Source organism: Mesorhizobium sp. B2-4-14, assembly GCF_006442155.1.
In the GTDB taxonomy this organism is placed as follows: domain Bacteria; phylum Pseudomonadota; class Alphaproteobacteria; order Rhizobiales; family Rhizobiaceae; genus Mesorhizobium.
The window spans coordinates 1-52350 of record NZ_VFVA01000039.1; the positions used below are offsets into that span (position 1 = coordinate 1).

At 63.1% G+C, this 52350-nt stretch carries 51 protein-coding genes; 29 read left to right on the top strand and 22 right to left on the bottom strand.

Features of this window, described 5'->3' with window-relative positions; all coding sequences use genetic code 11:
- The 7 genes from FJ938_RS25010 to phoB form a co-directional block, all read left to right on the top strand.
- On the top strand, window positions 1–4114 hold a 4114-nt coding region (locus FJ938_RS25010; RefSeq protein WP_140698480.1), incomplete at its 5' end, for a PAS domain-containing protein.
- Window positions 4115–4644: 530 nt separating this feature from the next.
- Window positions 4645–5703 (top strand): phosphate ABC transporter substrate-binding protein PstS, encoded by a 1059-nt coding sequence (gene pstS, locus FJ938_RS25015; protein ID WP_140608876.1) that lies wholly within the window; start codon window positions 4645–4647, stop codon window positions 5701–5703.
- A 64-nt stretch (window positions 5704–5767) separates the two neighbouring features.
- Window positions 5768–6757, top strand: coding sequence for a phosphate ABC transporter permease subunit PstC (pstC, locus tag FJ938_RS25020; RefSeq protein ID WP_140608874.1), 990 nt, complete (start codon window positions 5768–5770; stop codon window positions 6755–6757).
- A 3-nt stretch (window positions 6758–6760) separates the two neighbouring features.
- Window positions 6761–7612: a phosphate ABC transporter permease PstA gene (pstA, locus tag FJ938_RS25025; protein ID WP_140698483.1), complete on the top strand. Its 852-nt coding sequence runs from the start codon at window positions 6761–6763 to the stop codon at window positions 7610–7612.
- Window positions 7609–8412, top strand: a complete 804-nt coding sequence (gene pstB, locus FJ938_RS25030; protein WP_140698486.1) for a phosphate ABC transporter ATP-binding protein PstB — start codon at window positions 7609–7611, stop codon at window positions 8410–8412. The genes pstA and pstB overlap by 4 nt, the downstream gene beginning before the upstream one ends.
- Before the next feature lie 25 nt (window positions 8413–8437).
- On the top strand, window positions 8438–9145 hold the full coding sequence (gene phoU, locus FJ938_RS25035) for a phosphate signaling complex protein PhoU (RefSeq protein WP_140608868.1): 708 nt from the start codon (window positions 8438–8440) through the stop codon (window positions 9143–9145).
- Between the two features lie 115 nt (window positions 9146–9260).
- Window positions 9261–9950, top strand: coding sequence for a phosphate regulon transcriptional regulator PhoB (gene phoB / locus FJ938_RS25040; RefSeq protein WP_032917568.1), 690 nt, complete (start codon window positions 9261–9263; stop codon window positions 9948–9950).
- Window positions 9951–9962: 12 nt separating this feature from the next.
- On the opposite strand, the gene FJ938_RS25045 is transcribed toward phoB, so the two are convergent.
- On the bottom strand, window positions 9963–11207 hold the full coding sequence (locus FJ938_RS25045) for an ROK family protein (RefSeq protein WP_140698489.1): 1245 nt from the start codon (window positions 11205–11207) through the stop codon (window positions 9963–9965).
- 268 nt (window positions 11208–11475) lie between these two features.
- Here FJ938_RS25045 and xylF point away from each other — a divergent pair, with 268 nt between their 5' ends.
- From xylF to FJ938_RS25065, 4 genes are all read left to right on the top strand, one after another.
- Window positions 11476–12516, top strand: coding sequence for a D-xylose ABC transporter substrate-binding protein (xylF, locus tag FJ938_RS25050; RefSeq protein ID WP_140698492.1), 1041 nt, complete (start codon window positions 11476–11478; stop codon window positions 12514–12516).
- A 242-nt stretch (window positions 12517–12758) separates the two neighbouring features.
- Window positions 12759–14114 (top strand): sugar ABC transporter permease, encoded by a 1356-nt coding sequence (locus tag FJ938_RS25055; RefSeq protein ID WP_140698496.1) that lies wholly within the window; start codon window positions 12759–12761, stop codon window positions 14112–14114.
- An 11-nt stretch (window positions 14115–14125) separates the two neighbouring features.
- Window positions 14126–14926, top strand: a complete 801-nt coding sequence (locus FJ938_RS25060; protein ID WP_140698499.1) for an ATP-binding cassette domain-containing protein — start codon at window positions 14126–14128, stop codon at window positions 14924–14926.
- 150 nt (window positions 14927–15076) lie between these two features.
- Window positions 15077–16699, top strand: a complete 1623-nt coding sequence (locus FJ938_RS25065) for a CHASE domain-containing protein (protein ID WP_140698502.1) — start codon at window positions 15077–15079, stop codon at window positions 16697–16699.
- A 92-nt stretch (window positions 16700–16791) separates the two neighbouring features.
- Here FJ938_RS25065 and FJ938_RS25070 read toward each other — a convergent pair whose 3' ends face one another.
- The 6 genes from FJ938_RS25070 to FJ938_RS25090 all read right to left on the bottom strand — a co-directional run bounded on the left by FJ938_RS25070 (window position 16792) and on the right by FJ938_RS25090 (window position 20313).
- Entirely contained in the window at window positions 16792–17037 is a 246-nt protein-coding gene (locus FJ938_RS25070) for a YMGG-like glycine zipper-containing protein (protein ID WP_140608856.1), read from the bottom strand.
- 83 nt (window positions 17038–17120) lie between these two features.
- Window positions 17121–17447, bottom strand: a complete 327-nt coding sequence (locus tag FJ938_RS25075) for a hypothetical protein (RefSeq protein WP_140608854.1) — start codon at window positions 17445–17447, stop codon at window positions 17121–17123.
- A 179-nt stretch (window positions 17448–17626) separates the two neighbouring features.
- The gene (locus tag FJ938_RS29615; RefSeq protein ID WP_181169178.1) at window positions 17627–17803 is read right to left on the bottom strand and encodes a hypothetical protein; all 177 of its coding nucleotides are present in this window, start codon (window positions 17801–17803) and stop codon (window positions 17627–17629) included.
- 139 nt (window positions 17804–17942) lie between these two features.
- Window positions 17943–18977 carry a sensor histidine kinase gene (locus tag FJ938_RS25080; RefSeq protein WP_140698505.1) on the bottom strand — a complete coding sequence of 345 codons (1035 nt, stop codon included), beginning with the start codon at window positions 18975–18977 and terminating at the stop codon, window positions 17943–17945.
- A gap of 185 nt (window positions 18978–19162) precedes the next feature.
- Window positions 19163–19327 carry a DUF1328 domain-containing protein gene (locus FJ938_RS25085; RefSeq protein WP_010911886.1) on the bottom strand — a complete coding sequence of 55 codons (165 nt, stop codon included), beginning with the start codon at window positions 19325–19327 and terminating at the stop codon, window positions 19163–19165.
- A 191-nt stretch (window positions 19328–19518) separates the two neighbouring features.
- Window positions 19519–20313, bottom strand: a complete 795-nt coding sequence (locus tag FJ938_RS25090; RefSeq protein WP_140608850.1) for a response regulator — start codon at window positions 20311–20313, stop codon at window positions 19519–19521.
- Between the two features lie 220 nt (window positions 20314–20533).
- On the opposite strand from FJ938_RS25090, the gene FJ938_RS25095 reads away from it, so the two are divergent.
- Together FJ938_RS25095 and FJ938_RS25100 are read left to right on the top strand one after the other, a co-directional pair.
- Window positions 20534–20737, top strand: a complete 204-nt coding sequence (locus tag FJ938_RS25095) for a NepR family anti-sigma factor (protein ID WP_140608848.1) — start codon at window positions 20534–20536, stop codon at window positions 20735–20737.
- 4 nt (window positions 20738–20741) lie between these two features.
- A complete protein-coding gene (locus FJ938_RS25100; protein ID WP_013892668.1) occupies window positions 20742–21293 on the top strand; it encodes a sigma-70 family RNA polymerase sigma factor in 552 nt (183 codons plus the stop codon).
- Here the strand turns inward: FJ938_RS25100 and FJ938_RS25105 are convergent.
- The gene (locus FJ938_RS25105; RefSeq protein WP_348642293.1) at window positions 21271–21870 is read right to left on the bottom strand and encodes a response regulator; all 600 of its coding nucleotides are present in this window, start codon (window positions 21868–21870) and stop codon (window positions 21271–21273) included. The genes FJ938_RS25100 and FJ938_RS25105 overlap by 23 nt on opposite strands.
- Window positions 21871–22038: 168 nt before the next feature.
- Between FJ938_RS25105 and FJ938_RS25110 the strand changes: the two genes are divergently transcribed.
- Both FJ938_RS25110 and FJ938_RS25115 read left to right on the top strand, forming a co-directional pair.
- The gene (locus FJ938_RS25110; protein WP_140608845.1) at window positions 22039–22365 is read left to right on the top strand and encodes a DUF883 family protein; all 327 of its coding nucleotides are present in this window, start codon (window positions 22039–22041) and stop codon (window positions 22363–22365) included.
- Window positions 22366–22376: 11 nt separating this feature from the next.
- The gene (locus FJ938_RS25115) at window positions 22377–22835 is read left to right on the top strand and encodes a hypothetical protein (RefSeq protein WP_140698511.1); all 459 of its coding nucleotides are present in this window, start codon (window positions 22377–22379) and stop codon (window positions 22833–22835) included.
- Between the two features lie 35 nt (window positions 22836–22870).
- Here the strand turns inward: FJ938_RS25115 and FJ938_RS25120 are convergent, their stop codons facing one another.
- Entirely contained in the window at window positions 22871–24403 is a 1533-nt protein-coding gene (locus FJ938_RS25120; protein WP_140698514.1) for an HWE histidine kinase domain-containing protein, read from the bottom strand.
- 137 nt (window positions 24404–24540) lie between these two features.
- On the opposite strand from FJ938_RS25120, the gene FJ938_RS25125 reads away from it, so the two are divergent.
- Entirely contained in the window at window positions 24541–24714 is a 174-nt protein-coding gene (locus FJ938_RS25125; protein WP_140608839.1) for a hypothetical protein, read from the top strand.
- A gap of 29 nt (window positions 24715–24743) precedes the next feature.
- Here FJ938_RS25125 and FJ938_RS25130 read toward each other — a convergent pair whose 3' ends face one another.
- Window positions 24744–25664: a diacylglycerol kinase family protein gene (locus tag FJ938_RS25130; RefSeq protein ID WP_140698517.1), complete on the bottom strand. Its 921-nt coding sequence runs from the start codon at window positions 25662–25664 to the stop codon at window positions 24744–24746.
- Between the two features lie 268 nt (window positions 25665–25932).
- Between FJ938_RS25130 and FJ938_RS25135 the strand changes: the two genes are divergently transcribed.
- Window positions 25933–27216, top strand: a complete 1284-nt coding sequence (locus tag FJ938_RS25135) for a PRC-barrel domain-containing protein (protein WP_140608835.1) — start codon at window positions 25933–25935, stop codon at window positions 27214–27216.
- Between the two features lie 76 nt (window positions 27217–27292).
- Here FJ938_RS25135 and FJ938_RS25140 read toward each other — a convergent pair whose 3' ends face one another.
- Window positions 27293–28870 carry an alkaline phosphatase family protein gene (locus FJ938_RS25140; RefSeq protein WP_140698520.1) on the bottom strand — a complete coding sequence of 526 codons (1578 nt, stop codon included), beginning with the start codon at window positions 28868–28870 and terminating at the stop codon, window positions 27293–27295.
- A 228-nt stretch (window positions 28871–29098) separates the two neighbouring features.
- On the opposite strand from FJ938_RS25140, the gene FJ938_RS25145 reads away from it, so the two are divergent.
- The 4 genes from FJ938_RS25145 (at window position 29099) to FJ938_RS25160 (ending at window position 32162) form a co-directional block, all read left to right on the top strand.
- Complete coding sequence (locus FJ938_RS25145) at window positions 29099–30031, top strand: VOC family protein (protein WP_140698523.1); 933 nt, start codon at window positions 29099–29101, stop codon at window positions 30029–30031.
- A gap of 4 nt (window positions 30032–30035) precedes the next feature.
- Window positions 30036–30656 (top strand): alpha/beta hydrolase, encoded by a 621-nt coding sequence (locus FJ938_RS25150; RefSeq protein ID WP_140698526.1) that lies wholly within the window; start codon window positions 30036–30038, stop codon window positions 30654–30656.
- A gap of 2 nt (window positions 30657–30658) precedes the next feature.
- Window positions 30659–30958 carry a GNAT family N-acetyltransferase gene (locus FJ938_RS25155; protein ID WP_140698529.1) on the top strand — a complete coding sequence of 100 codons (300 nt, stop codon included), beginning with the start codon at window positions 30659–30661 and terminating at the stop codon, window positions 30956–30958.
- 145 nt (window positions 30959–31103) lie between these two features.
- Window positions 31104–32162: a dipeptidase gene (locus tag FJ938_RS25160; protein WP_140698532.1), complete on the top strand. Its 1059-nt coding sequence runs from the start codon at window positions 31104–31106 to the stop codon at window positions 32160–32162.
- A 6-nt stretch (window positions 32163–32168) separates the two neighbouring features.
- Here FJ938_RS25160 and FJ938_RS25165 read toward each other — a convergent pair whose 3' ends face one another.
- The 4 genes from FJ938_RS25165 to FJ938_RS25180 are packed head-to-tail and all read right to left on the bottom strand — an operon-like array spanning window position 32169 to window position 36863.
- On the bottom strand, window positions 32169–32426 hold the full coding sequence (locus FJ938_RS25165) for a hypothetical protein (RefSeq protein WP_140698536.1): 258 nt from the start codon (window positions 32424–32426) through the stop codon (window positions 32169–32171).
- 2 nt (window positions 32427–32428) lie between these two features.
- The gene (locus FJ938_RS25170) at window positions 32429–33688 is read right to left on the bottom strand and encodes an aminomethyltransferase family protein (RefSeq protein WP_140698539.1); all 1260 of its coding nucleotides are present in this window, start codon (window positions 33686–33688) and stop codon (window positions 32429–32431) included.
- Between the two features lie 3 nt (window positions 33689–33691).
- The gene (locus FJ938_RS25175; RefSeq protein ID WP_140698542.1) at window positions 33692–35257 is read right to left on the bottom strand and encodes an NAD(P)/FAD-dependent oxidoreductase; all 1566 of its coding nucleotides are present in this window, start codon (window positions 35255–35257) and stop codon (window positions 33692–33694) included.
- Window positions 35244–36863 (bottom strand): NAD(P)/FAD-dependent oxidoreductase, encoded by a 1620-nt coding sequence (locus FJ938_RS25180; RefSeq protein WP_140698545.1) that lies wholly within the window; start codon window positions 36861–36863, stop codon window positions 35244–35246. Before FJ938_RS25180 ends, FJ938_RS25175 begins: the two co-directional genes overlap by 14 nt.
- A 197-nt stretch (window positions 36864–37060) precedes the next feature.
- Between FJ938_RS25180 and FJ938_RS25185 the strand changes: the two genes are divergently transcribed.
- The 4 genes from FJ938_RS25185 (at window position 37061) to FJ938_RS25200 (ending at window position 40949) form a co-directional block, all read left to right on the top strand.
- The gene (locus FJ938_RS25185; protein WP_140608815.1) at window positions 37061–37471 is read left to right on the top strand and encodes a hypothetical protein; all 411 of its coding nucleotides are present in this window, start codon (window positions 37061–37063) and stop codon (window positions 37469–37471) included.
- Between the two features lie 6 nt (window positions 37472–37477).
- Window positions 37478–38191 carry a transcriptional regulator BetI gene (gene betI / locus FJ938_RS25190; RefSeq protein ID WP_140608813.1) on the top strand — a complete coding sequence of 238 codons (714 nt, stop codon included), beginning with the start codon at window positions 37478–37480 and terminating at the stop codon, window positions 38189–38191.
- A gap of 25 nt (window positions 38192–38216) precedes the next feature.
- Window positions 38217–39299: an ABC transporter substrate-binding protein gene (locus FJ938_RS25195; RefSeq protein ID WP_140608811.1), complete on the top strand. Its 1083-nt coding sequence runs from the start codon at window positions 38217–38219 to the stop codon at window positions 39297–39299.
- Between the two features lie 339 nt (window positions 39300–39638).
- Window positions 39639–40949 (top strand): flavin monoamine oxidase family protein, encoded by a 1311-nt coding sequence (locus tag FJ938_RS25200; RefSeq protein ID WP_181169179.1) that lies wholly within the window; start codon window positions 39639–39641, stop codon window positions 40947–40949.
- On the opposite strand, the gene FJ938_RS25205 is transcribed toward FJ938_RS25200, so the two are convergent.
- From FJ938_RS25205 to FJ938_RS25215, 3 genes are read right to left on the bottom strand one after another with little or no spacing between them, the layout of a single operon-like run.
- Entirely contained in the window at window positions 40913–41986 is a 1074-nt protein-coding gene (locus FJ938_RS25205) for an ABC transporter ATP-binding protein (RefSeq protein ID WP_140698567.1), read from the bottom strand. The two genes, FJ938_RS25200 and FJ938_RS25205, sit on opposite strands and share 37 nt — an antisense overlap.
- Before the next feature lie 52 nt (window positions 41987–42038).
- The gene (locus FJ938_RS25210; RefSeq protein WP_140698551.1) at window positions 42039–42860 is read right to left on the bottom strand and encodes an ABC transporter permease; all 822 of its coding nucleotides are present in this window, start codon (window positions 42858–42860) and stop codon (window positions 42039–42041) included.
- The gene (locus tag FJ938_RS25215) at window positions 42857–43774 is read right to left on the bottom strand and encodes an ABC transporter permease (protein ID WP_140698553.1); all 918 of its coding nucleotides are present in this window, start codon (window positions 43772–43774) and stop codon (window positions 42857–42859) included. The genes FJ938_RS25210 and FJ938_RS25215 overlap by 4 nt, the downstream gene beginning before the upstream one ends.
- A gap of 271 nt (window positions 43775–44045) precedes the next feature.
- On the opposite strand from FJ938_RS25215, the gene FJ938_RS25220 reads away from it, so the two are divergent.
- Window positions 44046–45464, top strand: a complete 1419-nt coding sequence (locus FJ938_RS25220) for an aminotransferase (RefSeq protein ID WP_140698556.1) — start codon at window positions 44046–44048, stop codon at window positions 45462–45464.
- A 74-nt stretch (window positions 45465–45538) separates the two neighbouring features.
- Here the strand turns inward: FJ938_RS25220 and FJ938_RS25225 are convergent, their stop codons facing one another.
- Window positions 45539–46837, bottom strand: coding sequence for an aromatic ring-hydroxylating dioxygenase subunit alpha (locus FJ938_RS25225; RefSeq protein ID WP_246673503.1), 1299 nt, complete (start codon window positions 46835–46837; stop codon window positions 45539–45541).
- 347 nt (window positions 46838–47184) lie between these two features.
- On the opposite strand from FJ938_RS25225, the gene FJ938_RS25230 reads away from it, so the two are divergent.
- Window positions 47185–47595, top strand: a complete 411-nt coding sequence (locus FJ938_RS25230) for a hypothetical protein (RefSeq protein WP_140698558.1) — start codon at window positions 47185–47187, stop codon at window positions 47593–47595.
- Window positions 47596–47711: 116 nt separating this feature from the next.
- Here FJ938_RS25230 and FJ938_RS25235 read toward each other — a convergent pair whose 3' ends face one another.
- Window positions 47712–49799, bottom strand: coding sequence for a sensor histidine kinase (locus tag FJ938_RS25235; RefSeq protein ID WP_246673505.1), 2088 nt, complete (start codon window positions 49797–49799; stop codon window positions 47712–47714).
- 76 nt (window positions 49800–49875) lie between these two features.
- Window positions 49876–50649 carry a response regulator transcription factor gene (locus tag FJ938_RS25240; protein WP_181165562.1) on the bottom strand — a complete coding sequence of 258 codons (774 nt, stop codon included), beginning with the start codon at window positions 50647–50649 and terminating at the stop codon, window positions 49876–49878.
- A gap of 45 nt (window positions 50650–50694) precedes the next feature.
- Between FJ938_RS25240 and FJ938_RS25245 the strand changes: the two genes are divergently transcribed.
- Complete coding sequence (locus tag FJ938_RS25245; RefSeq protein WP_140608797.1) at window positions 50695–51381, top strand: response regulator transcription factor; 687 nt, start codon at window positions 50695–50697, stop codon at window positions 51379–51381.
- Window positions 51382–51451: 70 nt separating this feature from the next.
- Here FJ938_RS25245 and FJ938_RS25250 read toward each other — a convergent pair whose 3' ends face one another.
- Window positions 51452–51619, bottom strand: a complete 168-nt coding sequence (locus FJ938_RS25250) for a hypothetical protein (RefSeq protein WP_140698561.1) — start codon at window positions 51617–51619, stop codon at window positions 51452–51454.
- Window positions 51620–51803: 184 nt separating this feature from the next.
- Between FJ938_RS25250 and FJ938_RS29620 the strand changes: the two genes are divergently transcribed.
- On the top strand, window positions 51804–52058 hold the full coding sequence (locus tag FJ938_RS29620) for a hypothetical protein (protein WP_181168820.1): 255 nt from the start codon (window positions 51804–51806) through the stop codon (window positions 52056–52058).
- Window positions 52059–52350 lie beyond the last annotated feature (292 nt).

The following is a 52350-nucleotide window of genomic DNA, read 5'->3' on the forward strand; positions in this document are numbered from 1 at the left end:
AGGCAAGGGCGGGGCAGGCAAGGCAACAGCGGATGGCGGCGACAGGTCATCGTGCACGCCCGATCTGGATTGCGCCGACGCGCTCCGCCAACTTGTCGAGCTGGGCTCGGACTGGGTCTGGGAAACCGACGACGAGCTGCGCTTTTCCTGGCTTTCGCCAAACTACCAGGCTGCCACCGGTATCGATCCAGCCAATGTGCTTGGCCGGTTCCGCTTCGATTTCCTCAACCAGGTCCTGAAGGGCAAGCGCAGCGCGACAGCGCATCTGGAAGATCTGCAGGCGCACCGGCCATTCCGCGATTTCATCTACGAACTGAAGGGAGGCCGCGACGACTGCCGCTGGGTGCTGACCTCGGGCTTTCCACGGTTCGACGGTGAAGGAAAATTTGCCGGCTATCGCGGCATAGGCCGCAATGTCACCGCGCTGGCCAGCGCCTTCGGAGACAGTGAGCACAAGCAGGGCGAACGATTTTCTTCGGAAAGCCTCGCCAACCTTCGCGCGATGGTCGATTCAATGCCGATCGGCGTGGTCGTCCTCGATGCCGACATGCGTGCCGAGGTGATCAATCGCGCCTTCTATGATTTCTGGAAGATCGATCCCACTCGCGCCGGCATCGGCTCGGCCTTCCGCGATCTGATGGAGGCCAGCCGCGGCATCGATCCCTACGGCGCCGATGAAATTGCCTGGCAACGCCACACCGCCGAGCGCGAAGCCGAAATCAGGGCCGGCGTCGCCGGTTCCAGACGATTGCCCCACAATGACGGGCGCACGCTGGTCGCATCGCTGGCACCGCTGGCCGGCGGCAAGCGGCTCATTTCCTATGTCGACGCCACCGACATGAAGAGCCGTGAAACCGAGCTCGCCGACGCGCTGGAAAAGGCGAGGCTGGCGGAGGCGGTGATCAACGCGGTCGAGAATCCGATTTTCGTCAAGGACGATCATCTGAGATTCGTCTTTGTCAACGAGGCGTTCGCGGCGCTGTTTGGCCAGACGCCGCAAGCCATGCTTGGCAAGCCTGGCGACGATTTCCTGAGCCCGGCCGAGGCCGCGCTCTTTGAACGCAGCGAACGGGAAGTCCTGTCGACCGGACAAATCTACGAAGTCGAGGAAAATTTCGAGGACGAAGGTGTCGCCCGCTCGCGCATCGTCCGGAAAAACCGCGTCCGCATGGCAAGCGGCCGCGATTATGTCGCCGGTTTTCTCTTCGACATCTCGGAGATGAAGCGGCGTGAGATCGAGGCGCAGGATGCGCGCAAGCATTTGGCCAGCGTGCTCGAATCGCTACCGGCCGGCGTGATCATCTACGATCGCGATGACAATTTCGTCTTCGCCAACCGCAAGATGAAGGATGCGGTTCCGGAACTGGAGACGGTATGGCAACCCGGCCGCACCTTCCGGGAAGCGTTGGCATCCGGCAATTCCGCCGGCTATTTCCGGCAGAGCGGCGATCCGGAGCTCGACAAACTCTACGACAGCGATCCGCAGCGTTGGGTCGATGGGGTCCTCGCGCGGTGCCGCCTGCCCAGCGCGTCGTTCGAGCGCGTCAATCCCGACGGCAGCTGGCATCAGGTCTACGACATGCGCGCTGATGACGGCACGTTCATCGGCGTGCGCGTCGACATCACAGGCATCAAGAGCCGCGAGGCGGCCCTGCGCGATTCGATGCGACAGATCGATCTCTTCCGGCACGTCATGGACGAGTTGCCGGTGGCAGCCTTCATCAAGGCGCAGGACCTCAGCATCGAATTCGTCAACAAGGCCTGGTGCGCGATTACAGGCCTGGCCAAGGAGGACGTCATTGGCCGGACCGACCCCCAGCTGTTCGGCGCCGAGGCGGCGGAAAGCTACGGCCATGATGACACCGATGTCGTGGCGACCGGCAGCGTGCTCGAGGTCGAGGAGCCCGTCACCCATCGCGACGGCACGGTGCGGCAGTTGATGACGCGCAAGAGCCGCCTGGTGGCCATCGACGGATCGGTGCATCTGGTCGGTTCCAGCACCGACATCACCGAGGTCAAGGCACGCGAGCAGGCTCTGGAGGAGAGCATGCGCGAGAACGAGGTGTTTCGCAGCCTGATCGACAATGTGCCGGTGTCGATCTACGCCAAGCGCTCCGATCTCAGGCAGTTCTACGTCAACAAGGGCTGGTGTGATCTCACCGGCTTCAGCAAGGAAGAAGCGATCGGCAAGACCGATGTCGAGATCTTCGGGCCGGATGGCGAAGCCTTCGTGGCCGGCGATCTGGCCGTGCTGCGCACCGGCGAAACCCAGGAGATCGAGGAGACGGTGCGGCTAGCCAACGGCAGCGTCAGGCACCAGTTCGCGCGCAAGGGCGCGATGATCGCCTCCGACGGTTCGCTCTACCTGATCGGTTCGACCACCGATATCACCGAGCTCAAGCAGCGCGAGGCGGAACTCAGCGAGGCACGCCAGCGCGCCGTCCTCGCCGACCGCGCCAAGTCGGAATTCCTCGCCAATATGAGCCACGAGATCCGCACGCCGATGAACGGTGTGCTGGGCATGGCCGAACTCCTTGCCAAATCCAATCTCGATGCGAAGCAGAAGACGTTCACCGACATCATCGTCAAATCGGGCAACGCGCTTCTGACGATCATCAACGACATCCTGGATTTCTCCAAGATCGATGCCGGCCAGCTGGTGCTGGACCCAGCGCCTTTCAACCTTGCCGAGGCGATCGAGGACGTGGCGACGCTGGTTTCGACACGCGCCAAGGAAAAGGATCTCGAGCTCATCGTGCGCATCGAGCCGGGGCTCGAAAGCCTGTTCATCGGCGATGTCGGCCGCATCAGGCAGATCGTCACCAATCTGCTCGGCAATGCGGTGAAATTCACCGACGAAGGCCATGTGCTTGTCGATGTGACCGGCGAGAGGATCCCGACCGGAACCAGGTTGACGATCTCCGTCACCGACACAGGCATCGGTATCCCCGAGGACAAGCTGAAGCAGGTGTTCGAAAAATTCAGCCAGGTCGACACGTCCTCGACAAGGCGGCACGAAGGCACCGGGCTCGGCCTTGCCATCACCTCGCGGCTTGTCGAGCTGATGGGCGGCACAATCGGTGTCGAGAGCGCCGAGGGCAAGGGCTCGACTTTCTGGTTCACGGTAACGCTGCCCAGGGCCGAACAACAGCATGGGCGGCGCATCATGCCGGTGGACGTCACGGGCGCGCGCGTGCTGATCGTCGACGACAATGCCGTCAACCGCGCCATCCTCACTGAGCAGATGACCTCATGGACGTTCGATTCCTGCGCGGCCGAAAGCGGCGCCGAGGGGCTGAAGGTGCTGATCGCCGCGGCCGCCTATGGCGTGCCCGTCGATTGTGTCGTGCTCGACTACCAGATGCCCGGGATGAGCGGCGCCGAAATGGCCAGCATCGTGCGCAACACCGAAGGCCTCGCCGACACGCCGATCATCATGCTGACCTCGGTCGACCAGTCGCTCGCCAACACCAGCTACCGCGATCTCGGAATAGACGCCCAGCTGATCAAGCCGGCGCGCTCCTCGGCGCTCCTGGAAACGCTGGTCGGGACCATCCAGCGCCATCGCCATGCGACGAACGGCCACGCCCAGCCGTCGGCAGGCGAGGGCCTCGGCGCTTCCCAGCGGCCGCCGCTGGTGCCGTCCGAACAACGCGCGCAATTGCAGCCGCCGCCGGTTCGTCAAAGGCCTCCCGTCACCGGCGGTGGCGGGCATCGGCTGGACATTCTCGTGGCCGAGGACAATGAGGTGAACCAGATGGTCTTCACTCAAATTCTCGGCGAGACCAGCTATGGTTTCGAGATTGTCGGCAATGGCCGCAAGGCGCTCGACGCCTTCGGCAGGCTCAATCCGTGCATGATCCTGATGGACGTCTCGATGCCGGAGATGAGCGGGCTGGAGGCAACCGCCGCGATCCGTCGGCTGGAACAGGAAACCGGCACGCATGTGCCGATCGTGGGCGTCACCGCGCACGCGCTCAAGGGCGATCGCGAACGATGCCTGGAGGCGGGCATGGACGATTATCTGCCCAAGCCGATCAGCCCGAGGGCCCTGCTGGAGAAAGTCGAGCGCTGGATCGGCGCCGGCCAACAGGTCCAGCGCAACGCGGGATAGCACCGCGTCGGCCGGTTCCAGCAATCCGAAGCGGCGGGCCGGAGGGAATCAGTCGGGATTTGCTGCTACCCCTGCGTGCAAAGACTATGGTGCGATCGCACCATATCAAAGGCGGTGCTTAGCCGGGACAATGGCAACATCGAATTCCGCTCTTCTCAGTTACGGGCGGGAGCAGCGACCGCCGGCAAGAAACAGCGTCACTCTACCCCAACGGACCTGTTTTCGGCGATGGCCCGGCCACGACACGCTCTGGCCTCGAGCAACGCGCTCCCGTCCGGATTTTCTTCATCCGAGCCGGCCCGGCGAATCCAACGCCGGCTTCGAGCCAGCAATGGCTCAAGCCACTGATTCCCGGGGCAAACCCGGACCGGGCCGCAACCATCCGAAGCTACCGCCTTTCCCCGCGCCGGCGACGCGTTACCCGGTTGACACGAAACTGTCATGCGACTGTTATAATCGAAGGCTATTGGCCTCAGCGGGCGCCGGCAAAAGGGCGCCGAGAGACCATCTTCCGAACAGGAGCAGGCCACATGAGACATTTCATCCGCTCGGCGGCCGTTGCGATTGCAATGGCTGCGGCGTCCACCTTCACCATGTCCGCAGCGTTTGCGGCTGATATCTCCGGCGCTGGCGCCACTTTCCCCTACCCGATCTACGCGAAGTGGGCCGACGCCTACAAGAAAGAGACCGGCATCGGCCTCAACTACCAGTCGATCGGTTCCGGCGGCGGCGTCAAGCAGATCAAGGCCAAGACCGTTACCTTCGGCGCTTCCGACGCGCCGCTGAAGGGTGAAGACCTCAACTCCACCGGTCTCGCCCAGTTCCCGATGGTGATGGGTGGCATCGTGCCCGTCGTCAATCTCAAAGGCATCAAGCCGGGCGAACTCGTTCTCGACGGCACGACGCTGGCTGATATCTTCCTCGGCAAGATCACCAACTGGAACGACGAGGCGATCAAGAAGCTCAATCCCAAGGCCAAGCTGCCAGACCAGGCGATTGCCGTTGTCCACCGTTCGGACGGCTCGGGCACCACGTTCAACTTCAGCTACTATCTCGCCGACGTGAACGCCGACTGGAAGTCGAAGGTTGGCGTCAACAGCGCGCTCGAGTGGCCGGTGGGTATCGGCGCCAAGGGCAATGAAGGCGTTGCCAACAACGTGTCGCAGACCGGCGGCGCCATCGGCTATGTCGAATACGCATATGCCAAGCAGAACAAGCTGACTTACACCGACATGATCAACAAGGACGGCAAGAAGATCGAGCCGACCGCGAAGGCGTTCTCGGCCGCGGCGGCCAATGCCGACTGGAACTCACAGCCGGGTTATGGCGTCATTCTCGCCAACCAGCCGGGCGCCGAGTCCTGGCCGATGACGTCCGCGACCTGGATCCTGCTGTACAAGAAGCCCGATGACGCCGCGGCGACCAGCGAAGCGCTCAAGTTCTTTGCCTGGTCCTATGCGAAGGGCGACAAGATGGCGGGTGAACTGGACTACGTTCCGATGCCGGACAAGGTCGTCAAGAGCGTCGAGGAAATGTGGAGCAAGGACATCGTCGGCAGCGACGGCAAGTCGCTCTACGCCGCCAAGTAACTCTCTTTGTCGAAGGGAGGACGCCTTTGGCGTCCTCCCATTTCTTTCGAATACGAGGGGCTAGATGACCACCGTTTCAGAAGCTACGCCGTTATCGAGCGTCATGCGGTCCAGGGATGCGACAGTGCGGCGCTTCGCCTTCACGGACATGGTGTTTCGGGAGGCTACACGCTCTTCTGCCGTCCTCGTCCTGCTCATCCTCAGCGGCGTCGCCATCTCGTTGTTTGCCGGCTCATGGGAAGCCCTGTCTAAGTTCGGCTTTTCCTTCCTGACGACCGAGGCATGGAACCCGGTCACCGAGAATTTCGGCGCCCTGTCGCCGATCTACGGCACCATCGTCACGTCAGCCATCGCAATTCTGATCGCCGTTCCCATCGGCATCGGCATCGCCGTCTTTCTTACCGAACTTTGCCCGCGGCCGCTGCGGCGCCCGATCGGCATCGCCGTCGAGCTTCTGGCCGGCATCCCTTCGATCATCTACGGCATCTGGGGCCTGTTCGTGTTCGCACCGTTCCTGCAGACGACGATACAGCCTTTCATCATCGACATCTTTCACAACGTGCCCGGGCTCTCCAGCCTGTTCGCCGGCCCGCCCTATGGCATCGGCCTACTGACGTCGTCGCTGATCCTGGCCATCATGGTGCTGCCGTTCATCACCTCGATCACCAAGGACGTGTTCGACACAGTGCCGGCGGTGCTGAAGGAATCGGCCTACGGCATCGGCTGCACAACCTGGGAAGTCACGCGGCGCGTGGTCATTCCCTACACCCGTGTCGGCATTATGGGCGGCGTTATGCTCGGCCTCGGCCGCGCGCTCGGCGAAACCATGGCGGTGACCTTCGTCATCGGCAACGCGCATCGTATCAGCGCCTCGCTGTTCGCGCCGGCGACGACGATCTCCGCGACGATCGCCAATGAATTCACCGAAGCCGACGGCCAACTCTACACCTCTTCACTGGTGGCGCTCGGCCTGATCCTCTTCGTCATCACCTTCATTATCCTTGCCATCGCACGCTACATGCTGATGCGCATCGATGCCCGCACGGGAGCCTGACCGATGTCGACGACCCTGGCACTCCATAACAGGCGCAAGAGAAGGAACGGCGTGATGATGGCGCTCTGCGTCGCCGCCGCCGGCATCGGCCTTGCCTGGCTGGCGCTGATCCTCGGCGCCCTGGTCTACAAGGGCCTGTCCGGCGTTTCGCTGGCGGTCTTCACCGAGATGACGCCACCGCCCGGCGATGCCGGCGGCCTGCTCAACGCCATCTATGGCAGCATCGTGATGACCGTCATCGGCGTCATCGTCGGCACGCCGATCGGTGTGCTGGCCGGTACTTACATGGCCGAATACGGACGCTTCTCGAAGCTGACCACGGTGGTGCGTTTCATCAACGACATCCTGCTGTCGGCGCCGTCGATCGTTATCGGCCTGTTCGTCTATGAGTTGCTGGTGCGGCCGATGGGGCACTTCTCCGCCATCGCCGGCGCCGTCGCGCTGGCCATCCTGGTCATCCCGGTCGTGGTGCGCACCACAGAGGACATGCTCAACCTGGTGCCGAACGCCTTGCGCGAGGCAGGCACCGCGATCGGCGCACCGCGCTGGGTGGTCATCCGCTCTGTCGCCTACCGCGCCGCACTTTCCGGCATCGTCACCGGCATATTGCTGGCCATCGCCCGCATCTCCGGCGAGACGGCGCCGCTGCTCTTCACCGCGCTCAACAACCAGTTCTGGTCAAGCAATCTCAACGCGCCGATGGCCAGCCTGCCTGTCACCATCTTCCAGTTCGCTCTCAGCCCTTACGAGGAATGGCAGCAGCTGGCGTGGACCGGCGCACTTATAATCACCCTAACGGTTCTCGGGCTGAGCATCTTCGCCCGCAGCCTTACCGGACGCAGAGAGGACAGATGAAACCGATGTTGTCCACCGAGTTGAACGTGGCCGAGGCTGCCGTGGAAAAGGCCAAGATCGAGGTCAAGAACCTCAATTTCTACTACGGCCAGTCGAAGGCGCTGAAGGACATCAGCCTGTCGCTGCCCGAGCGCAGTGTCACCGCCTTCATCGGCCCTTCGGGCTGCGGAAAGTCGACGCTGCTGCGCGTCTTCAACCGCATCTACGAGCTCTACCCGAGGCAGAGCGCCGAGGGTCAGGTGCTGCTTGACGGCCGGAACATTCTCGACCGCTCGCAGGACCTCAACCTGCTGCGCACCAAGATCGGCATGGTGTTCCAGAAGCCGACGCCGTTTCCGATGTCGATCTATGAAAACATCGCGTTCGGCGTCAGGCTCTATGAGAAGATCAGCAAGGCCGAGATGGACGGCCGTGTCGAGCAGGCGCTGAAGCGCGCGGCTCTGTGGACCGAGGTCAAGGACAAGCTCAACGCCAGCGGCCTCAGCCTTTCGGGCGGCCAGCAGCAGCGTCTTTGCATCGCCCGCACCGTGGCGGTGAAGCCGGAGGTCATCCTGCTCGACGAGCCGGCATCGGCGCTCGACCCGCTGTCGACCGCCAAGATCGAGGAATTGATCGACGAGCTGCAAGCCGACTACACGATCGTCATCGTCACCCACAACATGCAGCAGGCGGCGCGCGTGTCGCGCCAGACGGCTTTCATGTATCTGGGCGAGCTGGTCGAGTTCGATCGTACGGAGAAGATCTTCACATCGCCCCGCGAGAAGCGCACGCAGGACTATATCACCGGCCGCTTCGGCTGATCTCACGCATACGAGGACCAGGATCATGGCCGAACACACAGTCGCTTCTTTCGACGAGGATCTCGGACAGATCAGCAGGCTGATCAGCGACATGGGCGATCTCGCCAGCTCGATGGTCGGCGGCGCCACCAAGGCGCTGCTGAACTCCGACAACGCGCTGGCACAGCGCGTTGTCTCCGACGACGTCATCATGGACGCGCGCCAGCGCGAACTCGACGACCGCGCCATCACGCTGATCGCCAAGCGCCAGCCGATGGCCGACGATCTGCGGCATGTCGTCGGGTCGATCCGCATGGCCGGTGACCTCGAACGCATTGGCGACCTTGCCAAGAACATCGCCAAGCGCGTCGGTACGGTCGGCCTGTCCACCACGCCGCGCGACCTGTCGCATTCCATCGACGCCATGGCGCAGCTGGTGCTGATCCAGGTGCAGGGCGTGATCGAGGAGTATGCGGCGCACGATGCCGAGGCCCTTGCCAAGCTGCGCGCCGATGACGAACGTATCGACGTCAAATACACCTCCGTGTTCCGCGAACTTCTCACCTACATGATGGAGGATCCGCGCAACATCACGGCTTGCACGCATCTGTTGTTCTGCGCCAAGAATCTCGAGCGCATCGGCGACCATGTGACCAACATCGCCGAGAATGCCTACTATGTGCTGACCGGTACGCAGCTGCCCGCGAATCGTCCGAAGCAGGACGAAACGGCGATGTCGGCGCCGGCGGCTTGATCGTCAGAGCGGTTCACCGTTTTACGGAAAACCGCTCTCTCTCTTGTTTCCATGCAATTCCGGACGGAAAACCGCTTCACACTTTTCCTGGAATTGCCTTAGAGGTGACCAGTCGATGATCGCGCCACGCATCATGGTGGTGGAGGATGAGGAGCCACTCGGCGTGCTCCTCCGCTACAATCTGGAATCGGAAGGCTACCAGGTCGAGGTGGTCCCGCGCGGCGACGAGGCGGAGATTCGCCTGCAGGAGAACGTCCCCGACCTCCTGGTGCTCGACTGGATGGTGCCGGCGGTGTCCGGGATCGAACTCTGTCGCCGGCTAAGGATGCGGCCCGAGACCGAGCGGCTGCCGATCATCATGCTGACGGCGCGCGGCGAGGAAAGCGACCGCGTGCGCGGCCTTTCGACCGGCGCCGACGATTATCTGGTCAAGCCGTTCTCGACACCGGAATTCATGGCCAGGGTCAAGGCGCTGCTGCGCCGCGCCAAGCCGGAAGTGCTGTCCAGCGTGCTCAAGGTGGGCGACATCGTGCTCGACCGCGAATCACATCGCGTCTACCGCAAGAAGAGCGAGATCCGGCTCGGGCCGACCGAATTCCGCCTGCTCGAATTCATGATGCGTCATCCCGGCCGGGTGTTTTCGCGCAGCCAGCTGCTCGACAATGTTTGGGGGGAGACGATCTATATCGACGAGCGCACGGTGGATGTGCATGTCGGCCGGTTGCGCAAGGCGGTCAATAACGGCCGCATGCCCGACGTCATCCGCACCATTCGTGGTGCGGGGTATGCAATCCGCGAGGATTGAGCGCGACTTTATTCAGGCCACGTTCTTCCCGGAGCCGGCTTTCGCCTGCATGCCCGGCGCGAAAATCTCCTGGTCGACGAAGGTCAGCGCCCGCATGGCGCAGCCCTCGCGGATCAGCGGCAACTCGTTGGGCTCGGTGTCGAAGGAAATCGATTTCGAGTGCTGGCCGCCGGCGGTCTGGGCGATGGCCTCGCGCAATGCCGGCTCGATCAGGTCGAAGGCGGCGGCGCTGACGCCGACCATGGCGACGGGGGCGGGATCGATCAGCGCGAACAGGCTGCCGAGGCCGTAGCCCAGCGCCTCGCCGGCCCTGCGGTAGGCCTCCCGCTCGGGCCCGTCCGTTTGCCGCGCCGTCGCCGCCAGCGCCCGCATCTGCGCGTCGCTGACATCGGCGACCGGCTCGGTGTCCTCGCTGAGCTGCCTGGCGTTGCGCCAGATGGCGTAATTGCCGGCATAGGCTTCGACGCAGCCGCGCCGCCCGCAGCGGCAGAGCGCGCCGCCTGGCCGATGGATCATATGGCCGAATTCGCCGCCCGAGGAATGGGTGCCGGTGAAGAGCTCGCCCTTCAGCACCAGGCCCATGCCGATACCGTGCGAAAGGAGAATGGCGATGAAGTCGTCGCGGTAGCGCTCCGGATCGCGCCAGCGCAGCGCCACCGCCATCATGTTGCAGTCATTCTCCACGGTGGCGGGGATGCCGAACTCGGCTTCGAGTATGTCGGCGAAGGCGATGTCGGTCTGCGGCGTGATGGGCGACCACAGCATTGCCCGGGCATCGGTGTCGGTGATGCCCTGGATCGCCAGCGCGATGCGGGCGACGCTGCGCACGTCGAGGTCGGGATCCTCTAGGCGCCGCCGCACGATGGCGACGCATTCGCCGATCAGTGCATCGCGCGACATGGTCAGCGTATCCAGCCGGCGCTGTTCCTCTGATATGACCTGGCCGGCATAGTCGATGACGGCGACGGACAGGAAATTCAGCGACAGCACCACGGTCATCACCGTTGCGGCTTCCGGATTGAGGCCAAGCCCGACCTGCGGCCTGCCGCGTTTGAGCGCGCCGGCCTCGCTCGGCTTGCCTTCGGCCAGGATACCTTCGCCGATCAGATCAGAGGAAATCGCCGATATGGTGGAGTGGCTGAGGCCGGTGGTCGCGGCTATTTCGGTGCGCGAGGGCTGGCCGGCCCGGCGCACGGCCGCAATCACCATTGCGCGGTTGCGCCGGCGCAGATCGTCGTGGCGGATTCCGACCGACATGCCTTTCCAATATCCTCCCGGTCGCCGCAGCTCGTCGTGCCCCTCGAACACTGCGGCAACAGATCAAATACTGGCAGAAGCGGCCGGCGATGTCATTTATTTATTGCGGGGCTCGAAAAAAGTTCTCGGGCCTCAAAATCCATCAGAATCATTGTTGACAGCCTTCCGGCGATGCATCACTATTTTTTTTGAGGCTCGAAAAAATAGAGCCTTTGTGCCGGCCTTCGGGTCAGTTTGGTCGCGCCATACGCGGCGCAGGGAGGATATCATGAAGAGATTCGCAGTCGCCATCCTGGCGGGTGTCGCCATGTCACTGACGCTCGCGTCGGTCGCGCAGGCGAAGGGCAAGGTCATCGGCGTTTCTTGGTCCAACTTCCAGGAAGAGCGCTGGAAGACCGACGAGGCCGCCATGAAGAAGGCGATCGAGGCCGCAGGCGACAAGTACATCTCCGCCGACGCACAGTCCAATCCGGGCAAGCAGCTCACCGATGTCGAGAGCCTGATCTCGCAGGGCGCCAATTCGCTGATCATCCTGGCGCAGGATGCCTCGGCCATCGGCCCGGCCGTCCAGAAGGCGCTGGATGAAGGCATTCCGGTCGTCGGCTATGACCGCCTGATCGAGAACAAGGACGTCTTCTACCTGACCTTCGACAACAAGGAAGTCGGCCGCATGCAGGCCCGCGCGGTGTTCAAGGTCAAGCCGGAAGGCAACTATGTCTTCATCAAGGGCTCGGGTGCCGATCCGAATGCCGACTTCCTGTTCTCGGGCTCGATGGAAGTGTTCAAGCCGGCCATCGATAGCGGCAAGATCAAGAATGTCGGCGAGGCCTATACGGACGGCTGGCTGCCCGCCAACGCCCAGAAGAACATGGAGCAGTTCCTGACCGCCAACGACAACAAGGTCGACGCCGTGGTCGCCGCCAATGACGGCACCGCCGGCGGCGTCGTCGCGGCACTCACGGCGCAAGGCCTTGCTGGCACCGTGCCGGTGTCGGGCCAGGACGGCGACCATGCCGCGCTGAACCGCATCGCGCTCGGCACCCAGACCGTGTCGGTGTGGAAGGACGCGCGCGAGCTCGGCAGGAACGCCGCCGAGATCGCCTCGCAACTGGCGGACGGCAAGAAGATGACCGACATTGCCGGCGTGAAGGACTTCACGACGCCTGGCGGCAACACCGTCAAGTCGCTGTTCCTGACCCCGGTCGCCATCACCAAGGACAATCTCAACGTCGTCATCGATGCCGGCTGGATCAAGAAGGACGAAGTCTGCGCGGGCGTCGCCGCCGGCACCGTCGCGGCCTGCAACTAAGCTGGCCTGTTTCTCTCAGATATAGACGCCGCGGCCCTGGAACGGTTCAGTGTTTCTTGAATCGCTGAACCGTTCCAGCCCATTGTTTCCCGCAATTCCGGACGGAAACCGCCACGCACTTTCCTGGAATTGCCTCAAAGCCGCGGCGTTTTCTCAAAAAGATTTGTGTTTCCGCATCAGGCGGATAGCTTCTAGGCTAGGCTCCGGCGTCCGCGCCAGACGGCGGCCAGTGGGAGGAAATCATGACCGACACGACGTCCAACCCGCCGCAGGTCGATACCGCACGCGCCTCAGAACTCGGCGCGGTCGCCCGCTTCCTGAAGGCAACCGAGATCGACACCCGCATGCTCGGCATGATCGGCGCCCTGTTGCTGATCTGGGTCGGGCTGCACGTGATTTCGAGCCTGCGTCTGGGCGTCAATCCGCTCGATTTCGACAGCCGCACCTTCCTCACGCCGCGCAATCTATGGAACCTCTCCGTACAAAGCTCCGCGGTCGCCATCATGGCCTGCGGCATGGTGCTGGTCATCGTCATGCGCAACATCGACCTGTCCGTCGGCTCGGCCGAGGGCCTGATCGGCATGGTCATGGGTTTTGCCCAGGTGCATTTCCTGGTTCGGTTCGTCGGGCTTGAACTCGGCAATCCGTGGATCTGGGTGCTCGCGCTTGTCATCGGCCTGGTCCTGGGCCTGCTGATCGGCGCCTTCCAGGGCTTCATCATCGCCTATCTCGAAGTGCCCGCCTTCATCGTCACGCTCGGCGGCCTGCTGGTCTGGCGCGGCGCTGCCTGGTGGGTCACCAGCGGCCAGACCGTGGCGCCGCTCGACGCCACCTTCCAGCTGATGGGAGGCGGGCCGGCGGGATCGATCGGCGCCACCTGGAGCTGGATCGTCGGCATCGTCGCCTGCCTCGCCGTGGTGTTTGCGCTTTTCAACGGGCGGGTGCAACGCAAGCGCTTCCGTTTCCCGCTGCGCCCGATCTGGGCCGAGACGCTGCTTGGCGCCGTCACCTGCGCCGCCATCATGGGCGCGGTGTGGCTGGCCAACTCCTATCCGTGGCCGATCGGCATCGTGAACAGATACGCCGCCGCCAACAACATCACCGTGCCCGAGGGCGGCCTGTTCATCGCTCACGGCATCGCCATTCCGGTGCTGATGGCGGTTGCGGTCGGGCTGATCATGACCTTCATCACCAACCGCACCCGTTTCGGCCGCTATGTCTTTGCCATCGGCGGCAATCCGGAGGCCGCCAATCTCGCCGGCATCAACACGCGCTGGATCACCATGAAGGTGTTCATGATCATGGGCGTGCTGGCCACGATCGCCGCCGCGATTTCGTCGGCCCGGCAAAACTCGTCCACCAATGTGCTTGGAACATTGGACGAGCTGCTCGTCATCGCTGCGGCCGTCATCGGCGGCACGTCGCTTGCCGGCGGTTCGGGAACGATCATCGGCGCCATGCTCGGCGCGCTGCTGATGCAGTCGCTGCAATCCGGCATGGTGCTGCTCGGTGTCGACTCGCCGCTGCAGAGCATCGTCGTCGGCGCCGTGCTGGTCATCGCCGTCTGGCTCGACACCGTCTATCGCAAGCGGGTTTAGAGGATACGATCATGGCTGACAAAACCGTACCCGCCGGCCCGCCGCTGGTCGACATGCGCAACATCTCGATCGCCTTTGGCGGCATCCGGGCCGTCGACGACGCCTCGATCGATCTTTTCCCCGGCGAGGTCGTGGCGCTGCTCGGCCACAACGGCGCCGGCAAGTCGACGCTGATCAAGATTCTCTCCGGCGCCTACAAGCGCGACGCCGGGCAGATCTTCGTCAATGGCGAGGAAGCCACGATCACCAACCCGCGAGATGCCAAGAAATACGGCATCGAGACGATCTACCAGACGCTGGCGCTGGCCGACAATGTCGACTCCGCCGCCAATTTGTTTCTCGGCCGCGAGCTGATGACCGCCTGGGGCACGCTCGACGACGTTGCGATGGAGGCCGAGGCGCGCAAGGTGATGGGGCGCCTCAATCCCCGCTTCCAGCGCTTCAAGGAGCCGGTCATAAAGCTGTCAGGTGGGCAGCGGCAGTCGGTGGCGATCGCACGCGCGATCCTGTTCAACGCCCGCATCCTGATCATGGACGAGCCGACCGCGGCGCTTGGGCCCCAGGAAACGGCACAGGTCGGCGAACTGGTCAGGCAGCTCAAGTCCGATGGCATCGGCATCTTCCTGATCAGCCACGACATCCACGATGTGTTCGAACTGGCCGACCGGGTCTGCGTGATGAAGAACGGCCAGGTCGTCGGCACCGCGCGTACCACGGATGTAACCCAGGACGAGGTGCTCGGCATGATCATCCTGGGCAAATGTCCTCCTGGCGCCATTCCCGGACCGGGTGCGCTGAAGATCGCCGCCTGAGGCCTATCGGTCGCGCCCGGCATTGGCGGACCAGGCCCGCGTTGCCGCTCATGTGATATGCCAGTGATCGCGATGGCTTGGCCTGGCCATTGTGTTGGCCCGGCGACTTGCCCATAAAGGTCCGGTATTGCCCATGGACCGCATCATCCGTTGAAGAGACTTTTTCCAATCGTTGCGTTCATCGCCGTTGCGCTGATCAGCATGACCATGGCTGGGTTCGCCTATTTCGCGACGCAGGAAGCCGCCCGCATCAAGTTCGAAGCGGCGGCCGACGACGCACTCAACCGGATCGAGAGCCGGATCGACCTGCATCTGTCGCTGCTGCGGTCGACGCAGGCCCTGTTCGATGCCCGCAACGGCGACATCTCCCAGAACGAGTTCAAGGCGTTCTTCGACGCGCTGGATATCGACAACAATTTCGCTGGCCTGCGCGGCATCGGCTTCCTTCAGCTTGTCAAGACGGGCGGCGAAGCGGCGGTCGAACGCGATATCCTGCACGATTTTGGCGCTAGCCATCCGGTCTATCCGGCCTCGACGCAGCCCTGGCGCGCGCCCATCACGCTTTTCGAGCCGCTGGATCCCTCCAGCCAGTCCAGCATCGGCTACGATATGTTCAGCGAGCCGGTGCGGCGCGCGGCGATCGAGAAGGCAATGGCGGATGACCAGCAGCACGCGAGCGGGCTGGTGCAACTGGGCCAGGGCACGGGCGTGGCGCAGACCTTCACCGGCTTCCTGGTCTTCGTGCGGCTCAACGTCGAAACCGCACCGGAGGTCATCAACGCATCGCGATCCTCGACCGCGGGCTTTCTTTACGCCGCCTTCCGGGCCCGCGACCTGTTCCAGATCGCGCTCAGCCGCGCGCCGCTGCTGCCGGTCAACACCGAGATCTATGACGGCGCGGTGAACGGCGACAATCTGCTGTTCCGGTCGGAGACGCCACCGGTTTCGGCCCTTGGTGACCGGCTGCTGGTCACCCGAAAGATCACGGTGGCCGGCCGTCCGTGGACCGTGCTGTTCAGGCCGACCAGCGCCTTCTCACAACCGTCGTCGCGCGCCATCCCGATGATGCTGGGGCTGTTCGGCCTGCTGCTGGCGGGCGCCATCGCGCTGGTGGCCCGCTATCAGGAGCGGGCCTACGAGGCGGTATCGCGCCTGCACGAAACGACCGAAAAGAGCCTGCTCGAAAAGGACCTGATGCTGCAGGAGATGAAGCATCGCATCAAGAATTCGATCACCAGGGTGCTGGCGATCGCGCGGCAGACGGCTTCGCGGGCGACCGATGTCAACGAGTTTTCCGCATCCTTCTCGGCCAGGCTGCAGGCCATGGCCGCGTCGCAGGACATGCTGACGCGCTCGCGCTGGCAGAAGGCCGATCTCGCCGACCTCCTGCGCATCGAGCTCGGCCAGGTTTTCGGCAAGGAATTGCCCGACGAGCTCCTCTCAGGCCCGGAGGTGCTGCTCGACGAGACCACGACGCAGGCGCTTGGCCTGACCTTCCATGAGCTGGCGACCAACGCGCTCAAATACGGCGAAGCCGGCAATTCCGTTGGCGCGCTCAAGGTGGACTGGCTGCTGGAAGGGCGCGGGCGCGAGCGGACGCTGGCCCTCAACTGGCGGGAGGCCGGAAACAAGAAAGTCGAGGCGCCGGCCGAAACCGGATTCGGCACCAAGCTGATCGACCTCAATGTCACGCGCGAACTGCGCGGCACGATCAAACGCGATTTTCAGGCCGATGGTCTGAAGGTGGAAATCAGAATTCCGCTGGTCGGCTAAATCTGCCGTCACCAGGCCAAGCAACAGATCACCGGTCAAGAAAATCCGGAGGCACGATACCGGCCTCCGGATCTGGATTCCGTTGTCGCTGACTAGTTGCAGCGCGCAGTGTAGATGCGGCCGTGGCGATCACGGTATTGGCAGTAGCCATTGCGCAGGTTGCGCACCAAAAGGCCGGAACCGGCACCAACAGCCGCACCGACCAGTGCGCCCTTGCCGCCGCCGACCAGGCCGCCGATACCGGCGCCAATCAAGGTACCGCCAGCCACATCCTTTTCGGTACTGGTACAGCCGCTGACCGCGACCACCGCAACCATGGCAATAATCATTTTCCGCATAGAGTCACTCCTCACTTTGTGTCCTCACTTTAGTAAACTCCAACCGCCATTTAGCATGAAACAACGGTCTTTGCTGCTCGAATTTATTGTTGGCTAAGGTCGTCTTTTTCTGGGCGCGCCGCGTTAGATGCCATGACGGGGCTGGAAATCGCCAGCGAAGCGTCGAGGCTGCCATCAGGGCGCACATTCCAGACGATCTGGTCGTAGTCATCCTCGAGCGCGGGATCGACAGCCAGGCATTTGGCAACGATGTGCTGCGCCTGCCCCTGAACGTCGCCCATGGCGAAGGGACGCTCGGCGGTGCATTGGTCGGCGGTTGCGAAGACGCTGACCGGCACCTGCAGTTCACGGCACTCGGCCATCGAGTTGGTGCAACCGATGACCAGCAGCAACGCGGCGATGTGTTCCATGGAGAAATATCCTCTCGCCACAACAACGGACCGCATCGCCAGAAAGTTCCTTTTCTACCCAGGGATAGGCGAATAATGCCGGCCCGCCAGCAACAGATTTCCGCAATGGCCCCCGTCACCTGTTGGAACGGCGGCCAGACCATATCCGAGCCGGCCCCCAGCCAGGACGCCGATCGCGATCAGGTGAACTGGAACAGCACTGTCAGGAGGATTGCCGCGACCAGCGCCAATGCAACGATGTCCGGTAACCGGTTGCGGGCAGCGGGAAGCGATTGCGCGGATGTCTCAGGGTCCAGAAACTCGCCCATGGAAATTCGGGCGGCCTGTTCCAGCCTGTTCATGTCGGCAACCGTCAAGGGCATCCTCCCGTACCGAGCTGTAAATGCTCCTGCGGAAATGTCCAAAAAAGCCGCAGGTTCCGCTGGTACCTGAGAAAAACAGTATTCATTCTCATGGTGAATAGCCGGTTAAGAATCGCTGCTTGTCGTGGCCCGCTCATTGAGTATCGAAGTTGCTGTGCGGAACGGTAAGGCGGTATTCAAGATGGCCATCGGCGATGTCGAGGCTCGCGGTTCCACTCAGGGATGCCGGCACCACCCGTTCCAGCGCGACGCTGCCGAAACGCTTTTGCTTGCCTCGGCCGCCGTTGGTGCCAATGGTTTCGGCCCATATGAGTGACAGGGTAACTTCACCGGTGGCGGCAGTGTTGAGATCGGCGGTCACCTCGACGAAACCATCCGGCCGGGACAGGGCACCGTAGCTGACCGAATTGACCGCGAGTTCATGCATCGCCAGGCCGATATGCAGCGCGGCGTTTGGATTGAGGTAGGGATTGGCGCCTCGGAAGCGAAGGCTATGCGGTGTGTTCGTCTCGTAGCGGCCGACCTGGCTCGCCACCAACTCATGGAGCGCCGCGCCGCGCCAGTTGGAGGATGTCACCAGATCCTGGGAAGAAGCCAGCGACTGCAGCCGGCCGCGAAAACGCGTCAGGAAGTCGCTGATGCCATCGGAATAGCGACCGGTCTGGGTCGCGATGCTCTGGATGATCGCCAGGAGGTTCTTTGAGCGGTGGCTGACTTCGCGCAGAAGCGTTGTCAGCGTCTGTTCGCGCCGTTTCTGCTCGGTCGTCTCGACCATGGTGGTGACGACACCTTGCACGTCGCCGCCGTCGCCCCGGTCGGCATCAACCCAAACCTGGAACCAGCGCACGCCGTTCTCGACCGGCATACTGATCTCAAGGTGCTGAGGATTGCCAGTCACGACCACATCGCGCTTGGCGGCGCTGATGCGGTCGGTCTGCGCGAGCGGCAGGATGCCGTTGCTATCGGTATTGTCCGAAACCCAGGGCGCACGCATGTTGCGGGCCCAGACGGTCTTCATCTCGCGATCCTGATAAAGGACCGAGATTCCAGCATTGTAGAGGGCGTGGAGTAAAGCCCGGCCAAGCTGCATGCCGCTTTCTGCCGGATGCAGGGCAATGACCTCGTCGCTTCGTGCGCTTTCCGTTTTATCTGGAGTCCTGGAGCGCATCGGTCCATCTGTCCACCCACCTCAGGCTGAACGGCTCACCGTCAAATGGGTTCCCCATGAAATTTGTCGAAAGCCGGCCTCCAAAATCGGTCCGCCGGGCGGTGTCCCTTTGAAAGGATACCGCCCGGCGGTGGCTGGAAACCGTTTGAGGGGTGCGGCTTCCAGTGTTCGCCTGGATGGAGCGTTCACGCCCGCCTGAACAGGCCGGCAAGAAGCGAAATGACCAGGAAGGCGAGAAAGATGAAGAACAATATCTGCGCGATCCCAGCAGATGTACCGGCGATGCCGCCAAAACCAAGCGCGCCGGCGATGATTGCTACGACGAGAAATACGAGCGCCCAGTAAAGCATGGCTCTTCTCCTTCCGAATGATGCTGACAAAACGTGGGTGGCTGCGGATTGTTCCACCCTTTGCCGAAAAAGACGATGCGTGCAATGGTTCGGATCAATTCGCCGATAAGGACCGCAAAGGGCCGCCCGATGCATCACATCGGGCGGCCCTCGCAGTCATACTGTCCGATCAGATCCGCGAGGCCCTGATCCTACGCGGCGGCCTTAGCCTGACGGTCGAAGAACAGCGCCTGGCTGATCAGCGCCTTGACCATGTCGGGATTGAAAGGCTTGGTCACCAGGAAGGCCGGTTCGGGGCGCTCGCCGGTCAGGAGGCGCTCCGGAAAGGCGGTTATGAAGATAACCGGCACGGAGGTCGACGACAGGATTTCGTTGACCGCCTCGATGCCTGAACTGCCGTCGGCGAGCTGGATGTCGGCCAGCACCATCTTCGGCCGCGTCTTGCCGAACATCGTCACCGCTTCGGCGTGGGTGCGCGCCGTGCCGACGACACGATGGCCGAGGCTCTCGACCATCTCTTCTATGTCCATGGCGATCAGCGGCTCGTCCTCGATGATCAGCACGTCGGTTGCCACCTGGCGGGAAATCTCATCGCTTGCCTGGGCAAGCAATTCGGAGAACTCCTGTTCGCCGACGTCGAGTATCTCGGCGGCCTCGTCCTCGCTGAAGCCTTCCACCGCAACCAGCAGGAAAGCCTGGCGGGGAAGCGGCGCGATCGCATTGAGATTGGCGGCCGCGCGTTGCTCCCACGCCGATTGTGCCTGCTCCTGCGGCACGCGGATGGCGACCGAGGTGAAGAGCTTGGCGAAAACCTTGTACAAGGCGATGCGGTCGCTCGATGCCTCCGGGAAGATGTCGATATCGGCAATGATGGCCTCGAGCATGGCGGCGACCAGCGCGTCGCCGCTCTCTTGCGATCCCGAGACGGCACGCGAGAAGCGGCGCAGGAATGGCAGATGCGGAGCGATGGTAGCGGATAAGCTCATGATGGACGTCTCCCTCAGATGACGCGTTTGACTGAATCGCAGGTCAAGCTGCATGCAAGTCCCACGGGTACAACGCGGCCATTCCGAAAAAGTTCCGCGTGATATGGAACGAATGGGCGGCGACGGCGTTTGGGGACGGGATGGGCAACCACACGGGGGGCCGCTCGCCTTGTGTTGAGTTGAATAAGGGCGGCTTCGGTGCTGGGAATATAAGGGCAAAATGAAGAATATGACGAAAGATATTTTGGCTGGCGCCGCGGGCAGGCGCCGGAACGGGGTCGGCGATCCATTGGGGCCGAATTCCGAAATCGGGCGAAAACTCAAACAGTATTATGACGAGTTGGTGTCCGACGATGTGCCGGATCGCTTTGCCCGGTTGCTCAGCCAACTGGAGCAGACCGAACCCGCGCAGAAAAAGGACTGAGGGCATGGCAGCGGTCTCCCAAGGCTTCAAGACCGATCTGCTTGGGGCAATACCAAGCTTGCGGGCGTTTGCCGTGTCGCTGACGCAGAATGCCGACAAGGCCGACGACCTCGTTCAGGAAACGCTGGTCAAAGCCTGGGACAAGCATGAGAGCTTCCAGCCCGGCACCAATCTCAAAGCCTGGCTTTTTACGATCCTGCGCAATGAATTCTATTCGCAAATGCGCAAGCGCGGCCGCGAAGTGCAGGACAGCGACGGCATCATGACGGCCAGGCTCGCGGTGCATCCGGCCCAACACGGCCAACTCGACCTCAAGGATTTTCGGGGCGCTCTCGAGCAGCTTCCGGAGGACCAGCGTGAGGCCATCATCCTCATCGGTGCGTCGGGCTTCTCCTATGAAGAGGCCGCCGAAATCTGCGGCTGCGCGGTCGGAACGATCAAGAGCCGCGTCAGCAGAGCCCGCACACGGCTGCAGGAAATCCTGAAAATCTCCGGCGAAGACGAATATGGCCCCGATGCGATCTCAACTCAGGTCACCGGGACGGCTGCACATTGAAGCGCGATCCGGCCGCGGCCGCATCGGTCTCGACACCAGGGGAGCCACGTCCGTAAGCCAGTGCCACCGCTTCGACGAGATCTTGGCCTGAATAGGGTTTGGAGACCAGCCTCACTCCAGGAAAGGATACCTGGATCTCGTGCGCATCCGAATAGCCGGAGGCAAACACGAACGGGACGCCTGTTTCCCGCAAGCCGGCGGCGAATTCGAGCGTCGAGGCGCCACCCAGCATCAGATCGACGATGGCCACGTCGAATTGCAGTGCGATCTTTCGGCCATCGACCTCGGTCAGGTCGCGGGCAACCACCACTTCGTTGGCACCATGGTCGCGGCAAAGCTGCTCCACCTCCATGGCAATGAGGAATTCGTCCTCCAGGACAAGAATTCGCAATCCGTCAAGCAAGTGAGGCACAGGCAATCGCTCCATGAGACGTCGTGATTCATGATCGCAATTTGGCGCGTTGTCATTTAAAAAAGACATGCCGCCAGCGGCGGTATCCGACCCTGGCAAGCGATTGAAACCTGACCTGCCGGCTGGCAGGCTTTCGAAGAGGGGGTCGACAACGAAAGCGCTCAAGCAGCTCGCCGGCTGGGAAGGGCTGGGCGGGGCCGCCGCCCACTGATCTGATGCGGCTAATCCCTGGCAGATGGATGCGCGCCGGGAGGTTTTCGGCTAGTTTTCCCAACGTCGGAACCTTGAGACGCACGGCGCGTTTGAAATCGAGCAATCACAAGGAGTTAAGCAATGGCAACCGCCGCAGGGAAAACCGCCAACGAGGCGCGGGCGAATTCGGATCTCGAAGCCGACATCAGGCAGTTGAAGGCCGATATCAACAAGCTCACCAAGCAGTTGGCCAAGACCGGCGAAGATGGCTACGGCACAGCGCGCCGCGCGGCGGCGGAAGGCGTCGAGCAGTTGCGCGCTCAGGGTGAAGCGGCCTTCGACAGCCTGCGCGGCAACGCAAGGGACATCGAGGCCCAGATCGTTGCAAGCGTTCGGGAAAAGCCCGTGACGTCCCTGGCGATCGCCGCCGGCGTCGGCTTCCTCTTCGCGCTGCTCGCGCGCCGCTAGTTCCGCCGCAGATGGGACTGCTGACATCCCTGCTTTCGGGTTTCGCCTCCGGTGAAACCATGGCCGCCATACGCCGCGCGCGTACGGCGGCCATCATCTATGCGCTTGCCGCGCTGGCGGCGCTCTGCGGTCTCGGCTTTCTGGTCGGGGCAGCCTATATCTGGGTTGCCGCCCGCTATGGATCGCAGGTGGCGGCACTCGGTTTCGGCATCGGCTTCCTGGTGATCGCCGGGCTCGTGCTTCTGAGCCATCGCTTGATGGCCGGGGCCCGTGCCCGCCGCGAGGCAAGGCGGCGTAAAGCCGATATGAAGGCGATCGGCATCTCCGCCGCACTTGCGGTGCTGCCGGCATTGATTAAGGGAAAAGGCGGCCTCGGCGTCATTCTGGGTCCGGCCGCGGCACTTGTGGCCTATGCCATCTACCGCGAGAACGTGAAGCCCGACGATCCGGAGGCCAAGGGGCGGAAGTGACGCCGCCGCTTGGATCCGCGATTATGGTCAGTCAGTCACTTAGACAGATCTTCCAGCGGCATCGATATTGCGGCGAATACGCCTTCGGGCCGGAATTCATGGGTCACTTTGCTTGAAATGACCTTGGCCAGGCTGCGGCGGATGAGGATCGAACCAAAGCCGTGGCGCTCGGGCGGGGCAACCCGTGGGCCGCCGCTTTCGCGCCAGGTCAGCACCAGGCGCCGGGCGCCCTTCCTTCCCTGTGTCTTCCAGTCGAGATCGACCTTGCCGGATGCAACCGACAGAGATCCATATTGCAGCGCGTTGCTGGCCAATTCGTGCAGGATAAGGCCGAGGCCGACGGCCTGATCGGGCGACAGCAGCAGATCGGCGCCGGAGATGGTGATACGCGGCCGATCGGCCGTGTCGAACGGCCTGATCTCGATCTGGACGAGTTCGCGGATGCCGATACCGCGCCACTCGCGGTCGGACAAGAGATTGTGGGCGATGCCCAGGGCCTGAAGCCGGGCGCCGAAAGCCTCGAGGAATTCGCTCGGCTGACGGGCATGACGCACGGTCTGGGTCGCCAACGCCTGGACGGTCGCCAGCGTGTTCTTGACGCGGTGGTTGAGTTCGCGCAGCAAAAGCCTCTGCCGCTCCTCGCCGAGCTTGCGTTCGGAGATGTCGTAGTTGACGCCGAAGATCAGCGTGGGCTTGCCGTCGCCATCGCGCTCGATGACACGGCCGCGTGTCGCCACCCAGCGCGGCGGATGAAAACCTTTCACGCGATATTCGCCGAAATAGTCGTCGCTGCCGGTCAAGGCATCGCGAAAGCGGGTTTCGGTCTGGTAGACGTCGCGCGGGTCGATGGCGGCGAGGATGTCGCGTGCTCGTAGGCGGGTCGAGCGCGGCAGGTTGAACAGTTCCGACAGCCGGACATCGCATTCGATCATGTCGCTGCGGATATCCCATGCCCAGCTGGCGAGCGAGGCCGCGTCGAGCGCGATGGCGCGCCGTTTTTCCTCGCGCGCAAGCGCGGCCTCGGCGATAGCACCGCTACGGGTCGCATCCTTCAAGGTGAACAGGCTGCCGGCAAGGCCGGCGAGAGTCTTCAACTGGTCGAGCCTTGCCGGGGATGGATAGGCGTGCGGCTTGCGGTCGAACACGCATAGCGTGCCGATCCTGGCGCCCGCGACGATGATCGGAGCGCCGGCATAGAAGCGCACATGACGCTTGCCGGTGACCAGCGGGTTGGCTCTGAACCGTGGATCCGTCGTTGCGTCCGCCACCACCATGGGTTCGTCGCCAGCGGCGATGGTGTGGGCGCAAAAGGAGATATCAGTCGCGGTCCCGGTCTCGTCCAGGCCGAAGCGGGACTTGAACCATTGCCGTTCGAGATCGACGAGCGTGACCAGTGCGACCGGCACGTGCATCACGGCCGCGGCAAGGCTGGTGATGCGGTCGAAATCCGGATCGGCCGCGGTATCCAGCATCTCCAGCCCATGCAACACAGCCAGCCGGTCTTCGTCCCTCACCGCGCGCGCAACCTTGGCCGGCAGACCCGGCCCTGTTTCGCTCCTGCTATTCACCCAAATCCCCAATGTCCCGGCCTTCGCCGTCTTGCCCGCCAGGCCAGGCGTCTCCGGAACCATCCTAGCAAGGAACCGTTACCCGACCATGATTTGCCGGATGCACCCGGTAGTGCAAAACGAGACAAGGACCGACCATGACCAAGATCATTCCCGAAAACAAAGCGCGTCAGGGGCGATGGGGCTGGCACGGTTTGCGTATTCTGATCGCTGCGCTGCTTCTGGCCTTCGCGGCCTGGGGCATTGCCGAAATCTATGGCGAGGTGGCCAAGACCCCGGCGACAGAGCAAGGAAGTGCGCCAAGCGGCTAGATTTTCGGCCGCCGTCGTTTGAGATCGCATCAGGCGGCCTTTGCCTCGGCGATGCTGGCCGGCATCAGGACATTGAGCGCGCCAGGCTGGATTTCAATGATCGTCTCACGATCGAGCCTGACCAGTTCGCCATCCATGACGGCACGGAACTTCCTGCTGCCGGAATGAATTTTCAGAACCGTCCGATCGGATTGATGGATTTCGACATGCTCGTTGTCGCGCCATTTGCCGCGCGCCATGTTGAAGAGGAACTTGACGAGCTCGGCGCGTTGCTGCGCCACCGTGACATAGATGCCGAGCACGCCGCCCGCCGGATTGTCCGCATAAGGCAGGTGGCCTTCGCCGAACAGGTTGTTGGTGACGCCGATGCCTGATATGCGCGCCGTCATCTCGGCCTCGCCGATACTGAGCGTGACGTTCATGGCCGGCGGATTCTTGATCGTCGCCCAGGCCGCCTTGGCCGAAGCGCCGATCTTTCCGAGGCGCGAACCGAATTCCATCCTCTCGCGCAGCTGCACCATCCTTGCATGCATGCCTATGGAGAACTGATGGATGAAGGGCTGGCCGTTGGCCGTAGCCATGTCGACCGCGATGATTTCGCCGTCGGCGAAGGACTTCAGCGCCGCATCGAGCGACTGCGGAATGCCCAGGCCACGCGCGAACAGGTTCATGGTGCCGGCGGGCAATATGGCAAGCGCCTTTTTCTTGCCCATCAACCTGGCCGCCGCGGCTGAAATGGTTCCGTCACCGCCACCAGCCAGCACAACATCGACGGTGCGGCGCGAAACGGCATGGTCGAGAGTTTTCGCTACGTCCTTGCCGGCGACCACGTCTATGCTGAGAGTGTGGCCTGCCGTTTCCAGCGTCTGACGCATCGTGTCGGAAAAAGCGGCGAGGTCGGTGGTGCGCAAGGTGCCGCCGTCCTGGTTCAGCACCGCAGCAAATTTCATACCCCGCTCCGTAAGCTCAACCAAAAGCCGACCGGGACGCGCCCAGCCAAGGCAAAAACGCGGCGAAACGGGAAAAGTTCCGGCAGCGCCGGGGACCTACGGCTGCGTTTGGCGGCTGTCATCCATGAGCGTCGTGTTGGTAACGAATGCCAGGGCGTCTTTTGGAACAACAGCATGGTCACGACGTTGTGAACCCGTAGAAGACGCCGCGCCCGCGCCTTCCCTGTTCAACCGGACGCGGCGTGCACGAAATCACGAGGAGACCATCATGATCCGCACCCTTTTTGCCACCACCGCCCTCGCGACATTGATCGCCACCGGCGCTTTCGCGCAGAGCGCGACAACTCCCGCACCCGCCGCACCCGCCGCTGAGCAGCCGGCACCAGCAGCTCCGGTTCCGCGCGCCGAAGGCAGCATCGTCACCAACATCATTGGCGCATCCGTCTATAACGGCACTAGCGACAACGCCGAGAAGATCGGCAAGGTCAGCGATGTCGTCTTCGACAAGGATGGTATGGCGAAGTCCGTCGTCATCGGCGTCGGCGGCTTTCTGGGCGTCGGCACGAAGAATGTCGCCTTCGATTATGACAAGCTGCAGTGGGCCGAGAAGAACGGCGACCGCTGGCTGGTCGCACAGACAAGCAAGGACGAACTGAAGGCGCAGCCGGAGTTCGACAGCAAGGCCTATGCGCCGGCCCCTGCTTCGACGGGTGCGGCAGCGCCCGCGACAACCGCGCAAAATTCCGCCGACACGAATGCCGCGCCTGCCCAACCGGTGAAGCACGCCGAGGGCAACCTAGCGACCAATATCATCGACAAGGCCGTCTATAACGGCACCGGCGATGACGCGCAGAAAATCGGCAGCGTCAACGACATCGTGCTGTCCAAGGAAGGCAAGGCCCAATCCCTGGTCATCGCCGTAGGCGGGTTCCTTGGGCTCGGTGCAAAGAACGTAACCTATGATTTCAACAAGGCGCAGTGGGCGGAAAAGAACGGCGAGCGCTGGCTGGTGGCGCAGACCACCAAGGAAGAGCTGCAGGCACAGGCGGATTTCAACCGCAAGGCCTATGATCCGGCACCGGCGACGACCGCTTCCAACGCACCGGCGGCAACTGCGCCGGCTACCACCACGGCACCTGCCGCCGCTCCGGCGAACAAGACAGCCGAGGCTCAGCCAGCGCCCGACCAGACACAGACGGCCGCCATCGACAAATCGACGCTGACCGCGATGCCGGTCGGCGAGATCAGGGCCGACGACCTGAAAGGCACCACCGTCTACGGCGCCAACGACGCCAAGGTCGGAACAATCGGGGATGTCGTGCTCACACCCGACAAGAAGCCCGATGCGGTTATCGTCGACGTGGGCGGCTTCCTTGGCATCGGCGCGAAGGAAGTGGCGGTCGGCATGGACAATTTGAAATTCATGACCGACAAGAACGGCAAGAAATACCTCTATACCACTTTCACCAAGGAACAGCTTCAGGCGCAGGCTGCCTACGACAAAGGCAGCTATGCGCAGAACCGCGACCAGCAGCGGATGGTTGTGAAGTAAGGGAACAGGCAGTAGGCAGTAGGCAATAGGTGAAGACAAGCTGGTCAAGCACCGCCCATTTGGGATGTTCTACTGCCTACTGCCTACTGCCTACTGCCCACGCCCTTCCGAAATGCCCAGCAACGCCATTCTCCGTCAATTCCGCCAGCGCCAGAGACTGGTCGAGATGTTCAGCCCGCCAGGCAAGCAACCGTTCGGCGAACTCCAGGCGGGTGGACAGATGTGCAGGGCTCGTGGCGAGGTTGGTCAGTTCGCCAGGGTCCGCCTCCATGTTGAAAAGCAAGGGTGGCAAGCCGCCGCCAAAATGCACGTATTTGAATTTCTTGGTGCGGATGACGGCGAGGTTGCACTGACGCGAGGACACGCCGAAGTGTTGCTCGGCATCGCCGTCCGCGATCGAGCGGAAATCGAACTCCCAATGCGCGGCGTCGCGCCAAACCGCGGGGGTTCCACCGCTCAGGAATGGTTTCAGTGAGCACCCATCGAGATGCGGTTCGGGAGCCGCGCCAAGCAGATCCGCGAGCGTAGGCAATATATCCACCGCTTCGGTGAAGCGATCGACAGCGCTGCCGGCGGCCTTGCCGTGACGTGGGTCGCGGATGATCAGCGGTATGTGGTAGCCGCCGTCGAAATAGCCTCCCTTGCCCAGCATGAAATGATCACCCATCATCTCGGCGTGGTCGGAAGTGAGCACGATGATGGTATCGCCCCATGCGCCTGATGCCTTGACCGCTTGCCATACGCGGCCAAGCTGTGCGTCGACTTCCGAGATCATGCCGTAGTAAATCGCCCGGATGGTGCGGAAATCATCCTCGCTCCAGTCGTGCACTTTGCCTGTAGCACCGGGGCGGAACTTCGCCCGTCTCTGCCGGCCAAGATCATAGGCGAGATAGGGATGGCTCTGGGCTTCAGCCCGCCAACTTGCCGCGCGGTGAAAAGTGGGGCCGTCGGCCGGATCGTATAGCGTGTTGTAGGGCTCCGGTACGATGAAGGGTGGATGCGGGCTGATGAAGGAGAGATGCGCGAACCAGGGCGTGGCCTGCTCCTGCTCGCCGAGCCAGCGGATGAACTCACCGGCAAGGAAAGCCGTCGGCGTATGGTCTTTCGAATAGATTGGCGGCGCCTCAGTCACTGCGTCGGCGCCGTCTTCCTCGTCCAAAGGACGGTGGATGCCGGGAAATCCGGCGCTGGCATCGATGCCCTGCTGCGCCAGCCAGGACAGCCATTGCTTCTGATGTTCGGGCAGCTGCTGGCGCACCGTGAAACCCGGCAGCACGCCCTCGTAGCTTTTCAACCTTGGATCATCAGGCGCCAGCAGGCGGGGATCGAGCGCGACGTCGGTATAACCGAACAGCGTCGGATCATAGCCGAGGGCTCGGGCGTGCAGCGCGATGTTGCCATGACGGGCATCAAGCGGCGAGCCGTTGCGGCAGACGCGGTTGTTCATCTGATAGAGGCCGGTATAGAGGCAGGCGCGCGCCGGCGAGCAGGGCGCCGCGCCGCCATAGTGCCGCTTGAACAGCACGCCCTCGGCGGCCAGCGCGTCGGCGTTCGGCGTCTTCACCACGGGGTGGCCGGCGGCCGACAGGCAATCCCCCCGCCACTGGTCGCAGGTGATCAGGAGAACGTTCGGGCGCCTGGCTTTTCCTGTCATTCGCGATACCCTTGTCCCGACATGGCCGAGTACCATTCATGGACCCGATTTCCGGCACCAACGCAAGACCACCGGCTCTAGTTGATTGGTGAACAAAGCTCTTTCGGCTGTTCACTTTTAAAGCACAGTCCATGCTGTGTTTGCAGCCTTGGACGCAAGCAGGCCTGCCCTCATATTGGCATGGACAGCGGCCAGGGCCGCACGAACACAAGGGAAGGAGCCAAGACAATGCTCGACCAGATCAAGGGTCTGCATCACGTCACCTCGATGGCTGGGGATGCCCGACAGAACAATGATTTCTTCACCCACAAGCTCGGCCTGCGCCGGGTCAAGAAGACCGTCAATTTCGACGCACCAGACGTCTATCATCTCTATTATGGCGACGAGGTCGGCACGCCCGGCTCGGTGATGACCTATTTTCCGTTTCCCAACATCGGCAAGGGCCGTCATGGCGTCGGCGAAGTCGGCACCACCGTTTACTCCGTGCCGGAGGGCACGCTCGACTATTGGGAAAAGCGGTTCATCGACGAAGGCGTGACCGGTGTTTCCCATGAGGAGAGCTTTGGCGAGAAGCGGCTCAAATTTACCGGTCCCGATGGCGATGGTTTCGCGCTCGTCGAGGATAAGGCCGACGGCCGCGCGCCCTGGGTGAAGGGCGGTGTTCCCGCTGACGAAGCGATCCGTGGCTTTCACTCGGTTTCGCTCAGGCTGAAGGATGGCGGCGCCACCGAGGAGCTCCTGAAATTCATGGGCTACGAAGAGATCGAGACATCAGGCAATGTCAGTCGGCTCGCCGTGAGGAACGGCAACGGCGCCGATGTCGTCGATATCGAATCGCTGCCGACCGCGGCCTTCGCCGATCTCGGCGCCGGCTCCGTCCACCATGTCGCTTTCGCGGTCGAGAACCGCGCCAAGCAGCTCGAAGTGCGCAAGGCGTTGACGGACACAGGCTATGGGGTCACGCCGGTGATCGACCGCGATTACTTCTGGGCGATCTATTTCCGCACGCCGGGTGGCGTGCTGTTCGAGGTCGCCACCAACGAGCCGGGTTTCGACCGCGACGAGGACACCGCGCATCTGGGCGAAGCGCTGAAACTGCCGACGCAGCATCAGCATCTGCGGCCCTATCTCGAACAGCATTTGCAGAAGCTGGAAGGCTGAAGCAATGAGCAAGGACGCTTACACCTATAAGAGCCTGCCCGGTTCGCCGGGCGGTCCCTTGCTGTTCGTCTTCCACGGCACGGGCGGTGACGAGAATCAGCTCGTCTCGCTGGGGCACGATCTCGCGCCCCAGGCTACCATCGTCTCGCCCCGCGGCGATGTGTCGGAGTATGGCGCGGCGCGCTTTTTCCGCCGCACCAGCGAGGGTGTCTACGACATGGACGATCTTGCTCGAGCGACCGGGAAGATGGCCGATTTCGTCAAAGCGCATGTCGAGGCGGCGAAGCCCTCGGCGGTCTACGGCCTTGGCTATTCCAATGGCGCCAATATCCTGGCGGCTCTGGTGTTCGAAGCCCCTGAGCTGTTCGACGCTTCGGTGCTGATGCATCCGCTGATCCCGTTCGAGCCGGAGGTCAAAGGCAGCCTTGCCGGCCGCCACATCCTGCTGACCACTGGCAAGCGCGATCCGATCTGCCCGCCGAACTTGACGGCGCGGCTCGAAGCCTATTTGCGTGCCGACGGTGCCGATGTCACAGTGGAGTGGCACGAAGGCGGGCACGAGGTGCGGCCAAATGAAGTCGAGGCGGCGCGGCGGCTTTTTGCCGGTGTCGCCCAAGGAGTGTAGAGATGCCCGACCAACTGCCCGAGATCGAGCTGGAAGATCGCGGCTCCAAAGGCCGCTATTTCCTGCGCGGGCCCGACGGCGCCGAGGCGGAGATGACCTTCACCAAGATCGGCGAGCATCAGCTCATCATCGATCACACTGAAGTGCCGGACGCATTTCGTGGCCAGGGTGCCGGGCTTCGGCTCGTCACCCGAGCGGTCGAGGACGCGCGTGCGGCAGGCAAGAAGATCATCCCGCTTTGCCCGTTCGCCAATGCCCAGTTCCGGCGACACCCGGAATGGGCCGATGTGTTGAAGCAGTAGGCGCGCAGGCACTTTTTGGTAGGCAGCAGCGGGGGACAAAAGGGGCAGTCCCCGCTGCCGGCCGGCATTGTAATTTGCGCCGACCGTGCATCTTGCCTAGATAGGATACATCGCCGCGCCGACAAACGAATTGAATGATCCCCCGATGACCGAAACAGATCTCGTCCCCGTCTTCGACGGCCACAACGACACGCTGCTCAGACTCTATCAGTCGAAGGACACGGACGTCGAAAAGCTGTTCATCGAAGGGAAATCGGGCGGGCATATCGACCTGCCGCGCGCCAAGGCCGGTGGCTTCGCCGGCGGCATGTTCGCCATCTTCCCGCCGCCGGTCGAAAAGGCCAGGCGCAGCGCCGTGCCCTCGGCGCCGAGCGCCAGCGAGCCGCTGCCGCCAGAGGTGCCGCGCGCCGATGCGCTCAATTCGACGATCGCGATGGCGTCGATCCTGTTCCGGCTGGAGCGGGCGGGAGCGCTTGCCGTCTGCCGCAGTGCCGGCGATATCCGCAACGCCATGGCCAAAGGCACGATTGCCGCCGTGTTCCACATCGAGGGCGTCGAGGCAATCGATCCTGAACTCACCATGCTCGACGTGCTGCATGCGGCCGGCTTGCGTTCGCTCGGCATCGTCTGGAGCCGGCCGAACGCCTTCGGCCACGGCGTGCCGTTCCGCTTTCCGTCCTCGCCCGACACCGGCCCGGGCCTGACCGATGCCGGCAAGGCGCTGGTCAAGGCCTGCAACGAACTCAAAATCATGATCGACCTCTCGCATCTCAACGAGAAGGGCTTTCGCGATGTCGTGGGCCTCAGCGACGCGCCCCTGGTCGCCACCCACTCCAACGTGCATGCGATCTGCGGCCATTCGCGCAACCTCACCGACTGGCAGCTCGGCGCGATCCGCGAATCCGGCGGCATGGTCGGGCTGAATTTCGCCACCGGGTTTTTGCGCGAGGACGGCCGCATGAATGCCGATACCAGCCTCGATCTCATGGTGCGCCACATCGATTCCCTTTTGCAGGCCCTGGGCGAGGACGGTGTTGGTCTGGGTTCTGATTTCGACGGCGCCATGATCCCGGCCGTGATCGGTGACGTCGCCGGCTTGCCGAAGCTGATCGATGCACTGGCGGCACGCGGTTTCGGCCACGCGCTGATTGAGAAGATCGCCTATCGCAACTGGCTGGCAATGCTGGAAAGAACGATAGGATAGAGCATCCTATTCGAAGCCCATGCGCTTCAGCCAATCCCTGCCGACACCGCGATCCCTGATGATCGGCAGCGGGTTCGCCGAATCCAGTCTTGCGCAGATGCGGTAGACTTCGAGCGTCTCGGCGCTCATCTCATCACGCTTGTAGAAGAACATGGCGGCGGCGTAGCGCGTGCGTCCGGACCATTTCTCGCCGAGTGGCGTGTTGACCAGTTGCCACTGTTCGGCGGCTTCCGCACCATCGTCCAGCTTGTCGGCTTCGTCCATGGTCAGAAATCCGCCGGGGGATTGGCGGTGCGGCGGTCGAGCTTGATGAAGGGCCGCGCCACCACTTTGGCCCGCTTCATCAGCTTCTGATACTGCAGCTCGCGCATGGCGTAGATCTCGACCCAGAGGTCTTCCACGACGGTATCACCGTATGGCCGCGCCAGCGAGGCGATGGCGATGTTTCGCTTGGCCATTGGCGACCACATGGCGGCGCTGACGAGGCCAACTTCCTGGCTTTTCTTGTGGTAGACGATAGCGTGTTCGGCTGGGATGTTGCCTTCGATCTCCAGTCCGACCAGCACATGGCGGAACTTCCGTTTGGCGCGCGCTTCGAGGATGGCGCGGCAGCCGTTGAAGTGGCCTTTTTCCGGATCGATCATGAAGCCGAGCCCGATCTCGTCGGGCATGCGCGGACGGTCAGCGCGGATGGCATGCTCGGCGGTGGTGAAGTCGGCATTGGCAACGATCAGCCCGGCCTCGAGCCGCGCGCGGTTGAGCGCGGTGTAGCCGATCGCACGGATACCGCGCAGTTCGCCAGTGGCCATCAACCGGTCCCAGAGGCTCAACGCCTTTTCGGCTGGGACGAAGAGTTCGTAGCCGAGATCGCCGGTGAAGCCGGTGCGCGATATGGTGACGGTGCCGCCATCATGAGCAAACTCGGCGAGGTCGAAGATCTTCAATCCCTCGACACCTGCAAAGCCGGCGTGGCGCAATACGGCGAAGGAGGTCGGCCCTTGCAGCGCGAGCCCGGCGACGGCCTCGGTTTCTTCCTCAACGACGACGTCGAAACCAGTGGCGCTATCCAGCAGCCACGGCAGATGCCGCTCCTGCGAGCACAGGCGAAAGCGTGTCGGCGACAGACGGAACAGGGTGCCGTCGTCCAGCACAAACCCTTCATCGTCGCACCAGGCGGTGTAGTGGACGCGTCCCGGCCTGAGCTTGCTGACATCGCGCAGCGTGACGCGATCGAGGAAGGCTTCGGCCTCCGGTCCCTCGATCCGGTATTTGGTCATCGGCGAAATGTCGAACAGGGCCGCTTGGCTGCGGATAGCGAAGTATTCTAGTTCCTCGTCCCACAGCGAATGCGGCGCGCGGTAGCCGGCCCAATTGTACCAATCCTGGGTTTTGGCCAACGCGTCGAGGCGCGGCTGGAATGGTGTGCCGAGGCGCAACGTGCGGAAATGCCCCTGGGCGGCGATGCGGGTGGAAACAGCCGCATCGGCTGGCCTTGCAACGGGCTTCTTCCTGGTTGCCTGGGCCATGGCCTACCCTTTCATCGCAATGATACGCCGTGCGGCATTCAAGCCCGGTGCACCCGAGACGCCGCCGCCGGGATGTGAGCCGGCGCCGGCCAGGAACAGCCCGTCGAGCGGCGTGTCGTAGCCGGACCAGCCGGAGACGGGGCGCGAGACCAGCATCTGGTCGGCCTGCAACTCGCCATGGTGCCAATGTCCGCCTGGTATGCGGTAGCGTGTCTCGATATCGGCCGGCGTCAGAAGCTCGGCATGGACAACGCTCTTGCCGATGCCAGGCGCGTAGGCTTCGAGCTGCGCCATGATCGCCTCGAGGAATTTCGGTTTGCCGGCATCCCAGCCTTCCTTCAGCGCATAAGGTGCGTATTGCACCACGGCCGAGAGCACGCAGGCGCCGCTGGGCGCCAGCAACGGATCGGCAAGGCTGGGCAGCGTGATCTCCATCACCGGCTCGGGGGAGAACTCGCCATACTTGGAAGGGTTGAAGGCGCGCTCGACATGATCTGGCGAGTGCGCGATGATAAGTCTGCCCTTGTGAGCGGCGGCATCGGCACCAGTGAATTGCGGCGGCCGGTCAAGTGCCAGATGAAGCTTGGCGGCATCGCCCTTCATGCGGATATTTTTCACCTTGCGGACAAAGCCGGTGTCGATCTCGCGCGGCCCGACGAGCTCGAGGAAGGTGGTCGCCGGATTGATGGCCGAGACCACCGTCCTGGCGCGCAGTTCCTCGCCAGTGTCGAGCGCGACGCCGATTGCGCGGCCTTTCTCGATGACGATCCTCGCCACCGGCGACGATGTACGGATCGCGACACCAGCTTTTTCCGCCGCGATGCGGATGGCGGCAACCACCGCGCCCATGCCGCCCTCCGGCAGCAATTGCGCACCGGCAGCACCGCCGACTTCTCCAGCCAGGCGATAGTAGAGGCCGAGCAGCGAGGTCGGCGAGCGCGGGCCGAGGTGGCTGCCGAGCGTGGCGTCGAAGGCAAGCAGCCCCTTCAGCCTGATGTCGGCAAGCTGCTCGTCAAGCAGGTCGGCGACGTTCATCAGCAGGACGCGCAGAAAGTCGCGCATGTCTTCCTTGCCGAGCTTTTTCAAGGCCAGTGCGGTCTGACCGAGAGAAGCCGTCTCCAGCAGCGACATGCCGGCAAGGTCGGGCGCGCGTCGGGAGAGGAATGGCTTCAGGATGCCGGCATAGCGCAGCAGTTGTGCGCGCAGTTCCTTCCAGGCGGACTGTTCCGTCGAGCTGGCGCCGGCCAGCACTTCCCCATAGGCACCATGCAGGACAAGTGGCGGGCCGTCCTTCGACAGGGCAACCGAGGGCAGGAAGTCAGCGCGGGCGAATTGCAGCCCATGCTTCTCCAGTTCCAGCGTCTTCACCACATCGGGATGCAGACGGTTCAGCAGATGGGCGATCGAGGAGGCGCGGAAGCCCGGGGCGAATTCCTCGGTGCGCGCGGCGCCGCCGGCTTCGCCCGCGGCCTCCAGCACCAGCACCTTGCGGCCGGCTTTGGCCAGCGTGGCCGCGGCGACGAGGCCGTTATGGCCGCCGCCAATGACGATTGCATCAGATGACGTCATGGGCCGGGCTCATATGTGAGGTGGATTTGGCGAGATCGCGCAGGATTTCAGCCGCGGCATTGCGGCCGGGCGCGCCCATCACGCCGCCGCCCGGATGGCTCGAGGAGCCGCACATGTAGAGCCCACCCACCGGCGAGCGATATTGCGCGTAGCCCGGCACCGGGCGGTTGAACAGCAGCTGGTCGAAGGTCAGTTCGCCCTGGAAGATGTTGCCTTCGGTGAGGCCGACCTCGGCCTCGATCTCGCGTGGCGTGCGTACCTCCATGTGGACAATGCGGTCGCGGAAGCCGGGGGAATAGTCTGCTATCTGCGCGATCACGCTTTCGGCGAAGCCGTCGCGGTCGGCATCGGTCCATTCGCTACCCGCGATCTTCGGCGGTGCGTATTGCACGAAGCAGCTCATGAAATGTTTTCCCGGCGGCGCCATGGTCGGGTCGAGCGTCGTCGGGATGACCATGTCGAGGAACGGGTCGGCCGACCAGCGCCCGCCCTTCCAGTCGTCATAGGCGCGCTCCATGCGCTCCATCGAATCGGTGAAATGCATGTCGCCGCGATAAACCGGCGAATCCTTCGGCAGCGCCGGGAATTCCGGCAGCGAATCGAGCGCGATGTTGACCTTGCCGGAGGAGCCTCGAATCTTGAAGTTCTTCACCCGGCGCAGGAAGATGTCGGGCAGTTCCTTCTCCTCGACCAACTTCAGGAAGGTGCGCTTCACGTCGGCGTTGGAGACAACCAGCTTGCCGTAGATCTCCTCGCCGCCGGCCAGCACCACGCCCTTGGCCTTGCCCCGGTTCACCAGCACATGGTCGACCTCGGCGCCCGTGCGGATGGTTCCGCCCGAAGCCTTGAACGACGCGGCCAGCGCCCTGGTCACCGCACCCATGCCGCCGCGCGCATAGCCCCAGGCGCCGACCGACCCGTCGACCTCGCCCATATAGTGGTGCAAAAGGACGTAAGCCGTGCCCGGCGACATCGGTCCGAGCGCGGTGCCGATGATACCGGACAGCGCGAAGTTCGCCTTGATGACATCGGTCTCGAAATACTCGTCGAGGAATTCAGAGATCGACATCGTCCAGAAGCGCAAGGTCAGCGCCATCTCCTCGGCGGACAGGCCGGCGAATTTCTTGCCGAGATAGAGCAGTTCGCCAAGGTCGCGCGGCTTGAGGCTGGTCGGGTCTGGCGCGGTGCGCATCAACAGCGGCTGGACGAAACGGCACTGCCGCGTCACGTCGCGAGCGTAGCGGTCATAGGCCTCGGCATCGCGCCTGGAGAAGCGGGCGAATTCGCGCCGGTGTGCGTCGTGGTCGCGGTAATTGGCAAGGTAGTCGCCGTCGCGGGTGAACACCGCGCCACCCTCATAGGCGATGACCTGCAGGCCGAAGCGAGGCAGTTCGAGGTCGCGCATGATCTCGGGCCGAAACAGGGAACAGACATAGGAGCAGTTGGAGTAGAGGAAGCCCGGCGTCAGCTCGCGGCTGGTGGCCGCACCGCCGACCCAGTCATTCTTCTCGACCACCAGTACGTCGAACCCGGCCCGCTGCAGATAGCAGGCATTGACCAGGCCGTTATGTCCGCCGCCGATGACGATCGCATCCCAAGCTTTCATTGTGGCCCAATTTTCGTATGCGACCCGCTCTTCATTTTGCGTGATCTGTTCCCGAATGCGCTGAATTTGGCATGGCATCAGGCAATTTGTCCAGCCATTTTGAATGAATGTTCAACAAATGATGTTGTGTTTTCGCCCGTATGCGCTACGCTTTGCCGGCATTCGAAATGAGCATTCATCGATTGGATCGAGGGCTGATGATCGAAACGGCTGATGCCGAACCGGAGTATGATGACACCGCCATCCGCTTTCTCGAGGCGCTATGGGGCAATGGCTACCTGTCGCAGGGCGGCCCGGACGAGGTCGACCGCGTGGTCGACGGGATATTGTCTTTCGCCATGGCGTCGCCGGCGCGCTATGCGCAGGCAATGCGCCAAGCGGGTTTTGCCGATGGCATCGTCAGGGACCGCAACCCGTGGTATCGCGAGGTCGCGCGCGGCGAGTTGCAAAGGCTGAAAGGGCCGCTCTATGCGCCGGTCGCCGCCGTGGTCGGCGCCGCCTATGTCGACAAGAACATCCGAACCTGGGAGGCCATGCAGAAGGTGCTTGACAGTGGCGAGCACCGTCCCACTCATCTTCGCGGGTGGAAGCCGGATGCGATTGGATAGCCGGCGATGCTGGAGACCATCACACGCATGAAGACGGCAGACGCCAGGGACGCCCTCCTTGAACCGGCACAAAAGGCTGAATCCGAGAAGCGCGGACGCAAGGCCTCGAAGGAGGTCAGGCAACTTCAGCTCATCGAGGCGACGATCGATTCACTCGCCAAGCGCGGCTATTCGGAGACGACGATGGCCGATGTCGCCGACGGCGCCGGCCTGTCGCGCGGCATCGTCAACTTCCACTTCGAGAGCAAGGAAAAGCTGCTCGTAGCGACGCTGCAGCACATGTATGACGAATATTCGGCCCATTGGCGCAACGCGCTGCAGAAGGCGGGGGATGACCCGGCCCGCCAGCTTCAGGCCCTGGTCGCCGCCGATTTCGACCGCTCGATCTGCAACAAGCGCAAGCTTGCCGCCTGGTGCGCTTTCTGGGGCGAGGCCAAGTCACGGCCGACCTACCAGGCGTTGAGCAGCGCCCGGGACGCCGTCTACCAGAACATCTTCATCGAGCTTTGCGCGGCGCTGAAGGAAAGCGGCGGCTATGCCTATGAGCCGCAGGTCATGGCGCTGGCGCTCAGTGCCATGACGGAGGGGTTGTGGCTACGCTTGATGATGGGCACCGAGGACACCACCCGCGAGACCGCCTTGCAGGCGGCGAACGAATTCCTGTCGGCGGCTTTCCCGAGACACTACGCGCCGAAGGCCGCCGGGGCGACGAAACCATAAGAAAACCACAGAGGATGGAACAGCAATGAAGCAATTCACTCGACGCCTGACGCTGACATTGGCGCTTGCCGGGACACTGGCGGCTTCAGCCGCGGCCCTGGCGCTCGCCGCCGACAAGGACCTGATCGTGTTCGACTGGTCCGGATACGAAGCCCCCAACTTCCATCCGAAATATGTCGAGAAGAACGGCGATTCGCCGACCTTCGCCTTCTTCGGCGATGAGGACGAGGCGTTCGAGAAGGTCCGTTCCGGCTTCAAGGCCGATATCGGCCATCCCTGCTCGCAGAGCGTGGTGAAATGGCGCGAGGCCGGCCTGCTGCAGCCGCTCGACACGTCAAGGATCGCGGGCTGGAAAGACCTCAGTCCCGGCATCATGGCGATGAAGAATCTCGCCATGACCGACGACGGCAAGGCGTGGTTCATGCCGTGGGACTGGGGCAATACGCAGCTCACCTACAACTCCTCCAAGATCGACGAGAAGGACATCCAGTCGCTGAAGGCGTTCGCCGATCCGAAGTACAAGGGCCGGGTGTCGATCGGCGACAATGTCGACGACGCCTATGCACTTGCAGCCCTCGCCATCGGGCTGAAGGACTGGACCAAGATGACGGACGACCAGTTCAAGCAGGCGTCCGATTTCCTGCGCCAGGTGCACAAGAACGTCCGCTCCTACTGGACCGACACGACAGATATCGTGCAGTTGCTCTCCGGCGGAGAGGTCGACCTCGCCTGGGCCTGGAACGACGCGACCGTGCAGTCGGTCGCCGCCGGCGTGCCGATCAAATCGAAGAAGGACACGGCGGAGGGCATATCGACCTGGGTTTGCGGCTATGTGCTGTTCAAGGACGCGCCGGGCAATACCGACAAGGCCTATGACTACCTGAACGCGGTCAATGATCCGGAGATCGCCAAGGTGCTGGTCAAGGACTGGGGCTACGGACAGGCCAACGCCAAGGGCATGACTGGCGTCGACCAGGCCATCCTGAAGGAGAAAGGCTATGACGAGGTACAGAAATTCGTCGACAAGACGCTGTTCCAGTCGCCGTTGCCGTCAGATCTCAAGCTGAAGATGATCGCCGAATTCGAGAAGATCAAAGCCGGCTATTGAGTGCTGCGGAAACGACCGGTCGCTCCTGAACTGAAACGGCGTGGCGCAATGGCTTCAATGGCGGTTTGTGGTTGTTTGGCAGGTGCAGATCGCCGATACCGTTGATTTCGGCAATTGATGGTTGGAGACAAGTCAGAAAAGTCCATTGTCTGGAGCCGAACCGGTCGGGCTCGCCAAAGCCTTTGAATTCTCCTAACCTCCCCTCAATTCGGGATGGGCGGAGTACTCGGCCATGACATCCATGCTACACCGCTTTGCGCTCGCCGCTGTCGTCACCGCCGGCGCGGGCACCGCCTATGCGCTTGCCGAAGGCGGTGGCGGCCAGATCAAGGCCGGCTGTTGACGCACGAACCGGAAAGAACCGACGTCGTTATCGTCGGCGCCGGCTTCACCGGCCTGTCGGCGGCACTTGAGTTGAAGGCAGCCGGCATCGGTTTCCTGCTGCTCGAAGCGCGCGACCGCGTCGGCGGGCGGGTCGAAGCCCGGCAGAACGGGCTCGGCGAACGGATCGACAGCGGCGGCCAGTTCCTCTGCGAGGACATGCCGGAAGTGATGGCGCTGGCCAGGGCGCGTGGCAAGACATTCGTCGAGACCTATGTCGAAGGCGGGTTCATCACTCATCCGTCGATGTCGGCAAGGGACGCCAAGCGGACCTATCACGGCGCAATGGCGATCCGGGATCGCATGAACGGGATCGAGCCGGACGACCCCTCAATAGCCGGCATGAGCGTCGCCACCTGGCTGGAGCATCAGCACGATCACACCGATGCCAAGGCGGCCTTCCGTTCGATGATCGAGGGCCTGTGGTGCCTGGCGGCGGACAAGGTGCCGCTCTGGTACCTGATCGACAATGACCGGCGCATCACCAATGAGGTGCCTGAGCTGCAGTATTTCCTGCGCGAGACCATGCAATCACTGGCCGAGGATCTGGCTGGCGACCTCGGGGGCCGAGTGCGTCTCGGCCAACCGGTCACGCGTGTCGAGCACGGACCGCAAGGAGTTCGCATTGTCTCAGGCAATGGCGTAATCGAGGCGCGCGAAGTGCTGGTCGCGCTGCCCCCGGCGACGGCCGCGAAGCTCGACTTCGCGCCCGCTTTGCCAACGGCTCTCCAGAGAGCGCTTGGCGCCTGGGAGAGCGGCGCGGTGATCAAGATCCTGGTGCGCTATGCCAGGCCGTTCTGGCGGCAGCGGGGTCTGAGCGGCATGGTGATGTGGCGCGATCTGCCGGGGCTGTTTGCCTGCGATGTCAGCAAGGACGCGGAGCATGCAGCGCTCGTCGTTTTCGTCGGTGGACCGCTGGCGCTGCGCTGGCGAGCGCTGGGCGAGGCGGAGCTGCGTGCGGAAGTGGCGGCCAGGCTCGCAGCTGCGCTCGGCCCCGACGCGGCGGCCATTGCCGACTTCAGCTGGCGTGACTGGATAGAGGACCGTTGGAGCGGCGGCGCCTACAGCGACCTCATTGTCGACGTAACGGCGCGGAATGCCGAGCGCACAATTCTTGGCGGCGCGCCACGAGTTCATTTCGCCGCTTCGGAGCTGTCGCCGTCATTCCCGGGTTATGTCGAGGGCGCCATCATTGCGGGGCGCATCGCAGCGCGCAAGATCATCTCCGAACTTCAGTCCGCCATCGCCACCAGGGCCTCGGGATCGTAGGCGAGGCGGATCGAGGTGCCGACCGGGATGTCGTCGGCGCCGAAATCGTTGGTCTCGGTCACCGACAGCGGCTTTTCCAGGCCTGGTACCTCGACGATGAGATGGGTGATCTCGCCGAAATAATGGCGCTCGACCACCTTGCCGGCGACTTCGAACTTTGCCGTCGCATTGTCCCACAGCACGCGCAGCCGCTCCGGCCGGATGCCGAGCGTGGCGCCGCCGCCATTGCGCACGAAGGCCTTCGGCTTGTCGGTCTTGACGCGGCCGAAGCCGAGCGTGTCGACAACCAGCGAGGCACTGTTCTCCTCGACGATCTCGGCCTTGACGAAATTCATGCCGCCGAGGAAGTCGGCGACCTGGCGGTTGACCGGGCGCTGGTAGATCTCCTTGGGCGAGGCGACCTGCGCGATCCTGCCGCCGAACATCACCGCGATGCGATCCGACATGGCGAGCGCCTCATACTGGTCGTGGGTGACCAGCACGAAGGTGATGCCGACCGCCTGCTGCAGGCGGCGCAGTTCGACCTGCATCTGCTCGCGCAGCTTCTTGTCGAGTGCCGAGAGCGGTTCATCGAGCAGCAGCACCTTGGGCCGCATCACCAGCGCGCGGGCCAGCGCCACGCGTTGCCGCTGGCCGCCGGAAAGCTCGGTCGCGCGCCGCTTGCCGAGGCCCGTCAGCGATACCTGCGCCAGCGCCTCCTCGACGCGGCGTTTCTCCTCACCGCCCTGCAGCTTCAGCCGCTTCAGCCCATAGGCGACGTTCTGCTCGACATCGAGATGCGGAAAGATCGCATAGCTCTGGAAGACCATGTTGGTCGGCCGGCGATTGGCCGGGATGCCTTCCATCGGCTGGCCGCCGACCACGATCGAACCGCTGGTCGGATTGTCGAAGCCGGCGATCATGCGCAGCAGCGTGGTCTTGCCGCAGCCGGACGGGCCGAGCAGCGAGAAGAATTCGCCTTCCCGGATGGTCAGGGAGGCGTCGTCCAGCGCCTTGAACGCGCCATAGCTGCGGGTGACGTTGCGGATATCGATCATCGGCCGGTCGGATTGCGGCCGGCCCGGTGGGGAGCGCTCGATCTTTGGCTGATCAGGCATAGAGGCCTCCCTCATTCTGGGTGCGTCTGGCCGCACGGCGGCGCAGGATTTCGGCGACGGTCATCAAAAGGAAAGAGGCGACCAGAAGCAGCGTGCCCAGCGCCAGCACGCCGGGCAGTTTCGATGCGAAACGCAACTGGCCCCAGATATAGATCGGCAGCGTCGCTTCGGTGCCGGTCAGGAAGAAAGCGATGATGAACTCGTCCAGCGAGATGGTGAAGCAGACCAGCAGGCTGGAGATGATCGCCGGCGCCACCATCGGCAACGTCACCCGCCGGAAGGTGCCGAAGGCGCTTTCACCGAGATCGGCGGATGCTTCCTCGAGACTGCGGTCGAAGCCCTCGAAGCCGGAGGTCAGCACAGTCATCGAATAGGGAATACAGATCAGCACGTGGCCGAGCACGACGGTGAACAGCGACAGGCTGAGGCCCAGTTGCAGCATCACCAGCAGCATGGAGATGGCGACGATCACCTCGGGCAGCACCAGCGGCGCCATGATCAGGCCGTTGATGGTGCGACGGCCGGGGTAGCGGTAGCGAGTGATCGACCGGGCGGCGAGAATGCCGAGCACGGTGGCGAGAACCGAGGCGGAGATGCCGACGATCAGGCTGTTCCAGGCGGCGTCGAGCAAGGCTGGCGTGTTGGGCAGGTCCTCGTACCATTTGAGCGTATAGCCGGTGAGCGGGAATTTCGGCGTCGGGGCGATGTTTATCGAGAAGATCGGCAGGAAGATAACCGGCAGATAGAGGAAGACGACGTAGAGGACCGCATAGGCCGACAGCCAGCCGCCCGGCAGGAAGCGGCGCGTTCTCATCGCGCCAGCCTCTGCAGGGCGCGGATGATCAGCACCGTGGCACCAGCCATCAGGGTGACGACCACCATGGTGGTGACGGAAAGGGCCGCGCCCAGCGGCCAGTTGGCCGCCTTGCCGAACTGCGCCTGGATGGCGTTGGCGATCATGACGCCGTCCTTGCCGCCGACGAGTTTTGGCGTGACATAGTCGCCGACGGTCGGGATCATGATGATCAGCGCCGCCGAGATGACGCCCGGCGCCGACAGCGGCAAGGTCACGCGCAGGAACGAACGCAGGGGACCGTCACCGAGATCGGTGGCCGCTTCGACCAGCGTGCGGTCGACCTTTTCCAGCGAGACGAAGATCGGCAGGATGGCGAAGGCGGCCCAGGCATGAGTGAGCGTGATGATGACGGCGCTCGAATTGTAGAGCAGGGCCGTGGACGGCTCGTCGATGATGCCGAGGCCCATCAGACCGGAATTCAAGACGCCGTTATAACCGAGGATGACCTTCCACGACATGACGCGCAGGAGATAGCTGGTCCAGAACGGGATGGTGATGAGGAACAGCCACAGGCTCTTGTGGCGACCGCCATGGAAGGAGATGAAGTAGGCGATCGGGTAGGCCAGGACGACGGTGAAGAGGCTGACCGTCAGCGAGATGTAAAGCGAGCGCCACAACAGATCGCGGTAGATCGGCTCGGTCAGCGCGACGCGGTAGTTTTCCAGCGTGAAGGTGCGGTCGATGGTCAGGTAGTGCTGCGTCCAGAAGGAGTGGGCGATGACCACCAGGATCGGCAGGACCAGCAGGACGAGCGCGTAAAGAAAGGTCGGGCTGATCAGGGCAAAACCCTGTACGGGTTCGGATTGCAGAAGGGCATTTCGTCTGGCCCGCGTCATGCGTAACGGGGGCGAGCCTTCCGCGGCCACTGTCATCGCCAGACTCCGGGGGGGTAGGGCTGCGGGCGTGATCTCGGTTGCTGGCCTGGATTGTTCCGCCATCGGGTCCCATTGTGTTGACGCCGACTGCTTGTTCCCCTTGCCGGCTTTCTTTCATCATGCATGCATCCGCGGATTGAAATCAAGCGACATTTCTGAGATATTGATTGAACGGACATTCAAAATCAGGTGAAGAAAGCCTTCGTTTCGGGCATTCGACACCGGATTGAACGCTCTGGGAAAATCGACGAGAGATGTGGAGGCGACGATGGCGGCGGTGCGGGATCTGAAGGCGACCGAGATGGCAGCGCCCGGGTGTGACGATGCCGTCGGCCTGGCCAAGCGCCATCTCATTCAGCCCTGGCCCTACGCTGGTTCCGTCGGCGCCGAAGCGCGCGCGCTGATCGGCGAGGGCGATGGCATCTACATCACCGACAGCGCCGGCAAGCGGCTGATCGACGGGCCGGCCGGCATGTGGTGCGTCAATGTCGGCCACCGCCGCGAGGAACTGGCCAGGGTGATGTACGACCAGGCGATGGCGCTGTCCTACAACACGCCCTGGTACACGATGAACGCGCCGTCGGCGGAACTTGCCATGCGCATCGCCGGCCACGCGCCCGGCGATCTCAGCCACGTCTTCTACACCACTGGCGGCTCTTCGGCTGTGGAGACGGCGCTGCGCTTCATGCAGTTCTACAACAATGTGCGCGGCCGGCCGGAAAAGAAGCTGATCCTCAGCCGGGGCGGCGCCTATCATGGCTCGACCTATCTCTCGGCCTCGCTCAACGGCCGCCCGCGCGACCGCGACTGGATGGACGGCGCCGACGAGCTGGTGATCAAGCTGTCCTCGCCCGATCCGTTCCGCCGTCCGCAAGGCATGAGTCTTGCCGCCTTCACGGATTTCCTCGTCGACCAGTTCCGCAACACCGTCGCCCGCGTCGGCGCCGACAAGATCGGCGCTTTTGTCGGCGAGCCGGTGCAGGCCTCCGGCGGTGTCGTGGTGCCGCCCGACGGCTATCTCAAGCGCATCCGCGAGATCTGCCGCGACAATGACATCCTCTATGTCTCCGACGAGGTGGTGACGGGCTTTGGCCGGCTTGGCCATGTCTTCGCCTCGGGTGACGTCTTTGGCATCGATCCCGACATGATCACCTTCGCCAAGGGCGTCACCTCAGGCTATTTCCCGCTCGGCGGCGTCATCATTTCGGAACGGCTTCTGGGGGAACTGCGCCGCTCCAACCATCCCGACGCATTGTTCGGCCATGGGCTGACCTACACCAGCCATCCTGTCGGCTGCGCCGTGGCGCTGAAAAATCTCGATTTGCTGGAAGAAGGCGTGCTGGCGCATACGCGAGACGTCGCGCCTTATTTCCAGGCGCGGCTGAAGACATTGGAGGAATTGCCGCTGGTCGGCGAGGTGCGCGGCATGGGGCTGATGGGCTGCGTCGAATGCGTGGCCGACCGCGAAAGCAAGGACCCGCTGCAGCTCGACAAGGACGTCGGCAAGCGCATCGACGCCCATTGCCACGAGCTCGGCCTGCTGGTGCGGCCGCTGATCAACATGTGCGTGATGTCGCCGCCGCTGGTCATCACCCGCGAGCAGATCGACGACATGGTCGGCATCCTGCGCGAAGGCATTTCGCGGACCATGGATGATCTGCGCAGAGAAGGTGTATGGCGGGGGTGATTAGTATCTCCCCTCTTGAGGGGGAGATGTCGCCAAAGGCGACAGAGGGGGTCGTCTCCCGTAAATCGCCAGCGCTATCTATCGTTCCGAAGTGTTGGCGCTTCACGCGCAGCGACCCTCTCTGGCCGCTTCGCGGCCATCTCCCCCTCAAGGGGGGAGATTGGCGGCTTTACCCCCCTCGACCTCAGCGCATCGTTCAAATTCCACATGTCCTTCTCCTCCGGCGCGGTCTCCAGGCCGAGCACCGGCAGCATCTTGCGCAGATGGTCGTGGTGGGTGCGCACGCCATATTCGAGGTCGGAGAGATAGAATCCGCCGAAGGCTTCGGACAGCATGGATTCGTTCGACCATACCGAAAGCTGCACGTCTTCCGACATGGTGTCGCGGTCGATGCGGAACGAAAGGTAGCGGGCAGCGGCCTGCTCGCGGCTTTCGTCGCGGTAGCGATAGATGGCGCCGCGCAGCAGGGTCTCCCCCGTCGACAGCGGGAACTCCTGATAGAACTGCACCGATTCCGGCATCACCGAGAGGACGGCGTTGGGGAAGATACCGTAATAGACCCAGGCCTTCTTCAAGTGTTCGGGCAGGTGTGTCGGCTCGGGCGCGATCTTGACGTAGTTCCTGACGCTCCAGCGGCGGCCGGCATGCGGGTTGTAGGTGGCGAAGGACCGCGACACGCCATTGATGAAGGGCTCGTCGAAATAGGTCGCGCCATAGAGGTCCTGCAGGGCGGGATGCGCCATGGCGACGTGATAGCCTTCATTGTCGACGTCGCGCACCGACTTCCAGTTGACCGGGGTCTTCTGGGTCCAGATGCCCCGGGACGGCACCATGTCGGCGGCCTTGTAATGCGCGAATTCGGTCTCGATCGGCCTCATAAGCTCGGCGACCGAAGGCTGCGGCCCGCCATTGCGGAAGCGGATGAAGATGAAGCCCATCCAAATTTCCAGATCGAGCTGCATCAGGCCGAACTCGGTCTTGTCGAGATCGGGGAAGGAGCGCGGGCGCGCGGCGCCACGCAGCGTGCCGTCGAGATTGTAGACCCAGCCATGAAATGGGCACACCAGCGCGTTCTTGCAATTGCCCTGACTGTCGGCGACGACGCGGCTGCCGCGGTGACGGCATATATTGTTGAAGCCGCGCACGACGCCGTCCTTGCCGCGTACGATCAAGGCGCGTTCGCCCACCACGTCCATGGTCAGGTAATCGCCGGCATTCGGGATGTCGCTGATGTGTCCGGCGATCTGCCAATGGTTGCGGAAGACATGCTCCTTCTCGAGTTCGAGAAGGGCGTCGGAATGGTAACTCCAGCCCGGCAGGCCCCGCCGGTCCCAATCGCTAGGGATCGCCACGTCACGGAGGTGCGGGGTCATAGAAGTTTCTTCTATTTGTTGAATACTCATTCAATAAAGGCATATTTTGCATTGAAATGCAATGACTTGTGAAGATCGGTATGGTTTTGGTGCGGAATTTTCCTGTTATCCATCGCTGAATCCAGCACCGTCGCCGGCCTGAAAACCCCGGAGAATCCGGATGTTAGCCTGCGGTTTCAAAGCCGCTTCCTGGTTGCATGGTGCCCGGAATGACTGATTTTGCCCGATTCTGCCCGAAGTCCTGTTTCAAAACCGTTACAAGCCTGACTTTACGTCATCGCTCTGCTGTTACAAGGCGCGATTAGGTTCACTTTATTGGAAAAAGAATATCAACGAAGGGAAATAGGATGCATGCGAAAGTTCAGATCCTCAACGGCGACCGTCGGCTCCAGGCTCCGGAGCGCGCTGACCGCCGCCCGAAATTGGCCCTGCGTCAGCGCGCCAGTGACCACCCGATGGCAATGTTCATGGCGCTGGCTGCTTGCGCCTTCGCCTGCCTGGCGTTCACGCCGGCGGCCGGCCCGGCCTTCGCTTCGCTCAATCCCCCAGCCAACATCGTCGAAGGCGCGCTGACCACCACAAGGACCGCGCGCCTGCCGATGTCGGCGGTCGACTTCGCATGCAAGGGGCAGGCCTGGGGCGCCGAGAGCGTGGATTGTCTGCGCGCCATCGCCGAGCAGTCCGGAACGCACAAGGCCCGCGCGATCCGCATGATCGCCAACGCCGCGCCTCTGACCTACACGCCGAACATCTTCTGATTTCCAGGCTTGATCCCGAAGCCGGCTTCCGGGCCGGGGTCATGCCGCGATCTCCCCGAGCGCTGCTCCAGCGCTCCCCTCGGCTCCCGCCGCACCGTCGGTCGGGAGCCTCTTTTTTAGCCTTTCAATGCCGCCTGCTCGGCGATACTCGAAAGCACGCTTCGCACATCCAGCGTGCTGAATGGCTTTTCCAGGATCTGCGGCCGCTGCTGCGCCGGCAAGGCCTCGATTTCCGCCTTCGCGCCGATCAGGTCGCCGGTGACCAGCACGAAGCGCCGCGCGAGGTCAGGCCGTTCAGCCAGCAATTCTCGGTAAATGGCAATGCCGCTGATGCCAGGCATGCGCAGGTCCGAAAAGACGATGTCCGGCGGCATGTGGCCGCTCAAGGTGGCGGCGCCCGTCTCCCAGACGGGCGCAACCCGCGACTTGATGCCCATCAACTCGAGGATGTCGGACAGCGAGCCGGCGACATCAGGCTCGTCATCGATGATCAGGGCATGACGCAGGCCGCTCGAGCGCGGCTGGGTTTCGCCGGCGGCGGCGAGGCCCGCGGCGATGGCCGGCAACTGGACGACGAAACGCGCGCCTCTGGGCAGCACCTCCTCGAACCAGACATTGCCATTGTGCCGCTCGATGATCGATTTCGAGATCGACAGGCCGATGCCGGTGCCGACGCCGACCGGCTTGGTGGTGAAATAGGATTCGAAGATGCGGTCGCGGATCGCTTCGGGAATGCCGGGTCCGTTATCCTCGACCGAAAAGCCGGGATTGCCCTGATCGCCGCGGAATGTGCGCACCTTGATCAGCCGATCGCCGGCAATGCCGGCCAAAGCGTGCTGGCTGTTGATCAGGAAATTGGCCGCAACCTGCGTCACGTGGTCGGCATCGGCCATGGCCAGCAGCGGACCCGGCGCGAAATCGGTGTCGATGATGATACCGCTGGAGCGGGCGCCATAGGCGGTTACCTCCAGGGCGGCGCGGATCACCTGGTTGAGATCGGTCTCAGCCTGTGCCGCGGGATGGAGGCGGACCATCGACAGGAAGCTCTTGACGATGCGGCCGCAGCGCTCGGCGGCGGCACGCACTTTCTCGGCGCGGATCTTGGTCTGCGGATCGGCCGCGAACTCATGCAGCAGCGTCGACTGGGCGACGACCACGGCCAGCGGATTGTTGAGCTCGTGCGAGACACCCGCCAGCAGCGAGCCCATCGCCGCCATCTTCTCGTTCTGGTGCAGTTTTTCGCGCTGCCGGTTGATCTCTTCCTCGGCGCGCAGCTTGTCGCGCAGGTCGCGGATCGAGCCGAAGATCAGGCGGCGGTCGGCGACCCGCATCTCGGTGGCCGTCAGTTCGATCGGGAACACTTCCCCGGCGGCGTTCTGCGTCACCGTTTCCAGCCGCTGGCCGACCATCGGCGCGCCGCGGCCGGACATGTACTCGGCTCCCGAGGAATAGCCATTGCGGTAGTAGATCGGCACGATGGTATCGAGCAGATCCTTGCCGAGGATGTCGCTGCGCAGGAAGCCGAACATCTTTTCCGCCGCGGGATTGAATTCGATGATCGAGCCGGTCTCGTCGATAACGACGATGGCATCGAGCGAGGCCTGCAGCATCGTGCGGCGAATGACCTCGCTGGCATGGGCATCGGAGGGCGAGCGTTCGATGGCATCGCCAATGGCGAGCGCGATGATATGCAGCGTCGCTTCTTCCTCGTCGGTCCATTCGCGCTCCTCGACGCAATCATTGACCGCCAACGTGCCCCATAGATGGCCGTGCGCGAAGACGGATACCGACAGGAACGACTTGATGCCCTGCTTCTCGAAATCGCCTCTCAGGAAGCCTTCGAGATTGCGCGTATGGCCGGCAAAGATCTTGCCTTGCCGCTCATCCTCGGCCAGCCGCTCCAGCAGCGGATCGGAGTTGACGATCGACTGCATGATGACTGTCGGTGAGGCCAGTTCACCGCCGAAATCGGAGTCGATCCAGTAGGCGGCGACCGACTGGGCGAACCCCTGACCGGGCAGTTCGCGCAAGCGGAACAGAATGCCGCGCTGGCAATCCATGGCGTGGCACAGCGTTGCCAGGATGCCGTCCATCTCGCGTTGCCAGTCGCCGGCCTCGCGCAATCGGCGCACGACACGCACGGCCGCCATCGCCGCGCCCTGCCGGTCTCCCTGTGTACCCGTGCCTGCTGGTTCAGCGGTCATCTTCAGTCGTCATTGCGCTGCCATGTCGAATCCGGTCCGGGCCAGGCGCCGGAAAGGAAGCCTCCTGCGCCGGCGTTCAATTGCCGTCGCGGGCCGGCAACGAGAAGATATAGCCTTCGCCGCGCACCGTGCGCAGGAATTTCGGGTTGGCCGGGTCTGTCTCGATCTTCTTCCTCAGGCGCATGATGCGGATGTCGACGGCGCGCGACGATTCCGGATCCTCGGTGAAGCCGATCGCTTCCGAGATCGCGGCGCGTGTCAGCAGCCGGTTGGCGCGGGTCAGGAAAACCTCCAGGACGTCGAACTCGCTCTTGGCCATGTCGATCACCGCGCCGTTGGCGCCAGTGACCAGCCTGCCGTCGAGATCGGCCTGGAAGGGGCCGAAAGCGACGGAGCGGCGCTCCGTCCTGGCTTTCCTGTCCCCCAGCTCCGTCGGCTGCGGAACACGGCGCAGCACGCTGCGGACCCTGGCCAGCACCTCGCGCAGCTCATATGGCTTGACGATATAGTCGTCGGCGCCGAGTTCCAGCCCGACGATGCGGTCGAGCGCGGTGCCTGCGGCGGTCGCGTAGATGATGCCGATCGGCATTTTCGAGCGCAGCCAGCGGCCGAGCGACAGCCCGTCTTCGCCCGGCATGGCGATGTCGAGGATGGCCAGATGGAACGCCTGCGTTTCGACCAGGCTGCGTGCCGCGGCCGCGGTTTCGGCGGTCGCAACGTCATAGCCGGCGGCGCCAAGATATTCGGCGACCGCGTCCCTCAGGTCAGGCTCGTCCTCGACGATGACAATTCTTGCCCGCACGACGCCTTCGCTCCCACTTTCAGTGGAAAGTAGATTGGGTATAAACATGATGTCCAGCACTCATATCCGGTTGCCAGGGAACGGTTGGAGAACATGGCCGCACGAGCCGTCATCGCGCTTGTTTCCGTCGCCGACGTAGTCGCGACCGAGCTTGCCGACCATCTTGAGCGGCGGGGCCATGATGTGCGTCAGGCGCGGCAGCCCTGGGAGGCGGAATCGCTGCTGGCGGGCAAGGGCATCGATGTCGTCGTCGTCGGTGACAGTCTCAGTCAGGCTGAAGGGCGGGATCTGCTCAGGCGCCATGGCGGTGAGGATGGGCCGGATTTCATCCTGATCTGCCGGCCGGCCGATCTCGTCGACAAGGTACTGGCGCTCGAACTTGGCGCCGCCGACGTTGTCGAAAGCCCGCTCAATGTGAGGGAACTCGCAGCCCGTGTCGGCGGCCTGCTTTCGCGACGCGGCAGGGGCACCCAGGAACTGATCGTGCTGGAGAATGCGACCGTCGATCTGCGATCGGCGATCGTCATGCACCGCTCCGGTGCCGAGGAACAGCTTTCGCCCGGTCAGGTGGCGCTGCTCAGGCTGTTCCTTGCGAGCCCCCGCAAGGTGCTGACGCGTGACGACATCATCGCCGCCGCACCGGCCGAGAATGCCGACGCCTTCGATCGTTCGATTGATTCGCGCATTGTGCGGCTGCGCCGCAAGCTCGACACCGAGACCATCACCACCATACGCGGTGCAGGCTACCGGTTCGATCCGCCACGGCAATTCGCCGACTGACGGTCGGGAACAGAGTCTGTCTTTCTGGCTGAGCATCGGATCTTCCATTTTCGCACCGATGCTCCGAGGTTCAGCGTACCACCAGCAGCGATGGGCCCGATGGCATGTCCTTGCCCGTGGCGAACTCACCTGCGTGGGCACGCTCCTTGAGGAGCACGGTGGCAAGGGCGGCAAAGCCGAGCAGGCCCTGCGCATAAAGCAGTGCGGAAAGCACCGAGGCTGCGAATTTCGTTTTCATCGGACCAATTCCCCAGAAATGGATGTGTCGCGGGTCGCTTCAGGAAACTCCCGAAGTGCCCGCGCCGCCCACGGAGCCCCCCGTCGCGGCGCGGGCCTTCGGTCCTCTCGGCAGCAAGTTGCCGGAGGGGCCGCGCAATGCCAGCAGCCGAGGGCCAACCCGCCAGAGGGCCCAGAGCCGGACGATGCGCGGGCTGGAAACGATCCAGACCGTGGCGGAAAACAGGGCGGCAGGCAGGGTCGAGATCTCGCTCGAGGCCATTGCCGCCAGCCGTGACATGGGGCCGCCGGCAACCGGGCCGGCGCCGCCGACTGTTGCCGACGCGATGCTGATTCCGAGAAGCCAGAACCGCGTGTTCGTTTTCGTTCCCATGGCCATTGCCGTCTGCTTTCGTTGCGTCAACTTTGCTGGCGGCCTGTATCCGTATCATGCCGCCTGAAGCCGCGCTTTGTTGCAGATCGGTTTCGAAATCAGTGAAATTTCTTTCATATAGGGATAACACGCGCTTTCGTTTCGAGATTCAGGCGTATAGGCCGACCGCATATCATCGTGGCAGCCAGGTGATGGGCAGTTGCGAACCCTTGTTAGGAAACATTACCGAAGCATAAGCACGCGCATAACGAAATTAATCCGAAACAATGCGCGACGATAAGCCCTGCATCGAATTGGACCGGCAGAGAGAGAGAGAGAGAGAGAGAGAGAGAGAGAGAGAGAGAGAGAGAGAGAGAGAG

What these genes read in the sequence shown, in the direction of transcription:
- pstB (WP_140698486.1), top strand. Translation starts at nt 7,609, where the DNA reads ATGAAACCGATGTTGTCCACCGAGTTGAACGTGGCCGAGGCTGCCGTG.
- FJ938_RS25220 (WP_140698556.1), top strand. Translation starts at nt 44,046, where the DNA reads ATGGCGGCGGTGCGGGATCTGAAGGCGACCGAGATGGCAGCGCCCGGG.
- pstA (WP_140698483.1), top strand. Translation starts at nt 6,761, where the DNA reads ATGTCGACGACCCTGGCACTCCATAACAGGCGCAAGAGAAGGAACGGC.
- FJ938_RS25145 (WP_140698523.1), top strand. Translation starts at nt 29,099, where the DNA reads ATGCTCGACCAGATCAAGGGTCTGCATCACGTCACCTCGATGGCTGGG.
- FJ938_RS25205 (WP_140698567.1), bottom strand. Translation starts at nt 41,986, where the DNA reads ATGATCGATATCCGCAACGTCACCCGCAGCTATGGCGCGTTCAAGGCG.
- FJ938_RS25130 (WP_140698517.1), bottom strand. Translation starts at nt 25,664, where the DNA reads ATGAAATTTGCTGCGGTGCTGAACCAGGACGGCGGCACCTTGCGCACC.
- FJ938_RS25080 (WP_140698505.1), bottom strand. Translation starts at nt 18,977, where the DNA reads ATGCGCTCCAGGACTCCAGATAAAACGGAAAGCGCACGAAGCGACGAG.
- FJ938_RS25215 (WP_140698553.1), bottom strand. Translation starts at nt 43,774, where the DNA reads ATGACAGTGGCCGCGGAAGGCTCGCCCCCGTTACGCATGACGCGGGCC.
- FJ938_RS25240 (WP_181165562.1), bottom strand. Translation starts at nt 50,649, where the DNA reads ATGTTTATACCCAATCTACTTTCCACTGAAAGTGGGAGCGAAGGCGTC.
- FJ938_RS25150 (WP_140698526.1), top strand. Translation starts at nt 30,036, where the DNA reads ATGAGCAAGGACGCTTACACCTATAAGAGCCTGCCCGGTTCGCCGGGC.
- FJ938_RS25100 (WP_013892668.1), top strand. Translation starts at nt 20,742, where the DNA reads ATGGCAGCGGTCTCCCAAGGCTTCAAGACCGATCTGCTTGGGGCAATA.
- FJ938_RS25170 (WP_140698539.1), bottom strand. Translation starts at nt 33,688, where the DNA reads ATGGCCCAGGCAACCAGGAAGAAGCCCGTTGCAAGGCCAGCCGATGCG.
- phoU (WP_140608868.1), top strand. Translation starts at nt 8,438, where the DNA reads ATGGCCGAACACACAGTCGCTTCTTTCGACGAGGATCTCGGACAGATC.
- FJ938_RS29620 (WP_181168820.1), top strand. Translation starts at nt 51,804, where the DNA reads ATGCGCGGGCTGGAAACGATCCAGACCGTGGCGGAAAACAGGGCGGCA.
- FJ938_RS25115 (WP_140698511.1), top strand. Translation starts at nt 22,377, where the DNA reads ATGGGACTGCTGACATCCCTGCTTTCGGGTTTCGCCTCCGGTGAAACC.
- FJ938_RS25060 (WP_140698499.1), top strand. Translation starts at nt 14,126, where the DNA reads ATGGCTGACAAAACCGTACCCGCCGGCCCGCCGCTGGTCGACATGCGC.
- FJ938_RS25195 (WP_140608811.1), top strand. Translation starts at nt 38,217, where the DNA reads ATGAAGCAATTCACTCGACGCCTGACGCTGACATTGGCGCTTGCCGGG.
- FJ938_RS25230 (WP_140698558.1), top strand. Translation starts at nt 47,185, where the DNA reads ATGCATGCGAAAGTTCAGATCCTCAACGGCGACCGTCGGCTCCAGGCT.
- FJ938_RS25235 (WP_246673505.1), bottom strand. Translation starts at nt 49,799, where the DNA reads ATGACCGCTGAACCAGCAGGCACGGGTACACAGGGAGACCGGCAGGGC.
- FJ938_RS25155 (WP_140698529.1), top strand. Translation starts at nt 30,659, where the DNA reads ATGCCCGACCAACTGCCCGAGATCGAGCTGGAAGATCGCGGCTCCAAA.
- FJ938_RS25110 (WP_140608845.1), top strand. Translation starts at nt 22,039, where the DNA reads ATGGCAACCGCCGCAGGGAAAACCGCCAACGAGGCGCGGGCGAATTCG.
- FJ938_RS25160 (WP_140698532.1), top strand. Translation starts at nt 31,104, where the DNA reads ATGACCGAAACAGATCTCGTCCCCGTCTTCGACGGCCACAACGACACG.
- FJ938_RS25250 (WP_140698561.1), bottom strand. Translation starts at nt 51,619, where the DNA reads ATGAAAACGAAATTCGCAGCCTCGGTGCTTTCCGCACTGCTTTATGCG.
- phoB (WP_032917568.1), top strand. Translation starts at nt 9,261, where the DNA reads ATGATCGCGCCACGCATCATGGTGGTGGAGGATGAGGAGCCACTCGGC.
- FJ938_RS25090 (WP_140608850.1), bottom strand. Translation starts at nt 20,313, where the DNA reads ATGAGCTTATCCGCTACCATCGCTCCGCATCTGCCATTCCTGCGCCGC.
- FJ938_RS25135 (WP_140608835.1), top strand. Translation starts at nt 25,933, where the DNA reads ATGATCCGCACCCTTTTTGCCACCACCGCCCTCGCGACATTGATCGCC.
- pstC (WP_140608874.1), top strand. Translation starts at nt 5,768, where the DNA reads ATGACCACCGTTTCAGAAGCTACGCCGTTATCGAGCGTCATGCGGTCC.
- FJ938_RS25180 (WP_140698545.1), bottom strand. Translation starts at nt 36,863, where the DNA reads ATGAAAGCTTGGGATGCGATCGTCATCGGCGGCGGACATAACGGCCTG.
- betI (WP_140608813.1), top strand. Translation starts at nt 37,478, where the DNA reads ATGCTGGAGACCATCACACGCATGAAGACGGCAGACGCCAGGGACGCC.
- FJ938_RS25045 (WP_140698489.1), bottom strand. Translation starts at nt 11,207, where the DNA reads ATGTCGGTCGGAATCCGCCACGACGATCTGCGCCGGCGCAACCGCGCA.
- FJ938_RS25210 (WP_140698551.1), bottom strand. Translation starts at nt 42,860, where the DNA reads ATGAGAACGCGCCGCTTCCTGCCGGGCGGCTGGCTGTCGGCCTATGCG.
- FJ938_RS25165 (WP_140698536.1), bottom strand. Translation starts at nt 32,426, where the DNA reads ATGGACGAAGCCGACAAGCTGGACGATGGTGCGGAAGCCGCCGAACAG.
- FJ938_RS25140 (WP_140698520.1), bottom strand. Translation starts at nt 28,870, where the DNA reads ATGACAGGAAAAGCCAGGCGCCCGAACGTTCTCCTGATCACCTGCGAC.
- FJ938_RS25095 (WP_140608848.1), top strand. Translation starts at nt 20,534, where the DNA reads ATGAAGAATATGACGAAAGATATTTTGGCTGGCGCCGCGGGCAGGCGC.
- xylF (WP_140698492.1), top strand. Translation starts at nt 11,476, where the DNA reads ATGAAGAGATTCGCAGTCGCCATCCTGGCGGGTGTCGCCATGTCACTG.
- FJ938_RS25085 (WP_010911886.1), bottom strand. Translation starts at nt 19,327, where the DNA reads ATGCTTTACTGGGCGCTCGTATTTCTCGTCGTAGCAATCATCGCCGGC.
- FJ938_RS25245 (WP_140608797.1), top strand. Translation starts at nt 50,695, where the DNA reads ATGGCCGCACGAGCCGTCATCGCGCTTGTTTCCGTCGCCGACGTAGTC.
- FJ938_RS25070 (WP_140608856.1), bottom strand. Translation starts at nt 17,037, where the DNA reads ATGCGGAAAATGATTATTGCCATGGTTGCGGTGGTCGCGGTCAGCGGC.
- FJ938_RS25075 (WP_140608854.1), bottom strand. Translation starts at nt 17,447, where the DNA reads ATGGAACACATCGCCGCGTTGCTGCTGGTCATCGGTTGCACCAACTCG.
- FJ938_RS25185 (WP_140608815.1), top strand. Translation starts at nt 37,061, where the DNA reads ATGATCGAAACGGCTGATGCCGAACCGGAGTATGATGACACCGCCATC.
- FJ938_RS25175 (WP_140698542.1), bottom strand. Translation starts at nt 35,257, where the DNA reads ATGACGTCATCTGATGCAATCGTCATTGGCGGCGGCCATAACGGCCTC.
- FJ938_RS25055 (WP_140698496.1), top strand. Translation starts at nt 12,759, where the DNA reads ATGACCGACACGACGTCCAACCCGCCGCAGGTCGATACCGCACGCGCC.
- pstS (WP_140608876.1), top strand. Translation starts at nt 4,645, where the DNA reads ATGAGACATTTCATCCGCTCGGCGGCCGTTGCGATTGCAATGGCTGCG.
- FJ938_RS25125 (WP_140608839.1), top strand. Translation starts at nt 24,541, where the DNA reads ATGACCAAGATCATTCCCGAAAACAAAGCGCGTCAGGGGCGATGGGGC.
- FJ938_RS25225 (WP_246673503.1), bottom strand. Translation starts at nt 46,837, where the DNA reads ATGACCCCGCACCTCCGTGACGTGGCGATCCCTAGCGATTGGGACCGG.